Source organism: Massilia sp. UYP34, assembly GCF_056279385.1.
In genome coordinates this window covers 1-56,571 of record NZ_JBWBRF010000020.1, presented here as the reverse complement: position 1 = coordinate 56,571, position 56,571 = coordinate 1, and the positions used below count along the sequence as shown (strand labels likewise).

The 56,571-nt window shown below is 67.2% G+C and carries 50 protein-coding genes (1 of these 50 only partly in view); 10 read left to right on the top strand and 40 right to left on the bottom strand.

Annotation, left to right across the window (positions count from 1 at the left end):
* The 11 genes from ACZ9AQ_RS20890 to ACZ9AQ_RS20840 form a co-directional block, all read right to left on the bottom strand.
* Positions 1 to 2,258: the 5' portion of an efflux RND transporter permease subunit gene (locus tag ACZ9AQ_RS20890; RefSeq protein WP_429206618.1), read on the bottom strand. 199 nt of this gene lie to the left of the window's left edge; the window shows 2,258 of its 2,457 coding nt (coding positions 1–2,258); it begins with the start codon at positions 2,256 to 2,258; its stop codon lies off the left edge, out of view.
* A gap of 1 nt (position 2,259) precedes the next feature.
* Positions 2,260 to 3,408 carry a YCF48-related protein gene (locus ACZ9AQ_RS20885; RefSeq protein WP_429206619.1) on the bottom strand — a complete coding sequence of 383 codons (1,149 nt, stop codon included), beginning with the start codon at positions 3,406 to 3,408 and terminating at the stop codon, positions 2,260 to 2,262.
* Positions 3,409 to 3,503: 95 nt separating this feature from the next.
* Positions 3,504 to 4,868 carry a DUF1329 domain-containing protein gene (locus ACZ9AQ_RS20880; RefSeq protein ID WP_429206620.1) on the bottom strand — a complete coding sequence of 455 codons (1,365 nt, stop codon included), beginning with the start codon at positions 4,866 to 4,868 and terminating at the stop codon, positions 3,504 to 3,506.
* Positions 4,869 to 4,891: 23 nt separating this feature from the next.
* Positions 4,892 to 6,571 (bottom strand): DUF1302 domain-containing protein, encoded by a 1,680-nt coding sequence (locus ACZ9AQ_RS20875; protein ID WP_429206621.1) that lies wholly within the window; start codon positions 6,569 to 6,571, stop codon positions 4,892 to 4,894.
* A 199-nt stretch (positions 6,572 to 6,770) separates the two neighbouring features.
* Positions 6,771 to 7,622: an SDR family oxidoreductase gene (locus ACZ9AQ_RS20870; RefSeq protein WP_429206622.1), complete on the bottom strand. Its 852-nt coding sequence runs from the start codon at positions 7,620 to 7,622 to the stop codon at positions 6,771 to 6,773.
* Between the two features lie 77 nt (positions 7,623 to 7,699).
* On the bottom strand, positions 7,700 to 8,872 hold the full coding sequence (locus tag ACZ9AQ_RS20865) for a thiolase family protein (RefSeq protein ID WP_429206623.1): 1,173 nt from the start codon (positions 8,870 to 8,872) through the stop codon (positions 7,700 to 7,702).
* Complete coding sequence (locus tag ACZ9AQ_RS20860) at positions 8,869 to 9,774, bottom strand: 3-hydroxyacyl-CoA dehydrogenase (RefSeq protein ID WP_429206624.1); 906 nt, start codon at positions 9,772 to 9,774, stop codon at positions 8,869 to 8,871. Before ACZ9AQ_RS20860 ends, ACZ9AQ_RS20865 begins: the two co-directional genes overlap by 4 nt.
* A gap of 10 nt (positions 9,775 to 9,784) precedes the next feature.
* A complete protein-coding gene (locus ACZ9AQ_RS20855; protein WP_429206625.1) occupies positions 9,785 to 10,657 on the bottom strand; it encodes a fumarylacetoacetate hydrolase family protein in 873 nt (290 codons plus the stop codon).
* Positions 10,654 to 11,748, bottom strand: a complete 1,095-nt coding sequence (locus ACZ9AQ_RS20850; protein WP_429206626.1) for an amidohydrolase family protein — start codon at positions 11,746 to 11,748, stop codon at positions 10,654 to 10,656. Before ACZ9AQ_RS20850 ends, ACZ9AQ_RS20855 begins: the two co-directional genes overlap by 4 nt.
* Before the next feature lie 177 nt (positions 11,749 to 11,925).
* Positions 11,926 to 12,660 (bottom strand): TetR/AcrR family transcriptional regulator, encoded by a 735-nt coding sequence (locus ACZ9AQ_RS20845; RefSeq protein ID WP_429206627.1) that lies wholly within the window; start codon positions 12,658 to 12,660, stop codon positions 11,926 to 11,928.
* A gap of 45 nt (positions 12,661 to 12,705) precedes the next feature.
* On the bottom strand, positions 12,706 to 13,506 hold the full coding sequence (locus tag ACZ9AQ_RS20840; RefSeq protein WP_429206628.1) for an SDR family NAD(P)-dependent oxidoreductase: 801 nt from the start codon (positions 13,504 to 13,506) through the stop codon (positions 12,706 to 12,708).
* A 100-nt stretch (positions 13,507 to 13,606) separates the two neighbouring features.
* On the opposite strand from ACZ9AQ_RS20840, the gene ACZ9AQ_RS20835 reads away from it, so the two are divergent.
* The gene (locus ACZ9AQ_RS20835) at positions 13,607 to 14,374 is read left to right on the top strand and encodes a DUF2889 domain-containing protein (protein WP_429206629.1); all 768 of its coding nucleotides are present in this window, start codon (positions 13,607 to 13,609) and stop codon (positions 14,372 to 14,374) included.
* 116 nt (positions 14,375 to 14,490) lie between these two features.
* Here ACZ9AQ_RS20835 and ACZ9AQ_RS20830 read toward each other — a convergent pair whose 3' ends face one another.
* The 5 genes from ACZ9AQ_RS20830 to ACZ9AQ_RS20810 all read right to left on the bottom strand — a co-directional run bounded on the left by ACZ9AQ_RS20830 (position 14,491) and on the right by ACZ9AQ_RS20810 (position 21,078).
* On the bottom strand, positions 14,491 to 16,128 hold the full coding sequence (locus ACZ9AQ_RS20830) for a tannase/feruloyl esterase family alpha/beta hydrolase (protein WP_429206630.1): 1,638 nt from the start codon (positions 16,126 to 16,128) through the stop codon (positions 14,491 to 14,493).
* Positions 16,129 to 16,662: 534 nt separating this feature from the next.
* Entirely contained in the window at positions 16,663 to 17,898 is a 1,236-nt protein-coding gene (locus ACZ9AQ_RS20825) for an NAD(P)/FAD-dependent oxidoreductase (RefSeq protein ID WP_429206631.1), read from the bottom strand.
* Between the two features lie 52 nt (positions 17,899 to 17,950).
* Complete coding sequence (locus tag ACZ9AQ_RS20820; RefSeq protein ID WP_429206632.1) at positions 17,951 to 19,216, bottom strand: MFS transporter; 1,266 nt, start codon at positions 19,214 to 19,216, stop codon at positions 17,951 to 17,953.
* A 78-nt stretch (positions 19,217 to 19,294) separates the two neighbouring features.
* Complete coding sequence (locus tag ACZ9AQ_RS20815) at positions 19,295 to 20,281, bottom strand: fumarylacetoacetate hydrolase family protein (RefSeq protein ID WP_429206633.1); 987 nt, start codon at positions 20,279 to 20,281, stop codon at positions 19,295 to 19,297.
* Between the two features lie 98 nt (positions 20,282 to 20,379).
* Complete coding sequence (locus ACZ9AQ_RS20810; RefSeq protein ID WP_429206634.1) at positions 20,380 to 21,078, bottom strand: SDR family NAD(P)-dependent oxidoreductase; 699 nt, start codon at positions 21,076 to 21,078, stop codon at positions 20,380 to 20,382.
* Between the two features lie 161 nt (positions 21,079 to 21,239).
* Here ACZ9AQ_RS20810 and ACZ9AQ_RS20805 point away from each other — a divergent pair, with 161 nt between their 5' ends.
* The 6 genes from ACZ9AQ_RS20805 to ACZ9AQ_RS20780 all read left to right on the top strand — a co-directional run bounded on the left by ACZ9AQ_RS20805 (position 21,240) and on the right by ACZ9AQ_RS20780 (position 26,112).
* Positions 21,240 to 21,638 carry a Zn-ribbon domain-containing OB-fold protein gene (locus ACZ9AQ_RS20805; protein WP_429206635.1) on the top strand — a complete coding sequence of 133 codons (399 nt, stop codon included), beginning with the start codon at positions 21,240 to 21,242 and terminating at the stop codon, positions 21,636 to 21,638.
* Complete coding sequence (locus ACZ9AQ_RS20800; RefSeq protein WP_429206636.1) at positions 21,635 to 22,828, top strand: thiolase family protein; 1,194 nt, start codon at positions 21,635 to 21,637, stop codon at positions 22,826 to 22,828. The genes ACZ9AQ_RS20805 and ACZ9AQ_RS20800 overlap by 4 nt, the downstream gene beginning before the upstream one ends.
* Positions 22,829 to 23,090: 262 nt before the next feature.
* A complete protein-coding gene (locus tag ACZ9AQ_RS20795; RefSeq protein ID WP_429206637.1) occupies positions 23,091 to 23,879 on the top strand; it encodes an IclR family transcriptional regulator in 789 nt (262 codons plus the stop codon).
* Between the two features lie 92 nt (positions 23,880 to 23,971).
* Complete coding sequence (locus ACZ9AQ_RS20790) at positions 23,972 to 24,187, top strand: ferredoxin (RefSeq protein ID WP_313033021.1); 216 nt, start codon at positions 23,972 to 23,974, stop codon at positions 24,185 to 24,187.
* A gap of 104 nt (positions 24,188 to 24,291) precedes the next feature.
* Complete coding sequence (locus tag ACZ9AQ_RS20785) at positions 24,292 to 25,050, top strand: SDR family NAD(P)-dependent oxidoreductase (RefSeq protein WP_313033020.1); 759 nt, start codon at positions 24,292 to 24,294, stop codon at positions 25,048 to 25,050.
* Between the two features lie 141 nt (positions 25,051 to 25,191).
* Positions 25,192 to 26,112, top strand: coding sequence for a VOC family protein (locus tag ACZ9AQ_RS20780; protein WP_429206638.1), 921 nt, complete (start codon positions 25,192 to 25,194; stop codon positions 26,110 to 26,112).
* Positions 26,113 to 26,121: 9 nt separating this feature from the next.
* On the opposite strand, the gene ACZ9AQ_RS20775 is transcribed toward ACZ9AQ_RS20780, so the two are convergent.
* The 20 genes from ACZ9AQ_RS20775 to ACZ9AQ_RS20680 form a co-directional block, all read right to left on the bottom strand.
* Complete coding sequence (locus ACZ9AQ_RS20775) at positions 26,122 to 26,853, bottom strand: Crp/Fnr family transcriptional regulator (RefSeq protein ID WP_429206639.1); 732 nt, start codon at positions 26,851 to 26,853, stop codon at positions 26,122 to 26,124.
* Positions 26,854 to 26,905: 52 nt separating this feature from the next.
* Entirely contained in the window at positions 26,906 to 27,847 is a 942-nt protein-coding gene (locus ACZ9AQ_RS20770; RefSeq protein WP_429206640.1) for an electron transfer flavoprotein subunit alpha/FixB family protein, read from the bottom strand.
* Between the two features lie 19 nt (positions 27,848 to 27,866).
* The gene (locus ACZ9AQ_RS20765; protein WP_429206641.1) at positions 27,867 to 28,616 is read right to left on the bottom strand and encodes an electron transfer flavoprotein subunit beta/FixA family protein; all 750 of its coding nucleotides are present in this window, start codon (positions 28,614 to 28,616) and stop codon (positions 27,867 to 27,869) included.
* Between the two features lie 11 nt (positions 28,617 to 28,627).
* Positions 28,628 to 32,188, bottom strand: coding sequence for an indolepyruvate ferredoxin oxidoreductase family protein (locus ACZ9AQ_RS20760; RefSeq protein ID WP_429206642.1), 3,561 nt, complete (start codon positions 32,186 to 32,188; stop codon positions 28,628 to 28,630).
* Between the two features lie 131 nt (positions 32,189 to 32,319).
* Positions 32,320 to 33,444: an acyl-CoA dehydrogenase family protein gene (locus tag ACZ9AQ_RS20755; protein WP_429206643.1), complete on the bottom strand. Its 1,125-nt coding sequence runs from the start codon at positions 33,442 to 33,444 to the stop codon at positions 32,320 to 32,322.
* A gap of 32 nt (positions 33,445 to 33,476) precedes the next feature.
* On the bottom strand, positions 33,477 to 34,277 hold the full coding sequence (locus ACZ9AQ_RS20750; protein WP_313034515.1) for a crotonase/enoyl-CoA hydratase family protein: 801 nt from the start codon (positions 34,275 to 34,277) through the stop codon (positions 33,477 to 33,479).
* Positions 34,274 to 35,320, bottom strand: coding sequence for an acyl-CoA dehydrogenase family protein (locus ACZ9AQ_RS20745; protein ID WP_429206644.1), 1,047 nt, complete (start codon positions 35,318 to 35,320; stop codon positions 34,274 to 34,276). Before ACZ9AQ_RS20745 ends, ACZ9AQ_RS20750 begins: the two co-directional genes overlap by 4 nt.
* A gap of 11 nt (positions 35,321 to 35,331) precedes the next feature.
* Positions 35,332 to 36,477, bottom strand: a complete 1,146-nt coding sequence (locus ACZ9AQ_RS20740; RefSeq protein ID WP_429206645.1) for an acyl-CoA dehydrogenase family protein — start codon at positions 36,475 to 36,477, stop codon at positions 35,332 to 35,334.
* Positions 36,478 to 36,612: 135 nt separating this feature from the next.
* A complete protein-coding gene (locus ACZ9AQ_RS20735) occupies positions 36,613 to 37,920 on the bottom strand; it encodes an amidohydrolase family protein (protein WP_313034625.1) in 1,308 nt (435 codons plus the stop codon).
* 122 nt (positions 37,921 to 38,042) lie between these two features.
* Complete coding sequence (locus ACZ9AQ_RS20730) at positions 38,043 to 39,317, bottom strand: cytochrome P450 (RefSeq protein ID WP_429206646.1); 1,275 nt, start codon at positions 39,315 to 39,317, stop codon at positions 38,043 to 38,045.
* Between the two features lie 111 nt (positions 39,318 to 39,428).
* Complete coding sequence (locus ACZ9AQ_RS20725; RefSeq protein ID WP_429206647.1) at positions 39,429 to 40,199, bottom strand: SDR family NAD(P)-dependent oxidoreductase; 771 nt, start codon at positions 40,197 to 40,199, stop codon at positions 39,429 to 39,431.
* Positions 40,200 to 40,236: 37 nt separating this feature from the next.
* Positions 40,237 to 41,427, bottom strand: coding sequence for an MFS transporter (locus ACZ9AQ_RS20720; protein ID WP_429206648.1), 1,191 nt, complete (start codon positions 41,425 to 41,427; stop codon positions 40,237 to 40,239).
* On the bottom strand, positions 41,420 to 42,481 hold the full coding sequence (locus ACZ9AQ_RS20715; protein ID WP_429206649.1) for a phosphotransferase family protein: 1,062 nt from the start codon (positions 42,479 to 42,481) through the stop codon (positions 41,420 to 41,422). Before ACZ9AQ_RS20715 ends, ACZ9AQ_RS20720 begins: the two co-directional genes overlap by 8 nt.
* Positions 42,478 to 43,752 (bottom strand): acyl-CoA dehydrogenase family protein, encoded by a 1,275-nt coding sequence (locus tag ACZ9AQ_RS20710; RefSeq protein ID WP_429206650.1) that lies wholly within the window; start codon positions 43,750 to 43,752, stop codon positions 42,478 to 42,480. The genes ACZ9AQ_RS20715 and ACZ9AQ_RS20710 overlap by 4 nt, the downstream gene beginning before the upstream one ends.
* A 21-nt stretch (positions 43,753 to 43,773) precedes the next feature.
* Entirely contained in the window at positions 43,774 to 44,511 is a 738-nt protein-coding gene (locus tag ACZ9AQ_RS20705) for an SDR family NAD(P)-dependent oxidoreductase (RefSeq protein WP_429206651.1), read from the bottom strand.
* Positions 44,508 to 46,775, bottom strand: a complete 2,268-nt coding sequence (locus tag ACZ9AQ_RS20700) for a CoA transferase (protein ID WP_429206652.1) — start codon at positions 46,773 to 46,775, stop codon at positions 44,508 to 44,510. Before ACZ9AQ_RS20700 ends, ACZ9AQ_RS20705 begins: the two co-directional genes overlap by 4 nt.
* A complete protein-coding gene (locus ACZ9AQ_RS20695) occupies positions 46,775 to 47,290 on the bottom strand; it encodes a carboxymuconolactone decarboxylase family protein (RefSeq protein ID WP_313031929.1) in 516 nt (171 codons plus the stop codon). The genes ACZ9AQ_RS20700 and ACZ9AQ_RS20695 overlap by 1 nt, the downstream gene beginning before the upstream one ends.
* Positions 47,291 to 47,463: 173 nt before the next feature.
* Positions 47,464 to 47,820, bottom strand: coding sequence for a Cif family virulence factor (locus ACZ9AQ_RS20690; RefSeq protein ID WP_429206653.1), 357 nt, complete (start codon positions 47,818 to 47,820; stop codon positions 47,464 to 47,466).
* Positions 47,817 to 48,887, bottom strand: a complete 1,071-nt coding sequence (locus ACZ9AQ_RS20685) for a hypothetical protein (protein WP_429206654.1) — start codon at positions 48,885 to 48,887, stop codon at positions 47,817 to 47,819. The genes ACZ9AQ_RS20690 and ACZ9AQ_RS20685 overlap by 4 nt, the downstream gene beginning before the upstream one ends.
* 4 nt (positions 48,888 to 48,891) lie before the next feature.
* A complete protein-coding gene (locus ACZ9AQ_RS20680) occupies positions 48,892 to 50,166 on the bottom strand; it encodes a cytochrome P450 (protein WP_429206655.1) in 1,275 nt (424 codons plus the stop codon).
* 179 nt (positions 50,167 to 50,345) lie between these two features.
* On the opposite strand from ACZ9AQ_RS20680, the gene ACZ9AQ_RS20675 reads away from it, so the two are divergent.
* A complete protein-coding gene (locus ACZ9AQ_RS20675) occupies positions 50,346 to 51,032 on the top strand; it encodes a TetR/AcrR family transcriptional regulator (protein WP_429206656.1) in 687 nt (228 codons plus the stop codon).
* Here the strand turns inward: ACZ9AQ_RS20675 and ACZ9AQ_RS20670 are convergent.
* On the bottom strand, positions 51,010 to 52,593 hold the full coding sequence (locus tag ACZ9AQ_RS20670) for a phytoene desaturase family protein (RefSeq protein WP_429206657.1): 1,584 nt from the start codon (positions 52,591 to 52,593) through the stop codon (positions 51,010 to 51,012). The two genes, ACZ9AQ_RS20675 and ACZ9AQ_RS20670, sit on opposite strands and share 23 nt — an antisense overlap.
* A gap of 101 nt (positions 52,594 to 52,694) precedes the next feature.
* Positions 52,695 to 53,537, bottom strand: coding sequence for a TetR/AcrR family transcriptional regulator (locus ACZ9AQ_RS20665; protein ID WP_429206658.1), 843 nt, complete (start codon positions 53,535 to 53,537; stop codon positions 52,695 to 52,697).
* A gap of 188 nt (positions 53,538 to 53,725) precedes the next feature.
* On the opposite strand from ACZ9AQ_RS20665, the gene ACZ9AQ_RS20660 reads away from it, so the two are divergent.
* The gene (locus ACZ9AQ_RS20660) at positions 53,726 to 55,357 is read left to right on the top strand and encodes an ATP-dependent acyl-CoA ligase (protein WP_429206659.1); all 1,632 of its coding nucleotides are present in this window, start codon (positions 53,726 to 53,728) and stop codon (positions 55,355 to 55,357) included.
* Positions 55,358 to 55,394: 37 nt separating this feature from the next.
* Positions 55,395 to 55,778 (top strand): VOC family protein, encoded by a 384-nt coding sequence (locus ACZ9AQ_RS20655; RefSeq protein ID WP_429206660.1) that lies wholly within the window; start codon positions 55,395 to 55,397, stop codon positions 55,776 to 55,778.
* A 62-nt stretch (positions 55,779 to 55,840) separates the two neighbouring features.
* On the opposite strand, the gene ACZ9AQ_RS20650 is transcribed toward ACZ9AQ_RS20655, so the two are convergent.
* On the bottom strand, positions 55,841 to 56,035 hold the full coding sequence (locus tag ACZ9AQ_RS20650; RefSeq protein WP_476108357.1) for a response regulator: 195 nt from the start codon (positions 56,033 to 56,035) through the stop codon (positions 55,841 to 55,843).
* Complete coding sequence (locus tag ACZ9AQ_RS20645; protein ID WP_429206661.1) at positions 55,999 to 56,172, bottom strand: response regulator; 174 nt, start codon at positions 56,170 to 56,172, stop codon at positions 55,999 to 56,001. Before ACZ9AQ_RS20645 ends, ACZ9AQ_RS20650 begins: the two co-directional genes overlap by 37 nt.
* Between the last annotated feature and the right edge of the window lie 399 nt (positions 56,173 to 56,571).

Below are 56,571 nucleotides of genomic sequence, written 5' to 3'. Positions count from 1 at the left end.
ATCGTCAGGCCGACCAGCGCCACCACCTTGCCGGTGAAGTCGAGCGAGCGGCGGTAGGCGGCGCGCAGGCTGTCGCCGCGGCGCTGGCACGCCACCTGCACCGACAGCAGGTAGAGCGCGTAATCGACGCCCACCCCGACTCCCACCGCGATCACCGGCAGGGTCGCGACCTTCAGGCCGATCCCGAGCCAGACCATCAGCGCCTTGCACAGGATGGTCGTGATGACCAGCGGGATCAGGGCGACGATGGTGGCGCGCACGCTGCGGAAGGTGACCAGGCACAGCAGCGCGGTCGAGCCGTACACCGCCAGGTACATCGTGACGATGCTCCTGCCCACTTCGATATTGGTGGCGGCCTCGATGCCCGCGCTGCCGGCGGCCAGCAGGAACTGGACCGGTTCCTTGGCGCCGGGCCCGGTGTTGTTGAGCTGCGCGTAGCCTTCCGCGGTCTTCAGGATGCGGGCCACGGTGTCGGCCTTGTGGTCGGCCAGGTAGGCCACCAGCGGCGACACCGAGCAGCTCTGGTTGGTGATGTCGGGCGTGGCGATGGCGGCGGCCGACATGGCGCCGTCGGTGATCGACTGGTTGCGGCTGATCGTCAGCCACTTGCCGCTGCCCTCGGTCATGGCGGCCGTGGTGAAGCGCACCGTCTCGGCCAGCGAAGTCGTGGTCTGGACCGCCGGGTCCGCGCGCAGCAGTTGGGCCAGCCCGTCCATCCGGTTCAGCGCCGACACCAGGCGGCAGCCTTCGTCGGCGGTCTTCATGATGACGACGAACTGGTCGCTCGACAGGCCGTAGTGCTGGGTAATGTAGGCGTTGTCGCGGTTGTAGCGAGAATCCGGACGCAGTTCCGGCGCGCCGGCGTCCAGGTCGCCGATGCGCAGGTCCTGCATCACCACCGCCGACACGGCCGTCACGGCGAGCGCCACGCCGATCGTCGGAATCGCCCAGCGCCGTTCGGTCAGGCGGTCCAGGCGCGCCCACACCCGTCCCAGCGCCGAGCGGCCCTGGGCCATTTCCTGGTCTTCCTCGAGCGCGCGCCGCGCCGCCTTCGGGCTGATGCCGATGTAGGACAGCGCCACCGGGATCAGGAACAGCTTGGTGAACACCAGGACCGTCACGCCGATGCTGGTGGTGATCGCCAGGTCACGGATCACCGGGATGTCGATGATGATCAGCACCGCGAAGCCGACGATGTTGGCCAGCAGCGCCGTGACGCCGGCCACGAACAGGCGGCGGAAGGTATAGCGCGCCGCGACGTAGCGGTGGGTGCCGCGCCCGATGTCCTGGATGATGCCGTTCATCTTCTGCGCGCCGTGCGACAGGCCGATGGCGAAGATCAGGAAAGGCACCAGGATCGAGTAGGGATCGAGTTCGTAGCCGAGCAGCTGCATCAGCCCCAGCAGCCACACCACGCCGAGCACGGCCGCAGTGACCAGCAGCGCGGTGCTGCGCAGGCAGCGCGTGTACAGGTAGACGAACACGGTGGCGATCGCCACCGAGACGGCGAAGAACAGCATCACCGACTTCAGGCCTTCGATCAGGTCGCCGACGATCTTGGCGAAGCCGACGATGTGGATCCCGACCTTGTCGCTCTCGTAGCTGCGGATCTTCTGTTCCAGCTGCTGCGAGAAGGCGCCGTAGTCGAGCGCTTCCCCGGTTTTCGGGTCGGTGTCGAGCATCGGTGCGACAATCATGCTCGACTTCATGTCGAGCGCCACCAGGCGGCCGACGATGCCGGCCTTGGCGACGTTCTCGCGCAGCTTGGCCAGTTCTGCCGGGCTGCCGTCGAACTGGGCCGGCATCACCGCGCCCCCGGTGATGCCGTCCTCGGTGACCTCGCGCCAGCGCACGATCGGCATCCAGATCGATTTCATCCAGGAGCGGTCGACGCCCGGGATCATGTACAGGTCGTCGTTCACCTTGCGCATGACCTCGAGGAAGGCCGGGTCGTAGATGTCGCCGGTCTTGTTCTCGACCACGATGCGCACCGTGTTGCCGAGGCCCGGAAGCTGGTCCTTGTAGGCCAGGTAGTTCTGGATGTAGGGGCTGCCGAGCGGGATCATGCGCTCGAAGTTGGCATTGACCTTGATCCGCGTCGCCGAGTAGCCGAGGAACAGCGTGGCCAGCAGGCAGGCCAGCAGCACCAGGATGCGGTTATTGAAGATGACCCGCTCGAGCAGGTTGCCCGAGCGGCGGTCGAAGGATTGCAGGTCCCGGATCACGGGCATGCGCGGCTGTTCGCTGTGCGCGGCCATGTCAGTTCTTCCCCATTCTTGCGGCATCGGCGCCGCAGCCCGCCAGCTTCGCTACCCGTGCGCCGCCGCTGCCGGCCAGGGCGACCTGGCCCGTTCCGGCAGGCGCGGCGCCGAATATTTCGCCATTGCGGGCGACCCGCGCATCGGCAGTGGCGCCGCCGCGATGGACCAGGACCTGGCCGGCCTGCGTCACGAAGGCCAGTTCGCCGGGTGCGCAGGCAAACGCGCCCACCACCGTCGCCTGGGTGCCGAGCGCCAGCGGCTTCCAGCCCAACCCGCCGTCGGTGCTGAGGTAGGCGTTGCCGCGCAGGCCAAAAGCGACCAGTCCGGCCTCGTTCGAGGCCAGGCCGAACCAGGTGCCGCCGTAAGGCGTCGGGACCTCGACGAAACGGCTGGCTGCGCGGTCGAGCCTGCGCAACAGGCCCTGTTCGCCGGCCAGGTACAGGTTGCCGTCGGCGGTCTGCTCGAGGGCATACAGGTGCATGCGGCGGTCGTTCCCGGCCTTTTCCAGCCAGGGCTCCCAGGTCTTTCCGCCGTCCCCGGTGCGCAGCAGCAGCCCGAAGGCGCCTGCCACGAAGCCTTCGCCGTCGGCGCCGATGCGGATGTCGAGGAAGGGGTAAGGCAGCACGCCGGGTGTCGCCGACAGCGCCGCCGCGCGCGCGACTTCGTCGACGATTGCGGCGGCATCCGCCACGCCCGCCGCGACGCGGGCGCGATAGTGCTTGTCCAGCATGGCAAGCAGGCTGCGCCCGTCAAGGACGCGGGTCCAGGTCTGGCCGCCGTCCAGGCTGCGCAGGACCACGCCGTCGTGGCCCGTCGCCCAGGCCGTGTTCGGCCCGGAAAAACGCACATTGGTCAGGTCCGAGGAAACCGGCACCTCGGCCTGCTTCCAGGTCTTGCCGGCGTCGCGCGACACCAGGATGGTGCCGTGCACGCCCACCGAGACCGCGCTGTCGCCACGGACGGCGATGCCGGTCATGGGGCGCTTGAATGCCGCCGCCGAGCGCTCGGCCGGCCTGTCCAGGACTTCCGCGCCGGCGGGAAGCGCCGCCCCCAGGACGGCAGCGGAAAGGATCGCCGCGCGGATCGCGCGGCACAGCGCCGGGGCGTGGCGCCCCGGGCCATAGGAAAAGAGTTTGAAGCTGTTCACCGGAGACTCCGTGGTGGTGCATGCATCTGAACGGCTGCCGCGCCGCCCCTGCAAGCAGCAGGCGGCGGGCGGCACTCGCGGAAAACGGCGCTACATCAGCGCGCGGTTTCCTTCGCCACGATGGTCTCGGGGTTCAGGTCGCGGTTCGAGCGCGGCTTGGTCACCACGCCGTAGCCGCCGATCAGGGCATCGTTGACCAGCGCATACATGCCCTTGTTGAAGTCGAAGATCACGTTCTTCACGATATACGGCGCATCGACGTCGTACAGCTGGATCATCGAGTTGAAGATCGAGCGGTACAGCTGGCCGCTGCGATCGTAGGCGTCGTACAGCATGGCGCCGTAGCTGTCTTCATCGATGTAATAGGTGCGCGTGGCGTAGGCGTGACGGAAGCCCTGCTTCAGGGTCGCCTCGACCACCCACATGCGGTGCAGCTCCCAGCGCCAGCAGGCCGGATTCGGGTACTTCTCCTTGAACTGCTCCTCCACCCCGCAGCCGAAGTACAGCTTGTAGGCGTTGTAGGGCACGTACATTTCCTTCTTGCCGACCAGCTTGAAGTCGAAGCGGTCCATCTGGCCGGAGAACACGAACAGCTCGTCGAACAGCGTGACGCCGCCCATGCTGGCCACCGGGGTATCGTAGGAGAACTCGGGCGCGAGCTTGATGCGGCGCTGGCCCGGCGCATAGCTCCAGGCACGGCGCGGCTTCTGGGTCGGGTCGAGGAAGTCCATCAGGCCGGTCACTTCGCCGGCCTTGCGGATCGGCGCGCTGTTGACCGAGTAGGTGCGCCAGTACATCTGCTCGTCGCGGCCGTCCAGGTCCTCGTGGTAGTACGGGGTTTCCTCGAAGGTCTGCTGCTGCGAGGTCATGACGGCCTTGCCGCTGGCGTCGACCACCCACGAGCGCGAGGAACGGGTGGTGGTATCGGCCTTGTAGCGCAGCTGCTGGTTCCACATCATCTCGTTGCCGGTCTTCGCGATCGGGAACGGGATGCCGCCGCGGCAGGCCTGGTCCACCGCCAGGCCGCCCTTGGCGGTCTTGCAGGTGGTCGCATTGCGCACCGTCTTGGCCAGCACGCGCTCCGGCACCGCGGCGGTGCGGTGGGTCGGGTAGACGTCCATGTAGAAGCCCGGATGCTTCTTGAACAGCTCCTTCTGGCCGTCGGACAGCTTGTCGGCATGCTGCTGGTAGTTCTTCGCGTCGATGCGCAGGATCGGCGCCTCGTCCTTGAACGGGTCGGCCCAGACGCCGCTGCCCGCCTTGAAGCCGGCCGGCGCCTTCTGCAGGCCGCCGGTGTAGGCCGGGATGGTGCCTTCCTTGTTGCCGGCCTTGACGGCGCCGAGCTGGGTCAGCGTGCTGCCGAGCTGCTTGGCCTCGTCGGGCGTGACCTGGGCCTGCGCGCCGCCTGCCAGGCCTGCCAGGCCTGCCAGCGAGCCGATGATGAGTCGCTTCATATTCATGTCGAGTCTCCTGTTTGCGGCGCTTAGAAGGCCGTCTTGAAGGTAAAGGACAGCCAGCCGCGGTCGATGACGCCGACCGAGGAATTGCTGTGGGCCGCGCCCCCGGTGATCCTTCCGTTCAGCTCCCGGACGGGCAGCTTGCGGTCGGCGTACAGGAGCGAGAATTCATACTTCGATGCATAGGTGGCGGTGGCGCCGATCGACCAGCGCAGTTCGCCCTCGGTGCCGCCGCCCGAGGACGGGGCGTTGCCCGAGATCCCGTAGGTGGCGCTCATCGGCAGCGCCAGGTCCCAGGACGGCAGCACGTTCAGGTATTGCGGGGTGAAGCGCAAGGCCATCTGCCATGCGTCCCTGGTCGAGCAGCCGTCGTCCTTGGTGCCGGAGCGGGCCACGCCGGTGCGCGAATCGACGCAGGTCGCCGCGCCGACCGAACGGTACAGCGCCGGATTGGTGGTGACTTCGTCGAGGCGGTTGTAGGCCACTTCCCCCACCAGCGTGCCGGTCGCCCACAACGGGGTCGCGGGCAGCATGTAGATGCCGTTGACGACGGCGTGCCAGGTATCGCCGCGCGCACCGGTCGGGGTGACGATCGAGGATGGGGTATTCAGGGCGCCGTTCTTGCGGTAGGACAGCTCGGCGCCGACCGCCACGGAATTGATCACGCGGCTGAAGCTCAGGCTGTACTGCTCGATCTTGTCCGGATACACGAAACGGGCGCGGGTCGGCAAGGGACCGCGGAAGTCGAGCAGTTGCACGCCCAGCTCCGGCGCGTAGTCGTCGAAGCGGCGGTAATAGGCGCCGAAACTCGATTCGATGGCCTCGACGTTCAGGCGCGCGCCGACGCCCCAGTTGCCATGGTCGCCCGGCTTGCGCGCTTCGATCAGTTGCGCCGCCACGCCCGGGATCGGGAACACCAGGTTGTCGGACGAGGGCGCGGTGTCGGCGCCCATCAGGTAGGTGCCGGCGTGCGGGATGCGGGTCGGCTTCCACTCGTAGTAGTACTGGCCGACCAGGGTCAGGTTGTCGGTGACCTGGGCGCTCAGGGCCACCTGGCCGATCGGCAGGAACACTTCCTTGGTCTCCACGCCGGGATTGGTCGCGGCCTTGACGCCGTCCACCGGCGACTGCGCGTAGGAGATCGCATGGGCGCCGAGCAGCAGGCCTTCGCCCCAGACATTGGTCTGGCGCCCCACCTTGATATTCAAGGGCACCGGTCCCAGGTCGACGTTGCCCCACACGAAAGCGTCGAGGATCTCGCCGGACGGCCCGTTCACGTAGCGCTTCACCTCGTTGTTGTAGGTGGCATTGCGGTAGGCGGTGAGAAAGCCGGCGGGCGAACGCACCGAGTGGTCGTCATAGGCCTCGTCGTACCAGCCGGCGGCCGAGACGCGGGCGCCGATCTTGTTGCGCCAGCTGACGTCGAATTCGGTGAGCACGTCGACGCGGTTGGTCACCATGTCGTGCTTGTCGAACTTCGAGTCGCCTTCGTCGTAGACGTAGTTGCGCATCAGCCGGCTGTCCTGCCCCTCCATCCGGAAGCCCGCGGTGTAGCGCACGGTGGCGTCGAGCCGCATCTTGATGTCGGGATTGGCGACGACGATTTCGGTGGCCGTCGCCGGTACGGCGCAGGCAAGTGCGGCGGCTGCCGCGATGGACCGCACCGCATGACGGGTGTGGCGATGCATACCGCTTGCTTGATTCATGGACCTGTCTCCTGTTTTTGCGTTTGGACGCTTTTTAGAATCGTTCAGCACTGCCTGATCTTCCTTCCAGTGAACCGTGCTGCTCGACTGTCTTCGGCCCAGCGGAAACGAGACGCGTGATGCAAGTTAATTGTAGCGCGATTAATTCGAGAATTCTACTGTTCGATTAAGGTTCTATATCGAGAATTCTATGTGAAGCTCATGCCGCAGGATCGGCGCCGCCGCGTCCCTTGGCCATCTCGGTGAATTCGCGCTTGAGCGTCGGGTAATACGCGATCTGCCCCTGCAGGCCGCCCGAGATGTCGATCGATGCAGCGCTGATGAAGGAGGCGTAGTCGCTGGCCAGGAACAGCGCCATGCCGGCTACGTCCTCCGGCTTGCCGAAGCGTCCCAGCGGCACCACCTTCAATGCCATCGCATCGAACTCCGCGCGCGAGACGCCGGGCCCGACCTCGCCGAAGTGGCGGTCCCACTGGCCGGTATCGATCCATCCCATGTTGAGCGAATTGACCAGGATGTTGTCCCTGGCGAGCGACATGCCGAGCGACTTGGACAGCGCCAGGCAGGCCGCCCGGTTGATGACCGAGGGGATGCCGTCCGGCGTCGGGATGGCGCCTGCCAGCGCGTTGATCTCGATGATCCGTCCCCAGCGCTGGCGTCGCATGTGCGGCACCACCGCCTGCACGAAGCGGAAATGCCCCATTTGCAGGATGTTCGCGTGCTCGAGGATCTGTTCCGGCGTGAGCGTGTCGAGGTTGCCCCCACGCCCCTGCCCCGCATTGTTGACCAGGACGTCGACGCCGCCCCAGGTCGCGGCGACTTCCTCGACGAAGGCCTTGACGCCGGCGCTGTCGGTGACGTCCACCGCGCGGGCGATGACGGCCTGCGCCCGGGTCGCCAGTTCGCGCCCGGTCGCCTCGATCGCTTCCAGGTTGCGGGCGCAGACCGCGACCCGCGCGCCCTCCGCCGCGAAGCTGCGCGCGATGGCCAGGCCGATGCCGCGCGAGGCGCCGGTCACGATCACCCGCTTGCCGCTCAGGTCGATGTGCATTGCTGTCTCCTTGTTGTGGGTAATGCTTCTTGCGGCGGCCGGTTCTATGCCGGCCTGCCGCACCATGTCTGCCTGCGCTAGAGGCGCTCGATCAGCGTCGCCGTTCCCATGCCGCCGGCGCAGCAGATCGCCTGCAGGCCGTAGCGCGCGCCGCGCCGTTCGAGCTCGTGGAGCAGCGAAGTCATGATCCGGGCGCCGCTGGCGCCCAGCGGATGGCCGAGCGCGATCGCACCGCCGTTGACGTTGAGCCTGTCGTGCGCCACGCCCAGTTCCTGCGCCCACATCAGCGGCACCGGCGCAAAGGCTTCGTTCACCTCGAACAGGTCGATATCGTCCACGCTCAGCCCGGCCTTTTCCAGTACCTTGCGGGTGGCCGCCACCGGGCCGGTCAGCATCAGGGTCGGATCCGAGCCGACCGTGGTGAAGGCGCGGATGCGCGCGCGTGGTTTCACGCGCAGGCGGTCCACCGCGGCGCCGGACATCAGCAGCAGCAGCGCGGCGCCGTCCGAGATCTGGGACGAATTGCCGGCCGTGAGCTTTCCGTCGTCGCGGAAGCTGGTCTTGAGGGTGGCAAGCTTCTCCACATTGCTGCCCGGCCGGATGGTTTCGTCGGCGCCGAAGCTGTCCGGCGCCGGCTCGGCATAGGTGGCGTCCTTCAGGGCCGCCACTGGCACCGGGACGATCTCGCGCTCGAACCAGCCCGCGGCGGCGGCAGCCGCGGCGCGGCGGTGACTCTCGACGGCATAGGCGTCGAGCTGCTCCCGGCCCAGCTGCCACTTGTCGGCCACCCGCTCGGCCGCCTCGCCCTGGCTGGTCAGCTCGTACTTGGCGGACGCCAGCGCGCCGAAGGCCTCGCCGTAGATTTCACGGTTGCCGCCCATGCGCACCCGGCTCATGTTCTCCGCGCCGCCCGCGATCACCACGTCGGCGGCGCCGGCGGCGATCAGGCCGGCGGCCATGTGCACGGCCACTTCGCCCGAGCCGCACTTGCGGTCGATCGTCAGGCCCGGGATCGCGGCCGGCCAGCCCGCGCCCAGCACCGAAGTACGGGCGATGTTGGCCGACTGTTCGCCCACCTGGGTGACGCAGCCGAAGATGACGTCGTCCACTTCGGCGGCGTCGATCCCGGCGCGTGCGACCAGTTCGCCCAGCAGGTGGGCGCCCAGGTGGTCGGCGCGCACGCCGGCCAGGCTGCCCTTGTACTTGCCGACCGGGGTACGCAGCGCTTCGACTATGTAGACGTCGCTCATAGGTTGCTCGCCTTCAGGCCCGAACCCGGCACGCGCTGCCCGGCCGCGTCGTACTGGTAAACCCCGTGCCCGGTCTTGCGGCCGTGGCGTCCGGCGGCGACCATCTTGATGATCAGCGGGCACGGACGGAATTTCTCGCCCAGCGTCGAATGCAGGTAGCGCAGCACGGACAGACGGGTGTCCCAGCCGGTCAGGTCGCCCAGTTCCAGGGGGCCCATCGGATGGTTGAAGCCCATGCGTAGCGCGGTGTCGATGTCCTCGGCACTGGCGGTGCCTTCCTGCAGCATCCACATCGCCTCGTTGCCGAGCATCGCCGACATGCGGCTGGTGGTCAGACCCGGCGATTCGTTCACCAGGATCGAGGTCTTGCCGATGGCCTCGACCCATTCGCGCGTCAGCGCGACGGTGGCCGCATCGGTGGCGATGCCGAGCACCAGTTCGACCAGCTTCATCTTGTGGACCGGATTGAAGAAGTGCATCCCGATCACGCGTTCCGGGTGCGGCACCGATGCCGCGATCTCGGTCACCGACAGCGCCGAGGTATTCGTCGCCAGCAGTGCACCGTCCAGCAGCAGCGGCACGGCCTCGGCCAGCACCGCCTTTTTCACCGCCAGGTTCTCGGACACGGTCTCCACCAGCAGGCTGGCGCCGGGAGCGCCCTCGGCCAGCGACGCGTGGATGGTCAGGCGCGCCTTGGCCGCCTCGGCGGCATCGAGCGCCAGCTTGCCGAGCTTGACGCCGCCGTCGAGGATCGCATGGATATTCTGGAGCGCCTTCTCGAGCGCCTGGCCATTGCTGTCGACCAGGCGGGTCGCGAAACCGCTGCTGGCGAAAGCGTGCGCGATGCCGGTGCCCATCAGGCCGGCGCCGACCACCACCACGGATTGGTTCTTGTCGATCATGTTTGTCTCCTCATGCGCCGGACCGGGGCCCGACGAGGTTGCAGATGGTGCCGATACCTTCGACGCTCGCTTCCACCACGTCGCCCGGCTCCAGGTACAAGCCCGTGCCCTGCCCCACGCCCGCGGGCGAACCGGTGAACAGGATGTCGCCGGCGGCGAAGCTCGAACGCGCCTGGACGAAACGCACCAGCTGCGCCACATCCCAGCTCATCTCCGCCGTGCTGGCATCCTGGCGCACCTGGCCGTTGACCTTGAGCGTCAGGCGCAGCTGCGGACTGCCGGGCCCGAACTCGTCGCGCGTGACGATCCACGGACCGACCCCGGTGCTGCGATCCTGGCTCTTGGCCGCGAACAGGTCCATGCCGATGCCGGCCGGGCCGCTGCGCTGCAGGTCGCGCGCCGACACGTCGTTGCCGACCGTGTAGCCCAGCACCGCGGCGAGCGGGTCGCTGTCGTCGATCGTGGCGTCGCCGACGACCACGACCAGCTCGACCTCGTGATCGAGCTCCTTGGTCAGCGGCGGGTAGCGGATCGGGTCGTTCGCGCCGATCAGGGCGCCATAGGCTTTCAAAAAGGCGATCGGTTGCGGCGGCGTCTTCAGGCCGAAGTCGGCGGCAAGATGCTTGGCATAGTTGGCGCCGGCCACCACCACACGGTTGACCGGTTCAACCGGCGGCAACAGGCGCACACCCGCCAGCGACCGTGCGGGACCGTCGATCGGCAGCGCATCCTGGCCCGCCGCGGCGCGTCCGGCCGCGATCGCACGGGTCAGTGCCGGCCCCCAGTCCGCGAATGCGCCGGCGATCGGGCGGACCAGCGCCGCCTCGCTGTCGACCAGCGCCCAGAACGGCGCACCGCCGTCGGTGCAGCGTGCGATCTTCATGCCGCCAGCGCCGCTGGCTTGACCGGCTCGACCAGCGTGGCCGGATCGATGTGCAGCAGCTCGCAGGCATTCTTCCAGCGGATCTTCTGCAGGTCCTCGTCGGAAATGCGCAGGCCGTCGGTCAGGTCGTGGCGGACGGCGTCGCTGCCGCCGAAGTTCGAGCCGTACAGCACGCGGTCGGCGCCGATGATCTCGATCATCGCCTGGCGCATCGGCAGCTCGTGCAGCTCGACGTCGAAGTAGAAGTTCTTCAGGTAGTCGAGCACCGGCTTCTTGTTGTGCGCGACGTCCAGGTTGGGGTTGGTCTGCGCCAGGCGGCCCAGCTGGTAAGGCACGAAGCCGCCACCATGGGTGATGTAGACCTTCAGCTTCGGGAAGCGGTCGAACACGCCGCCGTTGATCATGTTCCAGAAGCATTTCGTCTCGTCGTAGTTCATGCCGACGATGGCGGTGGTCTCGTAGCGGTCGGTGTTGGCATCCTCGCCCCAGGTGACCGACTGGTTGTAGCCGTGCACGAACATCGGCAGGTCGAGGTCGCACAGGGCTTCCCAGACCGGATCCATCTCGGGCGAGTCGAATTCCAGGCCGCCGAAATTGGCGCCGCCCGCGACCAGGCCCTTGGCGCCCAGCGTGGTGCAGGCGCGGCGGATTTCCTTGGCTGCTTCGACCGGCACGTTGAGCGGCGCATGGGCCCAGGCCATCAGGCGGTTCGGGGCGGCCGAGCAGTATTCGGCCAGCACGTCGTTGACCTTTTGTGCGAAGGGCACGCCGAATTCAGGCTCGGCCCAGTACATGTAGCAGTGCGAGGGCACCGACACCACCTGGGCGCTCTGCCCTGCCGCGTCCATGCCGGCCAGGCGGGTCTTCGGATCGGCCCAGCGCGCCAGGTACTGGTTGATGTCGAGCGTCTTGCCTTCGGCGCGCGCCTTCTGCAGGGCGGCACGGCGTTCGGGCGAGCCGAGCGACAGGATCCAGTGGCCGACGCGCAGCTTGATGTCGCCGTCCGGGCGCTGCTCGAAGAACGGGCCCCAGTGCGGGTGCTGGTTGTAGTAATCGGGGTGGGGGGCGTGGGCGTGAAGATCGATGAGCATGTGGTGTCTCCCTGTGACGATTGGTTATCCCGACAGCAGGCGCATTGGCCGGACACATCGGCCGGCCATCGGCACGGCCAACCCACAAGCAACACATGTCTCCATCCCGCGGCACTCGGTCGGTGCTTTTGCATCAGGACCTATATTGCCAAAGATAGACAGAAATGGCAAATGTGTTTAACTTTTATTTTGCACGTCGTCGCGCGACTGGCACTCGACGATCGAATACAGGAAGGCGACGATGCGCTGCGCGCCGTCTTCCGGGCGCTTGTTGGGCACCACCAGCTCGCTCAGCACGCAGCGGATCAGGAGCTCGCAGATCAGTTCGCGGTCGGTGCGGATGCCCAGGCGCCGGTCCCATGCGTCGAACACGATGCGCATCAGGTCGTCGATGCGCACCAGCGATTCGTTGAACAGGCGGCCGAACAGGCGCAGCGTGTACTCGGGCGCGGCGCGCAGCAGCAGGCGCGCCTGGCCATGCGCCGCATAGTCGTCGAGGTAGCGCACCAGCGCATGGAAGCGCGCGTTCGGCTCGGCATAGGGCGTCACCGCATCGGCCATGGCCTGCTGGAACGAGGCCCGCTTGTGGCGTGCGAAGGCATCGAGCAGTTCTTCCTGCGAGGCGAAATAGCGGTAGAAGGTACCGCGCGAGACCCCGGCCAGCGCACAGACGTCGAGCACGGAGATGCGCTCCGAGCCCTCGCGCAGCACCATCTCCTCGGTCGCCGCGAGGATGGCGGCGATGGTGGTGTCGGCGCGGCGCTTGCGCCCGCCGTCGGCGCCGGTGCTTGTGCTTGTGCTTGTGCTTGTGCTTGTGCTTGTGCTTGTGCTTGTGCTTGTGCTTGTGCTTGTGCTTTTGCTTGTGCTTGTGCTGGTGCCGGTGCCGGCCCTGGCGCCCCTGACTACATGCATGATTGGTGCTTTCCTGTGAGTCGCCGCCCGTGGCGGCGCGTGTTTCTAGGTTTCCCGCACCGGCACGTTGGCCGGTCTCGAGTTGTAGCCAGGCAGGTGCAGGCCGCCGTCCACGTGGAAGGATTCCCCGGTCACGTAGCGCGACATGTCGCTGGACAGGAACACCGCCACCGGCCCGATGTCCTCTTCGGGGTCGCCGCAGCGTCCGAGCGGGCGCATGGCCGCCGCCCGTTCGGCGAATCCCGGATTCTCGGCCGCCAGCTTGTGGAAGGTGGCCCCCATCGCGGTCGGCGCGATCGCATTGACCGTGATGTTGAAACGCCCCCACTCGGCCGCCGCACTGCGGGTCAGGCCGACGATGCCGGCCTTGCCGGTGTTGTAGTCGGCATGCAGCCAGGCGCCGAGGTCGACGTCGATCGAATAGAAGTTGACGATCTTGCCGCCGCCGCGCGCGCGCATGTGCGGCAGGGCCGCCCGCATCGCCCACCAGCTCGCCTTGACGGTGGAGGTCAGGGTCTGCTCGAGCATTTCGTCGGTCTTGTCTTCCAGGAGGACGTTCGGGGTCGGCACGAAGGCGTTGTTGACCAGGATGTCGAGCCCGCCGAAACGCGCCACCGCCGCATCCACCGCGGCCAGCACCGATTCCTTGCGCAGCACGTCGGTGTGCACGAACAGCGTCCTCCCGCCCAGCTCCTCGACCTCGCGCGCCACCTGGGCGCCCGTGTCGCGGTCGATCTCGGCAATCACCACTGCCGCGCCTTCGCGCGCGAAGCGGCGCGCCACGCCGCGCCCGATGCCGCCGCCGGCACCGGTAATCAAAGCCACCTTGTCTTTCAACAGTCCCACGCTCGTCTCCTCGTTATCGAACCTATGCCCACATAGGTTCTTATACAGATTTTCTGTTATTGTACACATTAGTGCCAACAACCCATACCAGGAATTACACATGCAGCGTTTTCGCAGGCGAATCGAGCTGGCGGGCCGCCATGACCGCCAGGGCGGACAGGTACGCGCCGTACTGGAGGATGACTTCCACCACTTCCGCGTCGTGGTCGACCACCGGGGCGGGCAAGTGACCGCGGTGCGCGGAGAAGCGCCACGCCACCCGTTCACCGCCTGCCCGGGCGCAGCGCCGGAACTGCAGCGCCTGGCCGGCATGCGCCTGGACGACATCGCGCATTCGGTCAACCTCCACACCGACGCCACCCAGCAGTGCACCCACATGTTCGACCTTGCCGGCCTGGCCGTAGCCGCCGCCGCGCGTGGCGATCGCGCCCGGCGCTACGACATCGAGATTCCGCGCCACATCGATGGCCGTACCCACGCCTTTCTCGAACGCGACGGCAGGCTGCTGCTCGACTGGTCGGTCGAGAACAGCACCATCCTCGGGCCGGATCCCTATACCGGCATCGACATGCGCCAGGGCATGGCACGCTGGGCCCTGGGCACCCTCCCCGCCGAGGAAGCGGAAGCGGCGCTGGTGCTGCGCCGCTGTGCGCTGATTTCCCTGGGCCGGCTGAAAGATATCGACAAGGAACCCCATGCCCACCTGACGGGCCGCTGCTACGCGCAGCAGCCGCACCGGGCGCCCCAGGCGATCCGCATCGTCGGCTCTACCTGGGACTTCACGGGAAAGCCGGCGGCGCTGTGCGGCGACGACCAGGCGTGGCTCGCCGACTTCGACAGCGCCCCTGTTCCCGAAGGCTTTGCCTGAAATTAGCCGTCCCGCGCATGCGCAGGACGGATGCATGGGCCGCTTGCCGGGGCCACTGGCCACCCAATGGGTAGACGACGGCGTGGCTCTACCCGACCCCTACCCACGTGCCTCACTCAGGATGACTTGCAGTCCCAATTCGCCGCGTTGTTGACATCCAGGCCGCCCGGGTTAGCCACCCCGCCCCGGAATACCGCGCGTTGCGGAGACGGGCAGAGCAGGAAACTGCGCGCCGGCAGGGCGGCACTGGCTGCGCGGTTGCCAATCAGCTGAGTTGGCGCCTTTCCATTTTCTACCCAGTCGACCAGCGCCGGCAGCGCTCGGGCCCCTACGTCCTGAGCACCAATGCCGCCGGCGCAGTGCTGCGTTCCGGGCACTTCAAACAGTAGGGCCTGCTGTGACAACTTTGCCTGCCCTCCCTGCGCCGTGGCCAATTCACCGTAAAAGCGCTGCGTGTCGGTCAGGGAGATGCCATTGTCCGCGGTGCCATGCCAGAACAAGATCTTGCCGCCGCGCTGGAAGAAGGGGCTCAGCGCAGTCGCCCTGATGTTTCCCGATGCGGGATAGACGCTCTTGTACATCGCATTCCAGCCATTGACGTCCAGGCTGTCAGCAAAGCTGAATTGCGTGGCGAAGTCGTAGGTCGGGCCAAACATGCCGCGCGATGTCGTATCGAAGACCAGGTAGCTGGCCGGTGGCAGGCGCCCGTCCGCCGGATTCATCGACCACGGCGGGGGCGTTGCTCCGAACATGAACGCGGTCCAGCCGTTCGGGTTGCCCAGCGTAAAGCCAGGATAGGTCTGTCCAAAGTCGTTCATCCCGTCCAGCACGATGCGCAGCAACCCCTGCTGAGCCGGGGTGAACAAGGCCCACATCGACGCATCCATGGAGACCTTGCCCGGATCGGAGATCAGGCCGTCGACGGCGCCGTCGGCCCCATCGAACTTCCGCAACAGTGCGGCGTCAAGTGCTTGCAGTTGCGTCGGCGATATCCAGGCATCGGGATGATCGATCAGGTACTTTCTCACCTTGCCAAACAGCAGCTGGTTGTTCACGTTGAGGCCGGGCGCCGCCACGATGACACCGTCGAAGTCGTCCGGGTACGCGGAGGCCGCCACGAGACCCATGCGCCCGCCGCCGGAGCAGCCATCGAAATAGCGGTACATCTTACGATTGGCGTTGGCAGCATCCTTCAGGCCATAGTAGGCGCGGACCACGGATTGCGTGGCCGCAGAACTGACGTGCACGCCGCGCTGGTCATAATCGGTGGCCTTGGTCCGGTCGGCGGCGAACATCCAGTTCAGCCCGGGCGTCGGACTACCCGCGTCGCTCCCGGCAAACGCATAGCCCTCGGCCAGCAGTTGCTCGTCGGGCGCAGGAATGTAGCCTGCGGAACCACCTTCGCCCGCGAAGAAGTAGCGCGCCTTGAACGACTGCGGCATGGCCACGATGAACTTGACCTGATTGCTGGTGGGCGCCGGGCCCTGGGTGGTGACATAGCCGTCGACACGGCAATAGGTAGCGCCGCTCGATGCGGTGACCAAAGACGCCGCGGTCAGGGTCGCGCCAGCCGCCCCCGCCTGCAGGCTGCTGGTGTTACAGGCCACGGCCGGCGCCAAAGGCTGGGTCGATGGCGCCGCCGCCACTGGCGACTCCTTGTCCTCGCTATCGCCGCCGCAGGCCGACAACAGGGTCGCCGTCAGCACGAGGGCACAAGGAACGCTCGGGACTTTCAATATGGATTTATTGCTCACGTTTGTCTCCACTTTCTCTGGTTTTTCTTGAATAGTGTGATTCGACGAGCCTTGGCGCCGTCCGGGCGTGCCGCGGGTTTTCCGCTGCAGCACCCATGCCCGGCGCCGAGAGGTATGACTGCTTCGCAATCGGGGGATGCCAGGTTCGCTGGCTTGCATTGCGTTGGGCGACGCTCCATCCTTGCGACGCTGCTTTTTGAAGCCCGTTGACAGTCTTTGTAAAACTGTCCAAGGGTTTTCGATCATGGCAGAACGGGGTATGCGACTGTCAATCCGTATTGTTCGATCCGGAGCGCCAGACAAAACCCTCATCGCTGCCTTCCATCCGTCTCGCCGTACTGGCGTACGGTCTTCGACGATGCGCCGGCCGGCCGCATCCCTTGCCCGGAGAGTTTTGTTGGACGCGCTTATCTGGCTACCGCTGCGCCACTGCGGCTTGCCCCAGCTTTTGTCGGCGTTCGCGCTTGCGCAAACATCGACAGCCGATTGCGCAGCGCTTTGCGCGCGTCTGCGCAGGGGCTGGGCACCAAGCGTTCATTGACGGTTGGCCGCTTCCCATTCCTTCAGGTCGAAGCCGGGCGCGGCCGCCACCGCCGGCGTGAGCGCAGGCGGTCGCGACAGGATCTTGCGCGCCGCCATGTGGTCGCCGGCGCGGCAGCACGACTCGACCGCCAGCAAGTGCTCGCCACGGAAGCACAGGACCGACACCTGGCCGGCGGCCGGATCGCCGAGGACCACATGGTTGTCGGCGCACAGCGCCAGGCCGGCGATCTGGAGCTTCAGCTTGCCCTGGTCGGTCCAGAACCACGGCAAGGCGGTATACGGAGCGGGCTTGCCCACCAGCCGCGCGGCGATCAGCCGGCCCTGGTCGCAGGCGTTCTGCACCGATTCGAGCCGGGTCAGCTGCGACCCGTTCTGCAGGCAGGGGAAGGCCGCGACATCCCCGAGCGCGGAAATGTTCGGGTCGGAGGTCAGCAGGCTGGCGCTCACCTTGATGCCGTTGTCGATGCTCAGCCCCGCTTCCAGCGCGAGCGACACGTTCGGCACCACGCCGATGCCATACACGACCAGGTCGGCCGGCAGGCGCCGCCCGTCGGCCGTGATGACGGCCACCGCCCTGCCGTTGTCGCCCTCGATTTCCGACACCGCGCTGCGGAAGTTGAAATGCACGCCCCAGCTTTCATGGGCGGCGCGGAACACTTCGGACATCTGCGGCGAGATGGCGCGCGCCATGGGCCGTTCGCCCAGTTCCAGCACCTCGACCGCGGCCCCTTCGGCCGCCGCCACCGCGGCGAACTCCAGGCCGATGAAGCCGGCGCCGATGACGACCACCCGGCGCGCCGTCTTGAGCAGCGGCGCCACCGCGTCGGCATCGGCCCGGGTCTTGATCCCGAACACGCCCGACAGGCCGGCCCCGGGCACCGCCAGCGGGCGATTGTGGGCGCCGGTCGCCAGCACCAGGTGGTCGTAGTCGAGCGCCGCGCCGGAGGCCAGCACCAGGCGCCGGTTCTGGCGGTCGATCGCCGCGCCCCGGTCGGCCAGCAGCTCGATGCGCTGCTCGGCATAGAATTCCTCGGGGCGGAACTGCATCGCCGTCGCGCTGATCTTCCCCAGCAGGAAGGCCTTCGACAGCGGCGGGCGCTGGTACGGCAGCCAGGGTTCGTCGTTGACCAGGGCGATGCGGCCCGCAAAGCCTTCCTGGCGCAGGGACAGCGCCACCTGTACGCCGGCGTGCCCGGCGCCGGCAATCACTACGGATTGAAGCGACATGATGGTTTCCTTACAAGGTGGAGTGCAGGCCCCGTGCGGGGCCCGGGGGGCGTCAGGCGCGCGCGGCCTGTGGCTGCAGCGCGGCCTGGGGGCCGCGTCCCAGCAACAGCAGCATGGCGGCGCCTGCAAGCGTGCTGGCCGTGCAGTAGGTGAGCATGGCCCCATAGCCGCCGGTGGCGCTGAACATGGCGGCGAAGGCCAGCGGCGCGCCGGCCGATGCCACCGTGATCAAGCCCTGGTGCAGGCCGAAGATGCGCCCGTAGTCCTTCAGCCCGAAATAGCGCGCCATCAGGAAGGCTGCGATATCGAATTCGGCGCCGGCGCCGAGGCCCGCGAGCGCCGCCGCGAAGCTGAGCATGGCGATATCGTCGTTCCCGGACAGGAAGATCATGGTGCCGATGGCCGGCAGCGCCAGGCTGACGGCAGCCACGCCCGGTGGCCACAGGCGGTCGAGCAGGTAGCCGACGATCAAGCGGCCCAGCACCAGCGCGATGCCGAACCAGGCGAACACCTGGGCGGCTGCGCCCGCATCCAGCCCGCGGTCGCGCAGCATCGGCACCGTGCTCGTGACGACGCCCATCACGGCCGAGACGACCAGGCACAAGGCCAGGTTGCAGATCCAGTACTTGGGCGAGGCCAGCGCCTCGCGGAAGGCCATTCCCGTGACCGGCGCCGCGGCGGCGATCCCCGGCTCGACGGCAGCCCCCGTTTCCGGCAGCCGGAACCAGGCCAGCGTGAGCGGAATGCCGATCACGACATTGACCAGCGCAAGGATGACGAACGGCGCCTGCCAGCCCCAGTTCGCCACGCCCCATGCAAACAGCGGCGGCGTCAGCGCGGCCGTGATGCCGGTACCGGACAGGCCCAGCGCGAGGGCCAGGCCGCGGTTGCGCAGGAACCAGAGGTTGAGCAGCTGGGTCCATGTCACGGCCAGCGCGCCCATGCCCACGATCGGCAGCAGGAAGAAGGCCGCGTACAGGGTCCACACCGGTCCGCCGATCTGGGTGGTGGCCAGGTAGCCGAGCGCCATCGTCAGCAGCGACACCACGGTGACGCGCTTGATGCCGAAGCGCAGGTTGAGCCAGCCCACCAGCTGCAGGCCGACCACCGCGCCGCCGAACAGGAAGCTGATCGCCGCCTGCAGTGCCGGGCGCTCCCAGCCGAATTCGGCCTGCAGCGGGATCACCAGCACGCCGAAGCCGTACAGCAGGGCGGCATTAATGCTGATCATGATGCCGGTGATGGCCAGCAGCAGTACGCGCCAGGATTGCTTGAACTCGGCGAAGTCGATCGCCGCGCCGTTCTTTGTTGCGACCATGATTGTCTCCATTTAGGTCGTGGATGCGGCGCCCTGGCTCTGCGGCAGGTAGCGCCGGCGTGACTGTTGCCGTGCCGCTCAGGGCAGCCTGATTCTCGTGCGCAGGGTGCCGATGCCCTCGACTTCGAGCTCGATCAGGTCGTCCGGCTTCAGGTAGCGCAGTTGCTCCAGGCCGCAGCCGTTGCCGACCGTGCCCGAACCGAGCACTTCGCCGGGATACAGGGTTTCGGAGCGCGAGATATGGGCGATCAGGTCCTCGAACTGCCAGCGCATGTCGCGCGTCGATCCCCTGCCCCACTCTTCGCCGTTGACGCGCGCGACCATGGTGAGGTCATACGGGTCGGGCAGCTCGTCGGCGGTGACCAGGCAAGGCCCCATCACGTTGCCGGTGTCGAAATCCTTGCTCTTGGCCGGACCCAGCATGCCGCCCATTTCGACCGCCTGCGTATCGCGCGCGCTCATGTCGTTGAAGATCGTATAGCCGACGATGTAGTCGCGCGCCTTCTCGCGCGGGACATCCTTGGCCTTGCTGCCGATGTAGCAGGCGAATTCGAGCTCGAAGTCCATCGCCTTGCTGTAGGCCGGCCAGATCACGTCCTCGTCTGGCCCGATAACGGCGAAGCGGTTGCACTTGTAATAGATGGGCTGGCGGTTGAAGGTGGCGATCACGCGTTCGTCGGCACGGGTGCTCATCTGGGCAAGCGCTTCTTCCGGATTCGGGAGGTGGGCGACGCGTGCGCGGCGGGCAGCGGCGAAGCTCTGCTTCAGGTGCAGTTCGAAACAGGAGCAGTCGCGCATCTGGGGCGGCGGCTGGATCGGGGCGCACAATTTCACCGACGCGCGCTCGATGACCGAGGCGCCTGGCGCCAGCGCCACCATGCGCCGCGCTTCCATCATCGCTTCCTCGCCCGCCTCGACCAGGGCCAGGATGCTGTTGAAGGCCGGCCACGCACCGAGACCGGTGCTCCTGGCGGCGATGCTCAGGTCGACGATGGCGCTGTCCGATTCGATCAGTGCGCCGGGGCGCATCATGCCGTGTTCGTCACGGTAGGTAACGAGTCTCATTGCTTGTCTCCATGGGGCCGGTACCGCCGGTGGCGGCCTGGCCCTCCTTGTAGTGGATCGGGCGCCCGCACGGGCGCGCTGCTTGCCGGCGCTGCTTTCTAGACCCGGCCGTTCACCGGGATGCATGCGCCGGTCAGCGCCGAGGCGTCGCCGGACAGCAGGAAGGCGACCACCGCCGCCAGCTGGCTTGGGGCCACCCAGCGGCTGGCGTCGGCATCCGGCATGTCGGCGCGGTTCGCCGGTGTATCGATGATGCTCGGCAGGACCGCGTTGACGGTGATGCCGCGGTCCTTCAGTTCCTCGGCAAGCGCTTCGGTCAGCCGCGCCACCCCGGCCTTGGACGCGGCGTAGGCGCCCATGCCCATGCCGGCCTTGTGCGCCGCGGCCGCACCGACATTCACGATGCGCCCGGCGCCGCGCGCCAGCAGGTGCGGCAGCGCCGCGCGACAGCTGGCCACCGCAGTGCGCAGGTTGGTGTCGTACATGCGGTCCCAGGAAGCGAGCGCGCCGCCTTCGACCGTCTCCCAGGTGAAGCCGCCCGCGACATTGACAATGCCGTCGATCCCGCCCAGCGCTTCGCGCACCTGGCCATAGGCTGCCTGGCAGGCCTGTTCGTCGGCCAGTTCGACGCCGCCGAGCGCGAGCGCGACGGCGGGCAGGCCGCTCGAAGGGACGGCCGCGCGGTCGAGCAGCGCGACCCGCGCGCCGTCGGCATGGAGGCGCTGCGCGACGGCGCGGCCAAGCGTGCCGAAGCCGCCGGTGATGACGATGATGCGGGTGTCGAGTGGTGCGGGCATGGCTGGTCTTTCCGATCGGGTCAGGTGGCAACAGGCAGCAATTGCAGGAACTTGATGAAAACTTTAAACAGATTTTCCAATTCTGTCTACATAGTTGTAGAATCGTTGCATCGACAGCGGCAGCGCCGCAGTGGCACCGCGTCTCTCCGAAAGTCCAGCACATGACAAGAAAACTCCCGGCGCTTACTCCAGACAACAGCGCCTTCTGGCAAGGCGGCGCGCAGCAGGAGTTGCGCATGCACCACTGCGACGCCTGCGCACGCTTCTTCCACCCGCCGGCGCCGGTCTGCCCGCAGTGCCTGGGCGCCCAGGTCGGCCCCAGGCCGGTGTCGGGCCGGGGGACAGTGCACACCTATACCGTCAACCACCAGCCCTGGCGCCCCGACCTGAAGGAACCGTATGTGGTGGCCATCGTCGAGCTGGCGGACCAGCAGGGACTGCGCTTCGTCACCAACATCGTCGGCACCCCACCCGCCGAGGTGCACATCGGCATGCCGGTGCGCGTGCGCTTCGAGCAGGTCGAGGACGTCTGGCTTCCACTCTTCGAAAAGGCGGCATGATGTTCGACCGGATCTACGAAAAAGACGTCGCGATCAGCGGCATCGGCCAGTCCGAAGTCGGGCGCCCTTCGGGCAAGTCCGCGATGCGGCTCACGCTCGACGCCTGCCTGGAAGCGATCGCGGACGCTGGCCTGAGCCGCGACGACATCGACGGCGTGTCATGCTGGCCCGGCGACAACAACAATGGCGATGCCTTTTCCCCGGTCGGCCCCAATGCGCTCATCGGCACCCTGGGCCTGAAGGTCAACTGGTATGGCGGCGGCTACGAAGGACCGGGGCCGCTGGCCGGCGTGATCAACGGCGCGATGGCGATCGCGGCCGGGCTGTGCCGCCATGTGCTGGTGTTCCGCACCATTACCGAAGCGACCCGGCGCCAGACCGACAAGGGCGCCAGCGCGCTCACCAACAAGACGGTCGGCCGCGACAACAGCTTTTTCTGGCAGTGGTACACACCCTTCAATGTGCTCTCCGGGGCCAACCTGATGGCGATGTATGCGCAGCGCCACTTCCACGACTACGGCACCACGCCGGAACAGCTGGCCCAGATCGCCCTCACCTGCCGCGCCAATGCCGTACTCAATCCGAAGGCGGTGTTCCGCACCCCGCTGTCGATGGATGAGTACATGGCCTCGCGCATGATCTCGACCCCGCTGCGCATGCTCGACTGCGACGTGCACTGCGACGCCTCCACCGCCATCATCCTGTCGCGCGCCGATGCGGCGGCGCACGGTCCCAACCCGCCGATCCGCATCGAGGCGATCGGCGCCGCCCTGCACCAGCCATGGTCCTGGGACCAGATCGACCTGACCGCGATGGCCACGCGCGACGCGGCCGACATGATGTGGGCGCGCACCGATCTCACACCCGCCGACGTCGGCACTGCCCAGCTCTACGACGGCTTCTCGATCCTGACCATGATGTGGCTGGAAGCCCTGCGCTTGTGCCCGCGCGGCGAAAGCGGGCCCTTCGTCGAGGGCGGGCAACGCATTGCGCTTGGGGGCGAGATGCCGATCAATACCAACGGCGGCCAGCTGTCGGGTGGGCGCACCCATGGACTCGGCTACGTCCACGAAGCCTGCACCCAGCTCTGGGGCCGCGGCGGCGCGCGCCAGGTGGCGCCCCATCACGCTTCCGTGGTGGCGTCCGGCGGCGGGCCGCTGGCCGGCAGCCTGCTGCTGGCAAGGGATTAAGTACTCGCCCTTAAATAAATGTGCTTTTGGCTGCCATAACCGGCGCCGTGCTGCGTTGGCTCATGCTTGCAGTGCTCGCACTGCGGCGCACTCGCCGCCTTGCACTGCATCCGGTTCTGTTTGCCAAAGCTCACATTTATTTCGGGTCGAGCACTTGCACGCCAGGCTCGCCGTCCTTGCCGCTCAATCATTCTGACTCTAGAATGACATTTTAGAACGCGATCGGTGGCCGGAGGGCGCCCTTCGCTTACCCGGAGCGCGCATGGCACCAGATAACAGCAAGGAAGAGCGTCCCGACTCGTCGACCGGCGTGACGGTCAAGCCGGTCGTCAACGCGATCCGTATCCTGCGCTTCCTGACGACCTCCGGCTCCCCTGAGCGGGCGGCCGACATCGCGCGCGAACTGGAGATCAACCCCAGTACCTGCTTCAATACGCTGCGCACCCTGGTCGCCGAGGAGATGCTCGACTTCGATCCCCTGTCCAAGACCTACACGACCGGCCTGGGCCTGGCCAAGCTGGTCGAGCACCTCGTCACCCAGGGCCAGCGCCTCGATGTGGTGCGGCCGCTGATGCAGGAATTCGCGGCGGCCCACCACGTGACGGTCACCTTGTGGCGCCGCATGGGGAATGACCGCATCGTGCTGGTCAGCTCCGAGACCAGTCCCGGGGACCTGCGCATCGACATGGCGATCGGCCAGCGCCTGCCGGTGCTGATGGGCGCCAGCGGACGCCTGTTCGCCGCCCAGCTCGGCCTGGACGATGCGCGCCTGCGTGCCGCCTTCGACAAGCTGCGCTGGGCGCGCGCCCTCGCCTTCGAGGACTACCGGCAGCAGGTGGCCGACGCCCGCGCGAACGGCTGGTCTGTCGACGACGGCTATTTCTCCGCCGGCATCCTGGCGGTGGCGGCGCCGGTGAACGATCGCGCCGGCGCCATCGCCTATGCCATCTCGGCCGTCACCTTCCGCGGGCAGTACGACCGCGACCAGGTGGAAAAGCTCGGTGAGCTGCTGCGCAAGCTGGCATCCAAGGCCGGCAACATCCTGTTCTGACTCGCCGCACACAAAACGTGACAGATTTTCGATTTGTGTGCATAATCGTCTCACAGGCCCCAGCGGTCGGATAATTATTAAAGAGACGAATCATGAGCGATCAACAGCTTCACCGCGTAATCATCGAACGCAGCAAATGCTGCGGCTATGGCCTCTGCGCCGCCCTCTGCCCTGAAGTCTACAAGCTCGACGCCGGCGGCATCGTGTATGTCGACAGCGAACTGGTGCCGGACGAACTGCTGGAAGCGGCGCGCGAAGGCGCTGCCGCCTGCCCGGCAGAAGCCATCGCGGTCCAGGCGCCTGCCTGATCCAAGCCTGGCGGTCCACGCCAGGCGTACGCCCGACATGCGGCCCGCTCGCGCGCCGCATGCCGCGCCTGCGCGGCTGGCCCGCTTTCCTGCGGGGATGTTCCATGAATAGATTAGCTGGAAAAGTTGCCCTGATCACGGGCACCGGTGGTGGCCAGGGGCGCGTCGCGGCCCTGCATTTCGCCCGCGAAGGAGCGATTGTCGTCGGCTGCGACGTCGATCGCGCCGCGCACGAGGAGACCGCGCGCCTGATGGCGGCCGAGGGCTACACCCTGCATGGCGATGCGCCGGTGGATCTTGGCGACCACGAACAGGCAAGACGCTGGGTCGAATCGGCCGCGGAGCAGCTCGGCCGCATCGACATCCTGTACAACAACGCCTCGGCTGCGAAGTTCGGCGGTGTCGGCGACATGTCGATCGAGGATTGGCACTTCACCATCCGTAACGAACTCGACCTCATTTTCTTCACCACCAAATATGCATGGCGACACCTGGCGGTGCGCGGGGGCGTGGTGATCAACATCGCGTCGACCGCCGCATGGGGTGGCTCGAAGGCGGCCGGGATCAGCGCGCACAGCGCGGCCAAGGGCGCCGTCGTCTCGTTCACCCGGCAGCTGGCGGTCGAAGGCGCGCCGCTCGGCATCCGCGCGGTCAGCATCAGTCCGGGCTTCGTCAGGACGCCCGGCACCGCCGCCTTCGTCGACAATCCGGTCACGCGCCGGATCATCCTCGACGGCGTCCTGCAGGACCGCCCCGGCGAACCGGAGGAAGTCGTGTCGCTTGCCCTGTACGTGGCATCCGACGAAGCGCGCTTCATGACCGGTTCCGACCTGGTGGTCGACGGCGGCCTGCTCGCCATCTAAATGTGGAGCGCCTCACAAAACCCCTGGGGCAAGGCGCACCGTCGAAGGCAGTACGCTAGTACGACGAGACGATGCAACGCCGCCATAGGGGGAATTGTTGGGCACTGGCGTACCGATCACACAACAACAGGAAGAGAACACATGGACATCATCGGCATCGGCTACCTCGGGTTCGAAACCGCGAACCTGGATGCGTGGCGCGAATACGGCCCGCAAGTAATGGGTTTCCAGGTCGGCGCGTCGCCAGAAGGCGATCTTGAATCGCTGTATTTCAGGATGGACGACCGGCGCCACCGGATCGCTTTTCATCCGGGGAAGATCGACCGCCTTGCCTACATTGGCTGGGAAGCCCGGGGCAAGCTGGAATTCCAGGCCGCCGTCGAGCGCTTCCGCGAGCACGGCATCGAAGTGACGGTCGCGGACGAAGCGCTGCGCGAGCGCCGCGGCGTGAAGGAACTGGTGCGTTTCCGCGATCCGGTCGGCTACCAGCACGAGCTGTTCTACGCCCAGAAATGGATGCCGCGCTCGTTCCAGCCGGGCCGCCCGCACGGCGGTTTCACCTGCGGCCAGCGTGGCGTCGGCCACGTGGTCGTGATCACGCCCGAATACACGCCGGAACTCGAGCACTTCCTCACCGGGATCATGGGCATGCGCTACTACGGCGCCGGGGCCGGCAAGGGCAAGACCGGCTTCTTCCGCGCCAAGCTCAACAATCACACCAGCCACGACATCGCCTACGGATTCGGACCGGGCAAGGCCGGGGTGCAGCACGTCGGCATCACGGTCAATTCGGTGCGCGACGTCGGCGAAACCTATGACCTGGTGCGCAAGAAGGGCCTGCAGATGATGATGACCCTGGGCCAGCACGTGCAGGACCCGCATATGTCCTTCTATCACTTCACGCCATCCGGCTTCGCCATCGAGTGCATCGCCGAACTGGAGCCATGGCACGACGACGGCTTTGAGCTCAATCCGGAGAAGCTGTCGACCTGGGGCCATGAGCTGGTCGGGCCGATCCTCGGCACCAGCGTACGCACGCCGGAAGAGATCTTCGAGCGCTGACCAGGGACGTCAGGACCCCTTGACGAGCTTCTGCAATGCGTCCGGCTTGATGATGATCAGCCGGTTCGCATCCTTCTGCACGATGCCCTGCTGGGCCAGGGCGGCCAGCGCCCGCGTCACGGTCTCGCGGCTGGTATTGATCATGTTCGCGATGTCCTGGTGGGTCGGCAGGTTCTCGACCACGGCCGGGGCGCCCGGCTCGGCCCCCTTGTTCTTCTGCATCAGCACCAGGTAGGTGTAGATGCGCTTGGCCGTGTTGTTAATGCTCAGCAGGGATCGGACCTCCGAGTCGCGCTCGATCTTCTCGGCCAGGTGCCGGAGCATCCCCATTGCCACCGAGGGCGAGTGCGAGAACAAGTGCAGCGCGGTGGCCGCCGGCAGGAAGCCCACCAACGCGTCGGACATCGCGACGATCGACGCCGTCCGCGTGGAATTGTTGATCAGCGCGATCTCACCGAAGAAATCCCCCGGCGCCAGCATGCGCAGGCCGATCGCCCGCCCGTCCTCGGTCACGTTCACCACCTGCAGCTGCCCCGAGAGCAGGAACAGCAGGCCATCCCCATGGCCGCCTTTTTGCAGCACGATGTCACGCTTGCCGTATTGGCGGATGCGGATTTCCTGCTTGACCAGGGTGATCTCCTCGTCCGACAGCTCGGCCAGCAGCGGGATCTTGCGCAGGTGGATGTGTACTTGACGCTCTTCGGCAGGAGCCGGATCGGTGGATGGAGTGCTTGCAGTCATGGCGTATTCCGGGAATGCCGGTGGGTCAGCACTGCACCCACCGGCCACTGGCCTAGTCGATTTCCGCGACGAGTTGCGGCACGACGTCGAACAGGTCGCCCACCAGGCCATAGTCGGCCACCGAGAAGATCGGCGCTTCCGGATCCTTGTTGATGGCGACGATGGTCTTCGAGTCCTTCATGCCGGCCAGGTGCTGGATCGCGCCCGAGATGCCGACCGCGATGTACAGGGTCGGGGCGACGATCTTGCCGGTCTGGCCGACCTGCCAGTCGTTCGGCACGAAGCCCGCGTCGACCGCGGCGCGCGAAGCGCCCATGGCGGCGCCCAGCTTGTCGGCCAGCGGCTCGAGCAGCTTGAAGTTCTCGGCCGAGCCGATGCCGCGGCCGCCCGACACGATGATCTTGGCGGCCGTCAGTTCCGGACGGTCCGACTTGGCCAGCTCGCGGCCGACGAAAGCCGACTTGCCCACGTCGCCCACGGCGGCGATCTGCTCGACCGCGGCCGAACCGCCGCTGGCGGCGCTGTCGAACGCGGTGCCGCGCACGGTGATGACCTTCACCGGGTCAGACGACTGGACGGTGGCGATGGCGTTGCCGGCGTAGATCGGGCGCTCGAAGGTGTCCGGGGACTCGACCTTGGTGATTTCCGAGATCTGGGCCACGTCCAGCCTGGCGGCCACGCGCGGCAGGATGTTCTTGCCGTAGGCGGTAGCCGGGGCCAGGATGTGCGAGTAGCTGCCGGCGATCGCCAGGATCTGCTCGGCGACGTTCTCGGCCAGGCCATCGGCGAAGTGCGGCGCATCGGCGACCAGCACTTTGCTCACGCCGGCGATGCCGGCAGCGGCTTCGGCGGCGGCGCCGCAGCCGGAGCCGGCGACCAGGATGTGGACCTCATTTGCACCACCTGCGCCGCACTGGGCGGCCGCGGTCACGGTGTGGTGGGTAGCGCCCTTAAGGGAGCCGTTATCGTGTTCTGCAATGACGAGTGCGACCATGTTCTTTTCCTAAGTTTGTTTAGATAACCTTGGCCTCAAGGCGCAGCTTCTGCACCAGGGTCGCCACGTCCGGCACCTTGACGCCGGCCGAGCGCTTGGCCGGCTCGGTGACTTTCAGGGTCTTCAGGCGCGGGGTCACGTCGACGCCCAGGTCTTCCGGCTTGACGGTTTCCAGCGGCTTCTTCTTGGCCTTCATGATGTTCGGCAGCGTCACGTAGCGCGGCTCGTTCAGGCGCAGGTCGGTGGTGACGATGGCCGGCAGGTTCAGGGCCACGGTTTCCAGGCCGCCGTCCACTTCGCGGGTCACGGTCACCTTGCCGTCTTCCAGCACCACTTTCGATGCGAAGGTGGCCTGCGGCCAGCCCAGCAGCGCAGCCAGCATCTGGCCGGTCTGGTTCGAATCGTCGTCGATCGCCTGCTTGCCCAGGATGATCAGCTGCGGCTGCTCCGTGTCGGCCAGCGCCTTCATGATCTTGGCCACGGCCAGCGGCTCGGTCTCGACACTGGTCTCGACCAGGATGCCGCGGTCGGCGCCGATCGCCATGCCGGTACGCAGGACTTCCTGGCACTGGGCCACGCCCACCGACACGGCGACCACCTCAAGGACCTTGCCGGCTTCCTTGAGGCGTACGGCTTCTTCCAGCGCGATCTCGTCGAACGGGTTCATCGACATTTTGACATTGGCGATATCCACGCCGCTGCCGTCGGATTTGACGCGGACCTTGACGTTGTAATCGACCACGCGTTTGACGGGTACCAGTATTTTCATGCAGTTCTCCTTCAGGCTTTTTGTCGTTGGGATACGGGCGCGCCATACTGTGCCATCAGCTGCGCACGCCTCTCGTCGGTCATGTCCATGGCCTTTTCCTTCACGTGGCCGTAGCCGCGAATCTTTTCCGGAAGCCACGCCAACGCGAGCGCCGTCTCCATGCGCTCGTCCGTGAGCGTTTCGCAGAACAGGGCAACCAGGGCAAAATAGTCCTCGACCAGTTGGCGCTCGCGACGCCGTTCGGCACTCATGCCGAACGGGTCCAACGCGGTCCCGCGCAGCCAGCGCATGCGCGCCAGCAGGTGAAACACCGGCATCATCCATGGGCCGAAGCGGCGCTTGGCCGGCCGTCCGTCCGCGCCGGGCCGTGCCAGCAGCGGTGGCGCCAGGTGGAAGTTCAGCGTGTAATCCTTGCCCGGCTCGCCTTCGAACTGCGCACGCAAGGCTGCCAGGAACTCGGGCGCGCTGTGCAGGCGCGCCACTTCGTACTCGTCCTTGTAGGCCATCAGCTTGGCGAGATTGCGCGCCACCGCCTCGGTCAGCGGCTGGCGGCGCTGCCCGGGAAGATCCGCTTCGACAGCGCGCAGGCGCGCCACCGCGGCCCGGTAGCGCTGCGCATAGGCCTCGCCTCCATAGCTGCGCAAGAGCCGGGCGCGCTCTTCGACCAGGCGCTCCAGCGTCACGGGCATGTCCACCACGACCGCGCCCGTCTCCTGCGCCCTGCGGCTCTCTGCAAGTGCTGACGGATCGTGGGCCGCCAGGCGGCCCATCTCGAACGCGCGCTGGTTCTTCTCGACCGCCACCCCATTGAGCTCGATGGCGCGCAGCAGCGCCTGGCGCCCGAGCGGAATCCAGCCCTTTTGCCAGGCATAGCCGAGCAGCAGCGGGTTGGCGAAGATCGTGTCGCCGAACAGGCGGGTGGCGAGCGCGTTCGCATCGACGAACTCGCAGGCATCGCCCACGCTCGCACGCAGGTCCGCTTCCGCGCTGGCACCGGGGAAGCGCCAGTCGGGGTTCGACAGGAAGGCCGCGGACGGCACGGCGGCGCTGTTCACCACCGCGCGGGTGCGGCCGCGCCGGACCCGCGACAGTGCGTCCAGCGACGCGGCGACGATCGCATCGCAGCCGATCAGCACCGCCGCGTCGCCGGTAGGCACCCGCGTCGCATGGATCAGGCCAGTCTGCGCGGCGATCTGGATATGGCTGAGCACCGCACCGCCCTTCTGGGCCAGCCCGGTGATGTCGAGGACCTTGACGCCCTTGCCTTCCAGGTGCGCGGCCATGCCGAGCAGGGAGCCAATCGTTACCACGCCGGTGCCGCCGACGCCGGGAACCACGATGCCACAAACACTGTCCAGGGCCGGCAGGGCCGGCTCGGGAATGTCCGCAGCCGGCACGGCCTTGGCGGCTGCGGGACGGCGCAGCTGCGCCCCTTCCGCCGTCACGAAGCTCGGGCAGAACCCGTTCACGCAGGAGAAATCCTTGTTGCAAGAGCTCTGGTTGATCTTGCGCTTGGTGCCCAGCGGCGTCTCCAGCGGCTCGACCGAGAGGCAGTTCGACGCCACCGAACAGTCGCCGCAGCCCTCGCACACCGCCGCATTGATGAAGGCGCGGCGCGGCGGATCGCTCGCCTCGCCGCGCTTGCGGCGGCGCCGCTTCTCGGTGGCGCAGGTCTGGTCATAGATGAGCACCGAAACGCCGGCCGTGTCGCGCAATTCCAGCTGCAGCGCATCGAGTTCGTCGCGGTGGTGGACCGTGACGCCGGCCGGTAATCCACTGCGGTCCGCATATTTTTCCGGCTCGTCGCTCACCACCAATACCCGCACCGCGCCTTCGCCGGTGACCTGCTGGGCGATCTGGGGCACCGTCAGGGTGCCGTCCACCGGCTGGCCGCCGGTCATCGCGACGGCGTCGTTGTACAGGATCTTGTAGGTGACGTTGGCCCTGGCCGCGATCGCCGCGCGCACCGCCAGCACGCCGGAATGGAAGTAGGTGCCGTCACCCAGGTTCACGAACACGTGACGGTCGCTGGTGAAATGCATCTGCCCGAGCCAGCTGACGCCCTCGCCCCCCATCTGGCTGACGGTGTCGGTGCGCCGGTCCATCCAGAGCGCCATGTAATGGCAGCCGATGCCGGCCAGGGCGCGTGAGCCTTCCGGCACACGGGTCGAGGTATTGTGCGGGCAGCCGGAGCAGAACCACGGCTTGCGCTCGGCCGTCACGCGCGGCCGCGCCGCCTCCCGCTCCTTGGCCTCGATGATGGCGATACGCGCATCGATGCCCGCCCGCAGGTCGGCGGGCAGCTCGGCCTGGCCGAGGCGGCGCGCGATCGCCTTGGCGATCAGTGCCGGCGACAGTTCGTAGCGTGCAGGCAGCAGCCACTGACCGCGCGGCGCCGACCATTCTCCTCCGGCGCCGGAACGCTCGTCGAACTTGCCGTAGACATTCGGGCGCTCCGCGTGCGGCCAGTTGTACAGCTGCTCCTTGATCGCATACTCCAGCACCTGGCGCTTCTCTTCCACCACCAGGATCTCGCGCAGTCCCGACGCAAATTCCTGCACGTCGTCGGCGTGCAGGGGCCAGACGCAGCCCACCTTCAGGATGCGGATGCCGATCCGTGCACAGGCGTCGTCGTCGATGCCCAGGTCGACCAGCGCCTGGCGCAGGTCGAGATAGGCCTTGCCTGCCGCGACGATACCGAAACTGGCCTGCGGGGCGTCGACCACCACCCGGTTCAGGCGGTTGGCCCGGATGTAGTCGAGCGCCGCATACCACTTGTGGTCGACCAGCCGCGCCTCCTGCTCGAGCGGCGCGTCCGGCCAGCGGATGCCCAGTCCGCCTTCCAGCACCGGCGCCGGGGGCAGCACGATGTGCAGGCCTTCGGTGTCGATCTCCACCGAGGCGGACGACTCGACCACGTCGGTGACGCATTTCATCGCCACCCACAAGCCCGCGTGGCGGCTCATCGCCCAGCCATGCAGGCCATAGTCGTGGAACTCCTGGACACTGGACGGATACAGCACCGGAATGCCGCAGGCGACCAGCAGGTGTTCGGACTGGTGCGCCACAGTGGACGACTTGGCCGCATGGTCGTCGCCGACGAGCATCAGCACGCCGCCCTTGGGGGACGTGCCTGCCGAGTTGGCGTGCTTGAGGACGTCGGCCGAGCGGTCGACGCCCGGCCCCTTCCCGTACCACATGCCGAACACCCCGTCGCGGGTCGCGCTCTGGTACAGGTTCACCTGCTGGGTGCCCCACACCGCGGTCGCGGCGAGGTCTTCGTTCAGGCCGGGCTGGAACACGACGTCGTGATCGTCCAGGTGCTTCTTCGCCTTCCACAGCGCTTGGTCGAGGCCACCGAGGGGCGAGCCGCGGTAGCCGGAGACATAGCCGGCGGTGTTCAGCCCGGCCCGCAGGTCGCGCGCTTTCTGCAGCATCGGCAGGCGCGCCAGCATCTGGACACCGCTCAGGAAAATCTGGCCCTTGTCGACGGTGTACTTGTCGTCCAGGGTGACGGCGCGCAGGGCGTCATGCGTGGCGGCGGCGGCTTCAGGGCTTAGGGGCGAGTTCATGGCATGCCTAGGTCGGAAAATGAATGGTCGGGGATCAGCCGCCAGGCGCGGCCGCGGCGACGTCGAACGGTCCCGGCCGGGGCCGGCGCCGATGAATTGCCGCGTAGCCCAGCGTGCGCAACAATGATTGTCTACAGCGAGCGGGCGATGATCTCTTTCATGATCTCCGAGGTGCCGCCGTAGATCCTGGCGACCCGCGCATCGACCCACGCCCGGCTGATCTTGTATTCGCTCATGAAGCCGTAGCCGCCATGCAGCTGGAGCAGCTCGTCCAGCACCCTGCCCTGCATCTCCGAGCCCATCAGCTTGCACATGGCGCCCACCTCCGCCGACAGCTCGCCGCGCATCGCCTTGGCCAGGCAGTCGTCGACGAACACGCGCAGCATCGTGGCCTGGGCCTTGCATTCGGCCAGCTTGAATTTGGTGTTCTGGAAGTCGAACACGGTCTTGCCGAACACCTTGCGCTCACGGACGTAGGCCAGCGTGTCCTCGAGCAGCGCATCGATCGAGGCGGCCGCGCGCAGGCCGATGATGGTGCGCTCCCACGCCAGCTGGTGGGTCAGGTAGCCGAATCCCTTGTTCTCCTCGCCCAGGCGGTTCCCGACCGGCACCCGCACCTCATCGAAGAACAGCTCCGAGGTGTCCTGACCTTTCAGGCCGATCTTCTCGAGCAGCTTGCCCTTCGAGAATCCCGGGCGGTCGGCTTCGACGCACACCAGGGTGAGCTCCCTGGCGCCCGGATCGAGCTTGGTGGCGGTGACCATCAGGTCAGCGTTGCCGCCGTTGGTGATGAAGGTCTTCTGGCCGTTGATGACGTAGTCGTCGCCGTCGCGGCGCGCGCTGGTGCGCATCGAGCGCAGGTCGGAACCGATACCCGGCTCGCTCATGGCGATGACGCCGATGGTCTCGCCGCTGACCATCTTCGGCAGCCAGCGGCGCTTCTGCTCCTCGCTGCCGTAGGCGACGATGTAGGGCGCGACGATTTCCGAATGCGTGGTGAAGCCGATCGCGGTGGCATTCACCCGCGCCAGCTCCTCGATCATCACGGCCGAGTGGCCGAAGTCGCCGCCAGCGCCGCCGTACTCCTCGGGTACGGTGGAGCACAGCAGGCCCACTTCGCCGGCCTTGCGCCACACCGACTTGGGCACGATGCCGGCGTGCTCCCACTCCGCCAGGTGGGGCACGATCTCGTTCTCGATGAACCGCCGTGCCATCTCGCGGAACATGTGATGGTCTTCTCGAAAAACACTGCGCATGCTGCTTCTCCTGATTTCGGATAGGTGCGGGCCTAGCGGCCCTGGTATTGCGGTTCGCGCTTGCCGAGGAAGGCGGATACCGCCTCCGCATGGTCTTCGGTATGGTGGGCCAGCGCCTGGTAGGCGGCCGACATCTCCAGCAGCGAGTCGAGCCGCATGTGCTGGCCTTCGCGCAGCAGCCGCTTGGTCAGGCGCAGCCCGTGCGCGGGGTTGGCCGCCATGCGCCGGGCGATCGCCAGGGCGCTGGCTTCCAGCTCGGCGGCGGGCACGACTTCCGTCACCAGCCCCCAGGCCAGCGCGGTCGCCGCATCGATGGTGTCGCCGGTCAGCGCCATCAGGCTCGCCTTCGGCATGCCGACGATGCGCGGCAGCAGCCAGGCGCCGCCGTCTCCCGGCACGATGCCCAGCTTGACGAAGCTTTCGGCGAATTTCGCGGTGTCGGCGGCAATGCGCACGTCGCACATGCAGGCCAGGTCCAGGCCGGCGCCGATGGCTGGGCCGTTCATCGCGGCGATCACCGGCACCTCCAGCGTGTACAGGCACAGCGGAATGCGCTGGATGCCGTTGCGGTAGCTCTCGCTCACTTCGTATGGCGAACCGGCGAAGATGCCGCCGCGCTCGGCCATGTCCTTGACGTTGCCGCCGGCGCAGAAGGCCGGACCGTTTCCGGTCAAAACCACCACCTTGATGCCGCGGTCGGCCCGCACCATCGCGCACATGTCGACCAGCTCCTGCATCTGCGAGGGCGCTGTCAGGGCATTGCGGGTCTCGGGACTGTCCATGCGGACGGTGAGGATGGCGCCATCGCGCTCCAGGATCAGAAAGGGTTTCATGCGCGCTGCTCCATCAGGGTGTCGAAATGGCCGTCGGTCATGCCGGGCCAGAAGCCTGCCGGCCCGGCGGCGCACACCGCCCTGCCCAGCCGCTGCGACCACGCGGTGGCGGAACCGAATTCGCTGCGCCAGGACCACAAGCGTCGGGTGCTCAGGTGCAGCGCATGCTCATGGGTGAAGCCGATAGCGCCGTGCACCGCATGCGCCACGCCGGCGCCGATGCCGGCCGCCTCGGAAGCGCAGATCTTGGCGGCGATCGCCGGCAGGCGCACGATGCGCGATTCGGCCGCCGCGAACGCGGCTTCGGCCGCCATGACCGTGGCTGCGGCGTGCTCGGCCAGCACCGCGAGCTGGTGCTGGATGGCCTGGAAGCTGCCGATCGGCTTGCCGAACTGGACCCGTTCGGACGCGTAGCCGGTCGCCATCTCCAGCACGGCTTCGAGCGCACCCGCGATCTGGGCCGCACGCATCATCGCGCCGCCCAGCAGCAGCACGTCGGAGGGCCAGCCGGACGGCAAGGGCGCCTGCACGACCGGCGCAACGTCGTGGAACGACAGCGTGGCGCGCGGCTCCGACGCGGTATTCGCACTGTCCTGGCGCTGCGCCGCTTCGGTCGGCAGCAGCACGACGGCCGGCTCGGCGCCGCCGGTCACCGCCACCACGAAGGGCACCGCCCCGCCCCAGGGCACCTCCGCCGCCTCGCCACTCACCACGCCACCGTGCAGGCGTAGCGAACCCGTGGCCGCGATGCTGACCGCGCCCGCGGCCGGGGCCAGCCCGGCAGCGCCGAGCAGCCAGTTGGCCAGCATGGCCTCGGGCAGCGGCAGCGGCAGGTGATGACGCCCCGCCAGCCGCACCACGCCGCACACGTCGGCCCAGCCGGCGCCGGCGCCGCCCAGCGATTCGGGCGCCAGGGCCAACGGAAAGCCGGACTCCTCGACGGCCGCCCACATCGCGTGCGGCCAGGAACCGTCTTCGCATGCCAGCACCGCTGCGGGGCTGGCGAGGTCGGCGAACAGGCGCTCGACCGTAGAATCGAACATTTGTCTCATGATTAGCGCATTCCCAATCCGCGTGCGATGATCCCGCGGAGAATTTCGCGCGTACCGCCGCGCAGTGAAAATGAAGGGGCCTCCTGTGTCAGGTAGGCCAGCACCCGCGCGTGCTCGCTCGATCCGCGCGTGGTCGGCGCCACGTCCAGCAGCAGCTGGGCGAGTTCCGGTATCTCCTGCTCGAAGCTGGTGCCCAGGTCCTTGACCACCGAGGCCTCCCAGGCAGGGTTGCGGCCGGCGGCCAGCTGCGCCGTCACCGCCAGCGACATCTGGCGCAGGGTGAACAGGCGCGCCGTGAGGCGGCCGATCTCCTTCGCCTGCAGCGCGTCCGGCTGCCGGCCGACCTCGGCGATCAGGGTCTCGAGCAGGGCGATCGAACTGAGGAAGCGCTCGGGCCCGCTGCGCTCGAACGCCAGCTCGGCGGTGACCTGGGCCCAGCCCTGCCCCTCGGTGCCGATCAGGGCATCCGCGTCCAGCGTCAGCCCGTCGAAAAACACCTCGTTGAAGTGGCTGGCCCCGGTCAGGTCCTTGATCGGACGGATCGTGATGCCCGGCAGGCTCAGGTCGATGATGAACTGCGACAGCCCTTCGTTGCGCTTGCTGTCCGGATCGGTCCGGACCAGGGCGATCATGTAGTGCGAACGGTGGGCGTTGGTGGTCCAGACCTTCTGGCCGTTGACCACCCATTTGTCGCCCACGCGGCGCGCGCTGGTGCGGATCGAGGCCAGGTCGGACCCGGAGTTCGGCTCGCTCATGCCGATGCAGAAGAAACGCTCGCCGCGGCAGATGGCCGGCAGGTGGAACGCCTTTTGCGCATCGGTGCCATAGTGCAGGATCTGCGGGCCGCTCTGGCGATCGGCGAACCAATGCGCGGAGACCGGGGCGCCGGCCGCCAGCAATTCCTCCACCACGACATAGCGGACGAAGGGGCTGGCGTCGGCGCCGCCGTAGCGCTTCGGCAGCGCCATGCCGATCCAGCCGCGCTCGCCGAGGCGGCGGCTGAACCCGGCGTCGAATCCCATCCAGGATTCGGCGCGCCGGGTGGGAGGGTAATCTGCCAGCGCCTCCGCAAGGAAGCGGCGTACCTCGGCGCGGACGGCTTCGGCCTCCGGCGGGATGGGACTGAACTTGAACTGGTCAATGGACATGGTCGGTCATGCGGTGGAGTCGATGCGCCTGTACCGCGCGGCCGCACGCGTCCGGCGCGACCCGGGGCCACGCGGAAGCGCCGGCTTGCGACGCGGACAGGACTCAGGGGAGGCCGTACCCTCCCCGGCAGATGCTCAGAGCGCGGTCTGGGCGTCGGCGGCGGCAAACATCTTGTTGATGTCGCCCGAGGTGACCGGACGGCTCGGATCGCGCTCCGGCGCCGCGCCGCCCAGGCCGAGGGCCGGCTCGATGCTCACGTGGGTGGCCTGCGCCTTCAGGGCGCCGACGGTGCAGTTCTCGCGTCCCAGGACCGAGAAAGGATCGTAGGAGAACTCGCGCATCGCGTTCAGGTGCGTGATCTTGTCGATGACCTCGTCCGACAGGTGCTGCGCCTGGCTCCAGAACACGTTCGCCGAGTTCGGCCAGGTGCAGTCGGAGTGCGGGTAGTCGCATTCCCAGGTGACCTTATCGACATTGATCGAGTCGAGGTTCTTCAGGCCGAACGCATCCTCGATGAAGCAGGTGATGAAGTGCTCGTTGAAGATCTGGCTCGGCTTCTTGCCGTCGAAATTCGAGTTGGTCCATTCGTGGTGATGGCTGTGCGTGAAGTCCGCGCGCTCGAGCAGGTAGGGAATCCAGCCGATGCCGCCTTCGGACAGGGCCATGCGCAGCTTCGGATACTTCTTCCACATCGGCGCCCAGATCCAGTCGGCCGCCGAATTCGAGATCGAGATCGGCATCGAGGTGATCCAGGCGTCGATCGGGGACTCGTCCGAGGCATGCGCGGCCTTGACGCCGGTGCCGATGTGGCAGCAGATGACGACGTCGTTGTCCGCGCAGGCCTTCCACAGCGGATCCCAATGCGAGTTGTGGATCGACGGGTAGCCGTGCACGGTCGGATTGTCGGACAGGGTCAGCGCATGCACGCCCTGGGCCGCGAGGCGCTTGACCTCGGCGGCCGCCGCCTGCATGTCCCACCAGGGCACCATCATCAGCGGGATGAAGCGGCCCGGCGCCGCGTTGCACCAGTCGTGCAGGTGCCAGTCGTTGTAGGCCTGGATCGCGGCCAGGCTGACCTCGCGGTCGTTCATCACCTGGAAGCGCTGCCCGGCGAAACCCGGAAAGGTCGGGAAGCACAGCGAGCCCAGCACACCATTGGCGTTCATGTCGTCGACGCGCGCCTTGATGTCCCAGGTGCCGCGCCGCATCTGCTCGTAGGAGAGCGGCTCCATGCCGTACTCTTCCTTCGGGCGTCCGACCACCGAATTCAGGCCCATGTAGCCGGTTGCCTTGTCTTCGAATACCCAGACGTCGCGCCCTTTGACGGTCTCGACTTTCGGCTGGCGGCCCTTGAAGCGGGCGGGCATGTGGCGGTCGAAAGCACCGCGGGGTTCGATCACGTGGTCATCCACGCTGACGAGGATAAGGTCTTCATATTTCATCGTTGTCTCCGAGGAAGGTATTCGCTTGAGCAGCGCTTGGTTTTCTCTGGCTTCATTCTAGAACAGAAATCGGATTTTATTAAACACTTTTTTCTATTCTGTTCATAAAATGCCCGATCGACTCAGTCCCAGACCACGTGGACGTGCTTCGGCCCACGCAGCTGGGCGCCGGTGATCTGCGGAGGCGGCATGTCCGGATCCAGCCGCAGGTTCGGCATCAGGTCGAGGATGGCGTTCACGGCCACCTGCAATTCAGTCTTGGCAATGAACTGGCCGATACACATGTGCGGTCCGAAACCGAAACCGAACGAGGGCTTGGGCTTGCGGTCGATATCGAATTCCTCGCTGTTCTCGAAGGCCTCCTCGTCGCGGTTGGCGGAGCTGACGATGCACTGGACCATCGCCCCTTTCGGAATCGCCATGCCGGCCAGCTCCAGGTCCTGCGCGGCCTGGCGCACTTTGAAGGTGGCGACCGGCTCAAAGCGGATCGCCTCGTCGATTGCCTTCGGCACCAAGCTGCGGTCCTGGTGCACCCGGTCCAGCAGTTGCGGGCGCTCGAGCAGCAGGGTCATGAGGGTGCCGAAGGTCCGCGTCGTGGTCTCGGCGGCGGCCGGCAGCAGCGAGCGCACGAAGGTGGTCACCTCGTGGTCGTCGAAGCTGCGGCCGTCGCTCTCGGCGCGGATCAGGCGGCTGATCAGGTCGTCGCCCTCGGCGCCCTCGCGACGCACCTGGACCACCGCCTCGCGGGTCGCGTCGTACAAGGCCTTGGCCGCGTCCATCGCTGCTTTGCGCGCCAGCGCGGCCTTCTCGGCGTCCACCTGCGGGCCGGCCAGGATCGCCAGCGCCCACGCCGCGTACTGCTTGATCTTGTCGGGGTCGTTGCCGGGGAAACCGATCAGGGCATAGATCAGGCGGATCGGGAAATACAGGCCGAATTCCATCAGGTCGGCCTTCTTCTTCGGCACCAGCGGAAGCAGGAACTCGTTGCGCAGGATCGGATCCATCTTCGAATCGCGCCAGCTGTTGACCACTTCGGGCATGAAGATCGGCTGCAGCAGTGCTCGCGCCTTCTTGTGCGCTTCGCCGTCCATGCCGGTCAGGATCAGGCCATCAAAGAATGCGCCCAGGCCTTCGGCGATGAAGCCGCTGGTGTAGTTGGCGGCGTCGCGCAGCACCGCCATGGTTTCCTTGTACTTGAACACAGTAAAGGTCGGCCGGTTCGGGTCCAGCCCCGCGATGTTCGGCACGCCAAGCCTGCCCATGAAGTTCTCGGCGATGATCGGCGAATTCCTGCGCATGTCGCGGTAGATCGCATGCAGGTCGACGTTCTCGCCGCGATAATTGTCGGCCACGCCCGAATAGGCGCTCTCGAGGCTCACTTCCTTCACACTGCTCATGCTGTCATCTCCTGTTGTAGTCCGGCGAGCGGCCGGCCATTTGTTGAACACTTTTGCAGATAGTGCTCTATTTCTGGAGAATTGCCAAGCAGTTCCGGGAATGCCCCGGCTTCACGGGATCATCAGTCCCCCGTCAACGGCGAGCGTCTGGCCGGTGATGAAGCGCGCGCCCTCGCCCATCATGAAAACGACGAAGGGCGTCATGTCACGGTCCGGCTCGCCCAGCCTGCCGCCGAGCGGAATCAGGCCGGCCATCATCCGGTCGTGCGCGGCGAGCGCCCCGGCGTCCAGGCGCGCCCGGTGTGTCTCGTACATCGGCGTCCACATCCCCGGCGCCGCCGCGTTCACGCTGATGCCATGCCTGCCCCATTCCTTGGCAACGGTACGGGTCCAGCCCAGCACGGCCGCCTTGGCGGCCGAATAGTGGGCGCAGCCGGGCAGGCCCATCACACCGGCCGCCGAGCCGAAGTTCAGGATCCGGCCGCCTTTCGCGCTCAGGTAAGGAAAGGCCGCCTGGTTGGTGTTGAGCGTGCCGCGCGCATTCACGTCGAACATCAGGTCCCAGTCGGCGTCGCCGATCGATTCGGCCGGCGCCGCGCGCTCGATCCCGGCGATATTCACGAGCCCATCCAGCCCGCCGAGCCACGTGGCGGCGGCCTCGAAGGCGGCATCGACCTCGGCGCGCCGCCGCACGTCGCAGCGGTAGTAACGTGCTGCCCCGGGACCGGCCCGGTCCGCGCGCGCCGCCTCCTCGCTGCCCGCGGCGTCGTTGACGTCCATCGCGGCCACCCGCGCACCCGCCGCGACCAGGCCGCGCAGCACGCTGGCGCCGATCCCGCCGGCCGCGCCGGTAACGATCAGCCGTTTGCCATTCAGTTCCATGCTCTCTCCTTCAGGTAGGTTCTTCTTGTCGATCCGTTCATGGCGCGACCGGCCGGATGCGCCGCGCCTGGATGCTGCCCATTCCCAGCGCTGCAGACATCAGCCAGAACAGGACGGTGGCGCCGGCGGCTGTTCCGACGGCGCCGAACAGCAGCGGCATCGCGGCCATCGAGGTGTGGATCGCCATGGAGCGCAGCGCCAGCGCTTCGCCGTGGCGTCCAGGCGGTGCGACCTCGTGCAGCGACGCGAGGATCGCAGGCTGTACCACGCCCAGCGCGACGCCGAGCATGGCCGCGCAGGCAGCCATGGCCCAGGCGCTGTGCAGCAACGGATACGCGCCGAACACCGCGCAGGCGAGCAGCATCGCGCCGGCCAACAGGGTGCCGCTCGCCAGGCGCCCGGCAAGCAGCGGCATCAGGAGGCGCGCCAGCATCGAGGCCGCCGCGTAGGCGGCGAGCACGGAGCCCAGGGCGGAAGCGCTCAGGCCGCGCTCGACGCCGAGCAGCGGCAACGCGAATCCATGGACGTCCCAGCAGACCGAGACCAGCCAGCTGACCAGCAACAGCCGGCGAAACGGCGCCTGCCGCAGCAGGTCCCACGCGGAAGCCTGGCGTTTCGTCGGCACCGCAGCTGCGGCCGTTACTTCGGCCGGCGCTTCTGCCGGGACCGCCCGCGCCGCCAGCAGCGTCGCCGCGGGCAACAGCGCCAGTGCCAGGAAGGCTGCTGAAAATCCCGCCTTGTCGATCAGCACGCCGGCCAGCATGGGACCGACCAGGCCGGCGATTGCGGGCGCCAGCGCGATCCAGCTGAACACCCGCAGGCGCGCCGCATCGGTGCTGGCGAGCCGGCTGGCGCTGCGCTGGATCGCGATCATCCCGAATCCCGCCCCCGCGCCGCTGAGGGCCGCGGCCGCACAGAGCGTGAGCAGGCTTTGCGATGCGGCCGCCAGCAGCGTTCCGGCCAGCGCGCAGCAGGCCGCGATGCGCACCGGGAGGTGGTAGCCGCGCCGGTCGGCGAGACGCCCTGCGGGCAAGGCCAGCAAGGCGGGGAAAACCGCAAACATCGTCATCACCAGCCCTACCGACCAGGCCGACCGGCCCAGCGCCAGCACACCCAGCGGCGCGGCCAGCCGTACGCCCTGGGCGCAGGCATGCAGGCCGACCTGGCATGCGACCATGGCCGCCAGCGCGCCGTGCACGGACGCTGTGTGGACCTTTGCGTTACGCATGAGTCCCCTCGGTCGAGGACAGCGCCTGGCCAAGCAGGCGTAGCGCCGAAGCATGGTGTCGCACGCCGGTTCCATGGTCCGCCTGGCCGGCGCAGGACCGCGCATGGCTGGCTTCGAGCATGATGCCCAGCTTGAAGCGTGCCAGCGTGAGGTACCAGTCGAAGGCCGACAGGTCGCGCCGGCTGCCTTCGCGGTAGCGCTCCACCAGTTCGGCGCTCGATGCCAGTCCCTGCGTCGGCGTGACCCGGATCGTCCCGGCGCCGCGTCCCTCGGCATCGGGCCAGGTGGCGACCAGCCATCCCAGGTCGAGCAGCGGGTCGCCTATCGTGGCCAGCTCCCAGTCGATGATCGCGGCGAGCACCGGACGGTCGTGCCTGAACATCACATTGCCGAGGTGATAATCACCATGCAGCAGGCCAGGGGTGAAGTGCTTCGGCACCCGTTCGCCCAGCCACTGCGCCACCTCCGCCACGCCGGGCAGCGATTCCGGCCCCGGCCAGCCCGCGTACTGCCGGCACGCGTCCAGGTGGCGCAGCCAGCGCGGAACCTGGCGCTCGAGGAAGCCTTCGGGCTTGCCGAAATCGTCCAGGCCGACCCGGCACGGGTCGATCTCGGCGAGCCGCAACAAGCCGTCCACCATCGACAAGCCCATCTCCCGGCGCCAGCCGGCCCGTTCGGCGTAGCGCCCGCGCAGGGGATTCGGGGTGGCCGTGAAGCCGTCGACAAGCGCCATCAGGTAGAACGGCACACCCAGGACGGCGGCGTCGGCGCAGGAAGCGACCAGGGCCGGGTGCGGCACCGCGCTGCCGGACAGCGCCTGCAGCAGGCGTGCCTCGCGCAGGAAGCCTCGCTGGACCTCCACTGGCGCGCCCTGGGGCGGGCAGCGCAGCACGTAAGCCGGTCCGGTGCCGCGCTCAAAGCGCAGCAGCACGTTCTGGGTGCCGCCGGTCAGCGCCGTGACACGTCGCAGCTGCCCTACCCCGATGCCCTGCGCATCCATCCAGCGCGCCAGCGCATCCAGGTCGGGCCGCCCTTCGCGAGCCGCGCCGCTCATCCGAGCACCGGGCGGAATTTTTCGGCCGCGGCGGCGGCGGCGGTCGGGCGGTGATAATCCGGGAACAGGTCCTCGCAGGCTTCGTAATCGCGCAGCAGATGGCGCGCAAGGGTCACCTTGTGCACCTCGGTAGGCCCATCCGCCAGCCCCATCTGGTAGGCACGCACGATCAGGCCGACGAAGGGCATCTCCGTCGAGACGCCGATCGAGCCATGCACCTGCAGCGCACTCGACGCGATGTCGTGCAGGACCTTGGGCATGGTCGCCTTCACGGCGGCGATGTCCTTGCGTACCATCTGATAGTCGTGATACTTGTCGATGCGCCAGGCAGTGCGCATGACCAGCAGCCGGAACTGTTCGAGCTGGATCCAGGCGTCCGCAATCTTCTCCTGCACCATCTGCTTGTCCGCCAGGAGCGAGCCCTGCGTGCTGCGCGAAAGGGCGCGCTCGCACAGGGCGTCGAGCGCCCCCTGTGCCTGGCCGATCACGCGCATCGCATGGTGCACCCGGCCGCCCCCCAACCGCACCTGCGCGATGGCGAATGCGGCGCCCGGTTCGCCCAGCAAGCAGTCGGAGCCGACCCGCACCCCGGCGAAATTCAGGTAGGCGTGGGTGGCTTCCGGGTCGTCTGCGACCCCGACATTCCGGATGATCTCGATGCCTGGCGTATCGGCCGGCACGACGAACATGCTCATGCCCTGGTAGACAGGAGCATCCGGGTCGGTGACCGCCATGACGATGAAGAATGCCGCGTAGCGTGCGTTCGATGCAAACCATTTTTGTCCGTCGATGACCCAGCCGTTGCCATCCCTTACCGCGCGCGACGTGAACACCTTGGGGTCGGCGCCGCCCTGCGGCTCGGTCATGGCGAAGCAGGAAACGACCTCGTTGGCCAGCAGCGGAGCCAGGAAGCGCGCCTTTTGCTCCTCTGTGCCGTAGGCCGCGAGGATTTCGCAATTGCCCGAATCGGGCGCGTGGGCGCCGAAGACGATGGGCGCGAACAGCGCGCGCCCCAGGATTTCGTTCATCAGGCCGAGCTTGACCTGCCCATAACCGGCGCCGCCCAGTTCCGGCCCGAGGTGGCAGGCCCACAGGTTGCGCTCGCGCACCTGCCGCTGCAGCGGACGCACCAACAGTTCGAAGCGCGGATCGTGGATATTCCACGGGCTGCCCAGCACATGCTCGAGCGGCGCCACCTCGTCGCGCACGAATTGCGCCATCCAGTCCAGCGCCGCCTGGAACGCCGCATCGGTTTCGAAATCCCATGCCATCTCAGTCTCCCGTGTTCAGTCTTATGCAAGCAGCAGGCCGCCGTCGACCAGCAGCGTCTGGCCCAGCACGTAGGCCGCAAGCGGCGAAGCGAGGAACAGCGCCGCACCCGCCATGTCGGCGGGCGTGCCGAGGCGGCCCAGCGGTATCTTCCTGAGCGAGGCTTCGAGCCGCTCGGGGTCGTCCGTGGTGACCCGGGTCAGTTTTGTCGCGACCAGCCCCGGTGCGATGCCGTTGACCCGGATGCCGTCGCGGGCCCAGGCTTCGCCGAGCGTGCGGGTCAGGCCGAACGCGCCGGTCTTCGATGCGTTGTAGGCCGGCGTCCCCACCGTCGAGTGGAAGGCCGCTGCGGAGCTGACGATGATCATCGATCCGCCCGAGTGTGCCAGCATGTCGTGGAAGCGGTCGCCGCAGGCCATCAGGCTGACCAGGTTCACGTTGACGACCTCGCGGAATGCGGGCAGCTTGAATTCCTCGCGGCGGTAGCGCACGATGCCCTGGGCGCATACCAGCACGTCGAGACGGTCGAACGGTACTGCCACCGTGGCGATGGCGTCCGCGTCTGCGACGTCGACCCGGGCGTAATGCAGGCCTTCCAGGTCCGAACCGGGTTCGCCGGAATAGTCGCCCGCGTGCGACCGCGTACCCCATATGTGCACGTCGGCGCCGCGCGCGCGGAAGGCCTGGGCAATGCCGTTGCCGATGCCGCTGGAGCCGCCGACGACGAGTACGGTCTTCCCGGTAAAATCGAGTTCGTTCATGGGTTCCCTGTGAATGGTGTCGTCAGGACGGTCAGCCCCTGGCGCTCCAGTGCATCGACCTGCGCCGGGGCGAGTCCGAGCCGCTCCCAGACCTGGGCGCTGTGTTCGCCCAGCGCCGGCGGCGGACGGTCCAGTTTCAATGGCAGGTCGCCGAAGTCCCAATAGGCGCCGACCTGTTCAAGTTCGCCGTACACCGCATGGCGGTAGCGCGCATGCAGGCCGGCCGCGGCGCAGGCGGGGTCGTCGAGGAAAGCCGCGCCCTGCGACTCCAGCACCGGCTCGGCCGGCACCGCCGCGTCGCGCAGTGCCGCCAGCGCGCGTTCCCGCGGCTGTGCAGCGAACCATGCCTCCCGCTCCCGGACCGAAGCGCCGGCCAGCCCCGCGAGAGCCTCCCGTTCATGCGCGTCGAACGCCGCCACCGCTAGCCAGCCGTCGCTACAGCTGTACAGCCGGTGCTCCGGCGACAGTCCGGTCTGGTCCGCGTCGAGGTGTGCGATCGGCGTAGTCGCGCCGTCGGGCAGCATCACGGCCTCGGCCACCGTCGGCAGGGTGGCGCCGAGCAGGGACGAGGCTACCATCTGCCCCTCCCCGGTCTCGATCCGGCGGTAATGCGCCAGCAGCACGGCGAACACGGACGACAGCGCGGCCAGGTAGTCGCCCACGCCGAAGCGCAGCCACATCGGCGGATTGCCCTGCCCGCCGCATTCGACCTCCCAGCCGCAGGCCGCTTGCATCAGCTGGTCGAAGCCCGGCCAGTCCTTCTGCTCTCCCTCGGGTCCGTAGGAACTGATATGGCAGAACACCAGCGCCGGCTTGATCCGGCTGAGCGCCGCATGGTCGATGCCGAGCTTGCGCGCCGCGGGCAGGCGGATGTTGTGGTGCACGACATCGGCCCAGCGCACCAGTTTCCCGAGCGCCTCCTGTGCCCCTGCCTCGCCGAGCTTGAGCGCGACGCCAAGCTTGCCGCGCTGGGTACCGGCGAAGACTCGTTCCAGCCTGCGCATGGCGTCGCCCGCCGGCGGTTCAACCTTGATGACCTCGGCGCCGAGGTCGGCCAGCAGCATCGTGGCAAAGGGACCGGCCAGGTAAGCGCCCAGGTCGAGCACCTTCATGCCGGCCAGCGGCGGCATGGATGTTTCGGCTGCCTGCGGCGGCGCGGGTACCGGCGGCGTCGCCGGCGCTCCGGAAAGCGGTGCGGGTTCCTGGCCTGCCAGCGGCCCTCGCACCCGCGGTGGTGGCTGGGTCAGGTAGGCCGGCCCCGGCTGCAGCACCCTTCCCCGCGCGCGGTCTTCGACCTCGACCACGTAGCCGTTCGCACGCGCCTGGGCGCTGGCGTAGATCGCGCCGAAGGGGGCTGCGACCTGGGCCGCGACATCATGTTCCCAGAAGTGGCGGACCCAGTCGCATGCCGGCCGGGTGGCCATGATGGCCTTGTTGGCCCCGAAATTGGGCGCCACGTGACTCGGTGGGTACTTGGCGTTTTCCGCCGCCACGGCGTCCGGCCCCATGCCGGCCAGTGCTTCCGCCATCCACGGCGCCTTGTCGGGCGAGTAATGCACGTGCACCCACGCGCCATCGGCGCACTGGTGCAGCGGGATCGGCGTGTCTTTGGACAGCCCCTTGGCGAACACCGGCGTCGGGCGTTCCGCACGCGCCCAGTGCATGCTCATCGGCGCAAGCGCCGCCTGCGCCAGGCTGGTATGCGCGGCGCCGCCGCGGCCATCGCGCCGGCGCGCGACCAGGCGGGCCATCACGCCGATGGCACTGAACCAGGACGCGAGCCATCCGGCGAAGGGCATGCGCACGAACACCGGGCCAGGGCGGTGGCCGGGCTGCTCGTCCAGCAATCCAAGCCGCGCCAGCACCAGGGTCTCGCGCGGCGGCGCCTCGACCAGAGGATGCCTGCGCGGCCAGCCTCCGATCGCCGACACCACCAGGCGCGGATTCAGAGCGGCCAGAGACGCATCGTCCAGTCCATGTGCCGCGGCCTGCGCCGGGGTGAGGTCATGCAGCAGCACGTCGGCGCCCATGAGCAGTCCGGACAACGCCGCCCTGCCGGCGGGCGTATCCAGGTCGAGCGCGAGCCGTTGCTTGCCGCGGTTGAGTACCGAGAACAGGACCGAATCGGCATCGTCCGACATGGCGGGCGTCTCGACCCGGATCACCTCCGCGCCGGCCTCGGACAGCTGCAATCCGGCCGCCGGTCCCGCGATGCCACTGGCGAATTCGATCACCCGGATCTGGTGGAGAATCGGTTTGTCCATCACGTCCCCGGCTCGTAGGCCTGCTGCACGTACGTCATGCGCCCGCCTGCCAGCATCAGCGCGCAGAACATGTTCAGCTCGACGATTTCAGGCGTGGTGTAGTGGCGCTTGAGCGCATCGAACACGGCATCGTCGATGGCGATGTAGTCGGCAGCGAACAGCTCCGCATAGCGCAATGCAGCCTGTTCCGCCGGGCTGAAGCGCGCGTCGCCGGATGCCAGGCAGGCAATGTCCTCCTCGCTCACCGAATCATCCTTGCGGGCCAGTTGGCAGGCCTTGCACGTCGTGATGGAAGCAATTCTCAGTCGCACCAGCTCGCGGAGACGTCCCGGCAGCAGGCCGCGCAAATGCATGGTTTCGAGTGTGGCGAGCCAGGCTTCGGCGATTTCCGGGCGGTGGGCCCAGACCTGCACCGGGACCGTCGAGCTGAGCATCCGGGTGGCGCGTCCGCGCTCGACTGCCGCGGCCAGGGATGGCGGGAAGCCGGCAAGCGGAATGGTCGGCAAACGCGTCATGCCCGCCTCCCGTCGGCACACCAGCCGCCCCACTGAAGAAGCCCGGTCATCCATGTCTCCTGAGCCGCTGTCGCTCGTACGATCTGGCGCGGCCTGAATTATTGTACAGAATCGCTAGTTCTGTTCAATATATACAGGTTTCCGGAAAATGTCGACTGCCTTCGGCGACGGACTCAGGGCCTGTCGATGAAATAACGCACGTGCAGCCGCCCTTCGCCATCGAAGCGATAGAGCTCGATCGTTTCGATGGCGCGCTCCGTTCCCCTGACCAGATTCCGGTTATGGCAGGCGGCTTCGTTCCCGTTGACGATGAGCGCCAGTTCGTCGATGGCGACGGCGGCGTTCTGTTTGGCCCACATCGCTTCCAGCACCGGCCAGCCGTCGCAAGCCGGCTGGCCGACGTATTCGATGGTCAATCCGCCAGGCGCAGCCTCGCGGTAGGCCGACAGGAAGCCTGCCTTGTCGCCGGCGTTCCAGCATGCGGCCTGGGTGTGGAGGAAGCGGCGGATGGCGTCTGCGTCCATGCTCATGGGGATACTCCTGTCATCGGTGAACCAGTGGCCGGCAGGTCGGCGCCGGGTACATCGCGGGCGCTGCCGTTGCGCCGGTCGGTTTCGCCCCAGCCCAGGGAACGGTCTGGCTCGCGCGTGTCGCCGGCGCGGCGCCAGCGTCCCTCCTGCTGCGCCGTGATCGGGAAGCCGCCCACGAAGTCGACCATTTCGCCCTTCGGGTCGGGCACGAACTCCCAGCGCTCGATACCGTCCAGGACGATGTGCGCGCTGTCCACGAAATACGATCCGGGCTTGTGGACGACCTGCCCCTCGATGTCCGTGGTGCAGCGGATCTCGCCCTTGTGGTTCTGGAAGATGGCATAGCCAAGGTTTCCGTGCCCGACCATGAACGAACCGCTGTCCCAGCTGCCGTCGGTATAGACGGTGGCGAAGGTCCACCAGATCACGTGCATCTTGTTGTTGACCACCAGGTCTTTCTGGAAGTGAATCGCCCCGCCTTCGGCCATCCAGGCCTGGTCGAGGGTGATGATGCCCTTCACGGGCCGTCCCTCGCATGTGCCCGCGACATCGTACAGCTGCGACACGTAGAAGGTTCCCCAGTCGCGGCCCGGCAGGTACCACTGCATGCCATTCCCGAGCAGCTTTCCGTCAAGATCGAACAGGCCCTCCTCCCTCCAGCTGAACTGCGTACCGGAAGCCGTCAGGCGCCACGGATTGCCGGGCTCGCCATCCAGGCTCGACCACCCGGCAGTCCCATTGTCCAGCCAGCGCTGCGGAAACATGGTAAGTGCCTGCCCGCCGCTCTTCGCCTTGTCGATGCGGATATGGTTTCCGTCGCCGACCCGGGTCGACTGGTAGATGAACTTGGTCGGGTTCGGGCTGCTGCCGGGCGCATTCAGGGCGCGCACGAAGGCATAGATCTCGCCGTCGCGGTCGCGGACGCAACCGAAAGGCATGTGCTTGGTCAGCTTCAGGCCGAAATGGTCGCGCAGGTCGGCCAGGCCCTCGCCCGTGACCTGCTGGGGAGCAACCAGGCACTGGTAGTCGAAGTCGGCCCGCTGTGGAATCGTCTTGAAGGTCTTCATGGGCTCAGTCCCAGAGGACGTGGACGTGGGCGGCGCCGCGCAGCTGCGCGCCCTCGATCACGGGCGGCGGCTGGTCGGGATCCAGGCGCAGGTTGGGGAACAGGTCGAGCAGCGCATTGACGGCGCAGTTGAGCTCCATCTTGGCGACGAACTGGCCGATGCACATGTGGGGGCCGAAACCGAAGCCGAACGAAGGCTTGGCGCGGCGGTCGATATCGAACACGTCCGGATGCTCGAACACTTCCTCGTCGCGGTTGGCCGAGGCCACCATGCACTGGATGAACGCGCCTTTGGGTATCGTCACGCCATGGAACTCGACCTCTTTCGCCGTCTCGCGGACCTTGAAGGTCGCCACGGGCTCGTAGCGCACCGCCTCGTCGATCAGTTTCGGCACCAGGGCGCGGTCGGCGCGCACGCGCTCCAGCAGCCCGGGCGTGCTCAAGAGCAGCGTCATCACCGAACTGAAGGTACGGGTCGTGGTTTCGCCGGAGGCAGGCAACAGCGAGCGCACGAAGGTAGTCACCTCGTGGTCGTCGAGCATGCGCCCCTCGTGCTCGGCGCGCAACAGGCGCCCGATCAGGTCATCCCCCGCGCTGCCCTCGGCGCGTCGCCGCACCACCACCGCGTGGATGGCGTCGTACAGCAGCTTGACCGCGATGCCTGCATTGCGCCGCGCCTCCTCCGCCTTGCTCGGGTCGATCTGGTTGCCGCCGACCATGGCCAGCGCCCACGCGGCATATTGGCGGTACTGCTCGGTGTTATCGGTCGGGAAACCCATCAGCGCATACATCTCGCGGATCGGGAAGCCGAGGCCGAACTCCATCAGGTCGGCCTTTTTCAGCGGCACCATCGGCTCGAGGAAGTCCTTGCGGATGACGGCGTCGATCTGGTCGCGCCATCTGTTGACCGTCTCGGGCATGAAGGCCGGCTGCAGGAGCGCACGCACGCTGCGGTGCTGCTCGCCGTCCATCGCCAGCACGATCAGGCCGTCGAAGAAGGCGCCGAGGCCTTCGGCGATGAAGCCGCTGGTATAGCTGTTGGCGTCGCGCAGCACCGCCATCACGTCCTGGTGGCGGAACAGCGCGAAGGTCGGGCGCGTCCCTTGCTGCATCCCGGCATTGGTCGGCACGCCGAACTGCTGGATGAAGTCGCCCACGAAGATCGGCGATGTGGCGCGCGCCGCGCGGCAGGCGGCATGCAGGTCGCCCTTGCCCTTGTAGGTCGCGGAGACCGAGGAATAGGCGCTTTCCAGGTCGAGATCGGCAATATCTGTGCTCACGCTTGTCTCCTTTATACTTGAACATTTTTAAGAATGATGTTCACATAGTAGCCCGCACCAGTTGCGCCAGGACGGCTCCGGCCGCCAACTTTGTTTGACCCCGAGTCAAGTGCCCTGCTCCCGAGCGGGGGAACCGATATCTCGAAGACGACACCATGGACCAGCAGCCGACCAGTTGTATGCCCTTGAAGCCCCTGCCGAACAAGCGCGACACGCTCAGGCGCATCGCGGAGGCGGCCCGGCGCGAATTCGCCGGCAAGGGGCTGGCCGATGCCCGGGTCGATGACATCGCCCAGGCGGCTGGCGTGACCAAGCAGCTGGTCTACCATTATTTCCGCAGCAAGGAAGAGTTGTTCGCCTGTGTCCTGGACGAGTCCTCCGCGCAGGCGATGAGCGAACTGGTGAGCCTGGAGCTGGCCAAGCTGCCGCCGCGGGAGGCGCTCAGGGCGCTGCTGCGGCAGATGATCCAGCCTTACCATGACGGTGTGCTCGCCAGCCTGGCACAGGAAGGCGTTCGCTTTCATGAAAGCCGTGCGACCCCGCGCAACAGTTTCATGGAACTTGCCCCGCGCCTGCGGTACAAGATGAAGGAAACGATCGAGCGCGGCATCGCCAGCGGCGACTTCCGCGCCGACGTAGATCCCGACATGGCGCTGGCACTGGCTGCGCTGGCAACGACCGGCGCCTGGGTCAACCGTTATACGGTGTCGACACTATGCGGCGTCGACGTGGCCAGGGCGCCCGATGCCGACGCATGGCGCTGTTTTTCGGTGGAGTTCGTGCTGTCGGCGCTGGAGCACGAACGCACCAGCCAGCACCCGCTGGTGCGCGCCGGGGCCCCGCTCAGCGCCTCAGGAAGCGGCTGACGCGGCGCGCGGCGATCCGTCCCGGCAACCCGTTGATGCCGCCTCCGGGATGGACGCCGGCGCCGCCGAGGAACAGGCCGGCCACCGGCAGGCTGTCGCCCCCGAGCCCTGCGGCCGGGCGCATCAGGGCGCTGCGCGCCGGGCTGGTATCGATGTGCACCACGCAACCCCGGTGCACGTTGAGACGTTCGGCCAGGTCCGGCGCCGCTTCGATCCGGCGCCCGATCTCGTACTCCCTGAGGCCGTCCATATACTGGGCCGCATGGTCGATCACCTGTTGCCCGACCGCGGCGCGTATCGCGTCCCACCCCTCGCGCGGTTCGACCGGCATCGCGACCGGGTAGAGGTAGGCCACGTCCTGCCCCGGCGGCGCCTGGCCCGGATCCACGGCGCTCGGCGCGGTGATCCACATGTAGGGCAGCGGCGACACCTCGCCGCGCGCGGCCGCGCGGAAGTTATCCAGCACGGCGTCGGCGGTGCCGATCAGGAGCACGCTCTTGCGCAGGCTCAGACCGTCCGGCCGCATCGCTTCATGGCGGCTGTAGCCGACCTGCCCCGAGAGCGCGACATCGACCTTCAATGGCGAGGCGCCGTGGCCGTTCGCCGGCGCCAGCGCGACACGGGTCAGCGTGCGGCGGTCGAGCACGCCGGGCGTCACCATCTCCAGCGCCATCTTCGGATGGATGGAAGCGATCACGGCGCGCGCCCTGACCACTGCGCCGCTCTTCAGGCGCACGCCCCTCGCGACGCCGTCCTGTGCCAGGATTTCGGCAACCGGGGCGTCGAGCATGATCGTCCCACCCAGCTCGCGCAGCCGCGCCGCCAGCGCGTTCGACAGCGTCTGCATCCCTCCCACCGCGCGCCCCAGGCCGAACCGGTGGATAAAACCGAGCAGCGCGAAATAGATGCCGGTGGCCTCGCCGGTGATCGGACCTGCCGCGCCCAGCAGGCAGCACAGGGCCGATTGCGTCACCGGATGCTCGAAGCGTTCCATGATCGAGGTATGGGCAGGGCTGCCGATCAGCGCCATCAGTTCCGGCTTGAGCGCGCGGTTCCTGAACATCGCACGAAACGCCTGCCATTTGGCGCCGAGATTGCGCTGGGCCGGGTCGACCCGCATCATCGGGATCGCCACGTCGATGAAAGCATCCACCAGCTTCATCAGCGACACGAACTCGTCGGCGTCGCGTGCGGAGAAGCGGCGGATCTCGGCCGCCGTCTGCGCGGCGCTGCGGCCGAACACCAGGGAACTGCCATCGGGGTGGAGGTAGACGTAGCCGGGGCTCATCTCGACCTGGCGAAAGCCGTGGCGCTCGAGTTGCAGCTCCTGCGGCATCATCGGGTGCACGCGCAGCGACATCAGGTCGAGCGCGCAGGGGTGGATGAGATGCTGCGGAGCCTCGGGAATCAGGTAGCCGCTGGAGGCCATGCCGCCCACCTTCTCGCGGGCTTCGATCACGAGCACCTTGCTGCCCGCTTCGGCCAGATAACACGCCGCGGCCAACCCGTTGTGTCCACCGCCGACGATCGCCACGTCGTATTCGTTCTTTGCCGCTGTCATGCTGTCTCCTCGGGGTTCGTTTCGATATCCGCAGGATTGAAGCATGGGACCGGGCGCCCGGTCCGGAGAACGGTTTTACCTGAGGTAAAAGCCGGGGCCCGTCAACGGCGCGCGACGCGCCCGGACAGCAGCATGATGACGAAGCGTTCGACGCGGCGCATCAGGTTGCGGCGGTCCGCGCCGGACGGCACCAGCACGTCGCTCAGGATGAAACGCACGATCAGCTCGCAGATCAGTTCGCGGTCGAGCGTGATGCCGCGCCGTTCTTCCCACGCATCGAACACCGGGGACAGGACGTCCTGGAAGCGATGGACCGAATCGTGGAAGATGCGCTGGAACCAGCGGGTCGCATAGTCCGGCGCGACCAGCAGCAGGCGCCGGGCGCGGCTTCGCTCCAGGTAGTCGTCGACAAAGTTCAGCACGGCCTGGAAGCGCTCGTCGGGATCCTGGTAGGGGCCCACGGCTTCGATCAGCCGGGCATGGAACTGGTCTCGCTTGTGGCGCGAGAATGCGTCGAGCAGGTCGTCCTGGGAAGAGAAATAGCGGTAGAACGTGCCGCGCGAGATGCCGCTTTCCTGGCAGACGTCGAGGATCGAAATCCGGTCGGCGCCGGATTGCAGGATGATCTCTTCCGTCGTGGCGAGGATCTTGGCGATCGTATCGCCGGAGCGCTTGTTCAGCTTGACCGGCAGGGCACCGGTGCGTACCGCCGGCTTTTTCACCTTCTCGGCCGGGGCCGGCGCCGCTGCCGGCTTGGCGCGCACGCGAACGGATTGTGCGGCCGGCGCCGCGTCCTGCGCGGTCCCGGCCTGGCTTGCTCCGGGTTTCGCCCGCGCCGCCTTCGCACGCACACCTGGCGCCGTCGTGGCGCTCGCGCCCGGCGCGCGTTTACCAGCTGCCTTCACGGCGGTCGTCGGCTTCTTTGGTTTGACGGCAGTCGTCATCGATTCACTCCGCTCCGCGCATTTTTTCGAATCCGGATTGTAACGTAATGACAGGTTCATTAGAAGCCGGCACGTAGGGCGGAATCGCAATACTTTGACACTTTCTGCGATTCTGTTTATATTCATATGACAAACAAACGCAAGGGAGCCCGGCGGGCCATTCGCCGGGTCCTCACAAAGGAGGCAAAATGGCTGGAATGGGCAATCCCGAGACCTGGTCGCTGGGACAGCAGGACACCGTCATCGCCGCGCTCGACCGGGCTGTCGCGGCCCATCCGGAGCGGGTACTCTTCGACTTCGGCGGCGAGTTGACCACCTACGGCGAGTTTGATCAACTGTCGACACGCCTGGCCCATTCGCTGGCGGGACTGGGCCTGAAGCAGGGCGACACCATCCTGACCATGCTCGACAATAATATCGATGCCGTCACCGGATGGGTCGCCGCCAACAAGCTGTGCGCCGTGAGCGTGCCGGTCAACACGGCACTGCGCGGCGAGTTCCTGCGCCACCAGATCGCCGATGCGCGCGCCCACATCGTGATTTGCGAGGCCGATTATGTGGAGCGCATCGCCCAGGTGGCGGAGGGCCTGCCCGACGTCACCCTGATCCTGTATCGCGGCGCCCTGGCCAGCCGCCCGCCCTGCCCGGTGCGCATCGCCTCGCTCGACGAATACCGCGGCGCCTGCGACGACCCGATCACCGTCAAGCCGGCGCCATCCGACCTTGCATGCATCGTCTATACCTCGGGGACGACGGGCCCGTCGAAGGGATGCATGCTCAGCTATAACTACATGTGCAACCTGGCGCGGCTCCAGCTGCGTGCAGGGCCGGCGACCGACAGGGACGTGACGATCACGCCGCTGCCGCTGTTCCACATGAATGCGATGTGCGTCGGGGTGCTGGCGAACATCCTGGTGGGCGCCCGCGTGGCCATCGTCCCGCGCTTTTCGGTGTCGAACTTCTGGCCCGAGGTGGAGCGAAGCGGCGCGACCATTGCGTCCATCCTCGGTGGAATGGGAGGGTTGCTGGCGCAGGCGCCGGACAGCGAGGCGATGCGGCGCTGCGTGGGCCAGATCCATACCGTGCGCGGGAATCCGTTTACGGAAGAAACCAAGCGGATCTGGCGCGAGCGCTTCGGGGCGCGCCAGGTCGGCGGCAACGGCTATGGCCTGACCGAAGCGAGCGTCATCACCTCGCTTGCAGCCGGCGAATATGCCGCGCCTGGCTCATCCGGCAAGCGCATTCCGGACTTCGATGTGCGCATTGTGGACGACCTGGACCGCGAGCTGCCGGCGAATACGCCTGGAGAGATCGTGGTGCGGCCGCTGCGGCCCGACATCATGTTCATGGGCTACTGGGGACGTCCTGCCGACACCATGAAAGTCATGCGCAACATGTGGTTCCATACCGGGGACATCGGCAAGTTCGACGAGGACGGCTTCTTCTACTTCGTCGATCGCAAGAAGGATTACCTGCGCCGGCGCGGCGAGAACATTTCCAGTTTCGAGATGGAGTCGGCATTCGCCGCCCATCCCGAGATCGAGGAAGTCGCCGTCCATGCGGTCCCATCCGACAAAGGGGAGGACGACGTGAAGGTGACCGCGATCCTGAAGCCGGGCAGCAGCCTCCAGCCGGAAGCCCTGTTCCACTGGGCGGTCGATGCGGTGCCGTACTACGCCCTGCCCCGCTATATCGAATTCCGCGAGTCCATGCCGAAGAACCCGCAAGGCCGGGTCCTGAAATACCAGCTGCGCGACGAAGGCTGCACCGCTGGCACTTGGGACCTGGAACGGACCGACATCAAGGTCAGCAAGCGCTGAACAGACAGCATCGATCACTCACCGAACAGGAACGTACATGAGCATACTCACCCATTTCACGCTTGGAACGCACGACCTGGAGCGTGCCATGCACTTCTATGACCAGGTACTGGCGCCGCTGGGATACACGCGCCTGCTCGAGATCGAAGGTCGTATCGCAGGCTGGGGCCTCGGCGCGCCCCAGTTCGTGGTGGGTTATCCGCGCAACGGCGAGCCTGCAACGGCAAGCAACGGGCTGACCATCGGCCTTGCCGCCCCCAGCCGCGCCGCCATCGACGAATTCCACCGTCGCGCGCTCGCGCTCGGCGCGAGCGACGAAGGCGCCCCCGGTCCGCGTCCCTTTGCACCGAACGCCTATGCCGCCTATATCCGCGACCTCGACGGACACAAGATCGCTGCTTCGTGTCGCCAACCCGAATAATCGGACAGCAAGGAGGGATGAGGGGCGCGTCGAGCAGCCGCCTGGCCAGCCCGGACCGGTCGCTATGAGACGCCCAACAATTTGCCGAGCGCTTCGAAACCGATGGGTTTGACGAGATGCGCCGCAAATCCCGCCGCGGCGCTGCGCTCCTTGTCGACCTCCTGCCCGAAACCACTCAAGGCGACATAGCGTACGTCAGGATTACGTCCGGTCTTTCGCATCAAGTCAACGAGTTCATGCCCGCTGAGGTCGGGCAGTCCGATATCGAGAATGGCAACATCCAGATGCCCCTGGTTTGCAGTGCTGCTTGCGCGGTATAGGCGGTCTTCACCTCATGACCATGGGCGCTGAGCCCTTCGGCCAGGGTGCCGGCGGCGTCGACATTGTCATCCACGACAAGAATGCGCTGGGGTTTTCCGGAAAGCCGCACCCCGGGAGAGGCGCTGCATGAAGGTCGCCGTTGTGTCGGAGGCCCGAGCCCATTCGCATACGGTCGCGAAAGCCCGGGACGTCTCTTCTGCCACCGATGCCGTGACCGCTCCGACACGGTCCACGTGTTCGCGAAAGTCGGGCTTTTGCAAGGTCTGCGAGCTACGCTGAATCACTTCTCGGAAGTCTCTGTTGGTCTATGCCTCTGAAATAGTAAGCGACCGTTTGACCTGCAGCGACAGCCTCATGACCGTTCCGTTCGCCAAGGAGATTGAACCGCCCCGGCTTTCGTGGAGGCCGGTTAGTGTGAGTCAGGCCGGGATAGCCTGACTGCTCAACTGCTTGTAATAGTTTGCCTCAGCTT

Coding starts and splice junctions, on each gene's coding strand:
- ACZ9AQ_RS20880 (WP_429206620.1), bottom strand. CDS start 4,868: ATGAATATGAAGCGACTCATCATCGGCTCGCTGGCAGGCCTGGCAGGC.
- ACZ9AQ_RS20875 (WP_429206621.1), bottom strand. CDS start 6,571: ATGAATCAAGCAAGCGGTATGCATCGCCACACCCGTCATGCGGTGCGG.
- ACZ9AQ_RS20870 (WP_429206622.1), bottom strand. CDS start 7,622: ATGCACATCGACCTGAGCGGCAAGCGGGTGATCGTGACCGGCGCCTCG.
- ACZ9AQ_RS20865 (WP_429206623.1), bottom strand. CDS start 8,872: ATGAGCGACGTCTACATAGTCGAAGCGCTGCGTACCCCGGTCGGCAAG.
- ACZ9AQ_RS20860 (WP_429206624.1), bottom strand. CDS start 9,774: ATGATCGACAAGAACCAATCCGTGGTGGTGGTCGGCGCCGGCCTGATG.
- ACZ9AQ_RS20855 (WP_429206625.1), bottom strand. CDS start 10,657: ATGAAGATCGCACGCTGCACCGACGGCGGTGCGCCGTTCTGGGCGCTG.
- ACZ9AQ_RS20850 (WP_429206626.1), bottom strand. CDS start 11,748: ATGCTCATCGATCTTCACGCCCACGCCCCCCACCCCGATTACTACAAC.
- ACZ9AQ_RS20845 (WP_429206627.1), bottom strand. CDS start 12,660: ATGCATGTAGTCAGGGGCGCCAGGGCCGGCACCGGCACCAGCACAAGC.
- ACZ9AQ_RS20835 (WP_429206629.1), top strand. CDS start 13,607: ATGCAGCGTTTTCGCAGGCGAATCGAGCTGGCGGGCCGCCATGACCGC.
- ACZ9AQ_RS20825 (WP_429206631.1), bottom strand. CDS start 17,898: ATGTCGCTTCAATCCGTAGTGATTGCCGGCGCCGGGCACGCCGGCGTA.
- ACZ9AQ_RS20820 (WP_429206632.1), bottom strand. CDS start 19,216: ATGGTCGCAACAAAGAACGGCGCGGCGATCGACTTCGCCGAGTTCAAG.
- ACZ9AQ_RS20815 (WP_429206633.1), bottom strand. CDS start 20,281: ATGAGACTCGTTACCTACCGTGACGAACACGGCATGATGCGCCCCGGC.
- ACZ9AQ_RS20810 (WP_429206634.1), bottom strand. CDS start 21,078: ATGCCCGCACCACTCGACACCCGCATCATCGTCATCACCGGCGGCTTC.
- ACZ9AQ_RS20805 (WP_429206635.1), top strand. CDS start 21,240: ATGACAAGAAAACTCCCGGCGCTTACTCCAGACAACAGCGCCTTCTGG.
- ACZ9AQ_RS20800 (WP_429206636.1), top strand. CDS start 21,635: ATGATGTTCGACCGGATCTACGAAAAAGACGTCGCGATCAGCGGCATC.
- ACZ9AQ_RS20795 (WP_429206637.1), top strand. CDS start 23,091: ATGGCACCAGATAACAGCAAGGAAGAGCGTCCCGACTCGTCGACCGGC.
- ACZ9AQ_RS20790 (WP_313033021.1), top strand. CDS start 23,972: ATGAGCGATCAACAGCTTCACCGCGTAATCATCGAACGCAGCAAATGC.
- ACZ9AQ_RS20785 (WP_313033020.1), top strand. CDS start 24,292: ATGAATAGATTAGCTGGAAAAGTTGCCCTGATCACGGGCACCGGTGGT.
- ACZ9AQ_RS20780 (WP_429206638.1), top strand. CDS start 25,192: ATGGACATCATCGGCATCGGCTACCTCGGGTTCGAAACCGCGAACCTG.
- ACZ9AQ_RS20775 (WP_429206639.1), bottom strand. CDS start 26,853: ATGACTGCAAGCACTCCATCCACCGATCCGGCTCCTGCCGAAGAGCGT.
- ACZ9AQ_RS20770 (WP_429206640.1), bottom strand. CDS start 27,847: ATGGTCGCACTCGTCATTGCAGAACACGATAACGGCTCCCTTAAGGGC.
- ACZ9AQ_RS20765 (WP_429206641.1), bottom strand. CDS start 28,616: ATGAAAATACTGGTACCCGTCAAACGCGTGGTCGATTACAACGTCAAG.
- ACZ9AQ_RS20760 (WP_429206642.1), bottom strand. CDS start 32,188: ATGAACTCGCCCCTAAGCCCTGAAGCCGCCGCCGCCACGCATGACGCC.
- ACZ9AQ_RS20755 (WP_429206643.1), bottom strand. CDS start 33,444: ATGCGCAGTGTTTTTCGAGAAGACCATCACATGTTCCGCGAGATGGCA.
- ACZ9AQ_RS20750 (WP_313034515.1), bottom strand. CDS start 34,277: ATGAAACCCTTTCTGATCCTGGAGCGCGATGGCGCCATCCTCACCGTC.
- ACZ9AQ_RS20745 (WP_429206644.1), bottom strand. CDS start 35,320: ATGTTCGATTCTACGGTCGAGCGCCTGTTCGCCGACCTCGCCAGCCCC.
- ACZ9AQ_RS20740 (WP_429206645.1), bottom strand. CDS start 36,477: ATGTCCATTGACCAGTTCAAGTTCAGTCCCATCCCGCCGGAGGCCGAA.
- ACZ9AQ_RS20735 (WP_313034625.1), bottom strand. CDS start 37,920: ATGAAATATGAAGACCTTATCCTCGTCAGCGTGGATGACCACGTGATC.
- ACZ9AQ_RS20730 (WP_429206646.1), bottom strand. CDS start 39,317: ATGAGCAGTGTGAAGGAAGTGAGCCTCGAGAGCGCCTATTCGGGCGTG.
- ACZ9AQ_RS20725 (WP_429206647.1), bottom strand. CDS start 40,199: ATGGAACTGAATGGCAAACGGCTGATCGTTACCGGCGCGGCCGGCGGG.
- ACZ9AQ_RS20720 (WP_429206648.1), bottom strand. CDS start 41,427: ATGCGTAACGCAAAGGTCCACACAGCGTCCGTGCACGGCGCGCTGGCG.
- ACZ9AQ_RS20715 (WP_429206649.1), bottom strand. CDS start 42,481: ATGAGCGGCGCGGCTCGCGAAGGGCGGCCCGACCTGGATGCGCTGGCG.
- ACZ9AQ_RS20710 (WP_429206650.1), bottom strand. CDS start 43,752: ATGGCATGGGATTTCGAAACCGATGCGGCGTTCCAGGCGGCGCTGGAC.
- ACZ9AQ_RS20705 (WP_429206651.1), bottom strand. CDS start 44,511: ATGAACGAACTCGATTTTACCGGGAAGACCGTACTCGTCGTCGGCGGC.
- ACZ9AQ_RS20700 (WP_429206652.1), bottom strand. CDS start 46,775: ATGGACAAACCGATTCTCCACCAGATCCGGGTGATCGAATTCGCCAGT.
- ACZ9AQ_RS20695 (WP_313031929.1), bottom strand. CDS start 47,290: ATGACGCGTTTGCCGACCATTCCGCTTGCCGGCTTCCCGCCATCCCTG.
- ACZ9AQ_RS20690 (WP_429206653.1), bottom strand. CDS start 47,820: ATGAGCATGGACGCAGACGCCATCCGCCGCTTCCTCCACACCCAGGCC.
- ACZ9AQ_RS20685 (WP_429206654.1), bottom strand. CDS start 48,887: ATGAAGACCTTCAAGACGATTCCACAGCGGGCCGACTTCGACTACCAG.
- ACZ9AQ_RS20675 (WP_429206656.1), top strand. CDS start 50,346: ATGCCCTTGAAGCCCCTGCCGAACAAGCGCGACACGCTCAGGCGCATC.
- ACZ9AQ_RS20670 (WP_429206657.1), bottom strand. CDS start 52,593: ATGACAGCGGCAAAGAACGAATACGACGTGGCGATCGTCGGCGGTGGA.
- ACZ9AQ_RS20665 (WP_429206658.1), bottom strand. CDS start 53,537: ATGACGACTGCCGTCAAACCAAAGAAGCCGACGACCGCCGTGAAGGCA.
- ACZ9AQ_RS20660 (WP_429206659.1), top strand. CDS start 53,726: ATGGCTGGAATGGGCAATCCCGAGACCTGGTCGCTGGGACAGCAGGAC.
- ACZ9AQ_RS20655 (WP_429206660.1), top strand. CDS start 55,395: ATGAGCATACTCACCCATTTCACGCTTGGAACGCACGACCTGGAGCGT.